The following is a 56480-nucleotide window of genomic DNA, read 5'->3' as shown; positions in this document are numbered from 1 at the left end:
TAGAAGTTCACATCAGAACAGGTTGTGACTCACGTCACGCTGATCAGCAGATCAGAGGTGCTGTAGTACTTCCTAACGGAACAGGTAAGACTGTTAAGGTTCTTGTATTTGCAAAGGGAACAAAGCTTGACGAGGCTCAGGCAGCTGGCGCAGATTACGTTGGCGGCGAGGAGCTTATTCCAAAGATTCAGAACGAAGGATGGCTTGATTTTGACGTTGTAGTTGCTACACCTGATATGATGGGTGTTGTAGGACGTCTTGGTAAGGTTCTTGGACCTAAGGGTCTCATGCCTAACCCTAAGGCTGGCACAGTTACTATGGATGTAACTAAGGCAGTTAACGATATCAAGGCTGGTAAGATCGAGTACAGACTTGATAAGGCTAACATCATCCACGTTCCTGTAGGAAAGGCATCTTTCTCAGAGGAGCAGCTTGAGCAGAACTTCAACGCTCTTATGGATGCTATCACAAAGGCTAAGCCTTCATCAGTTAAGGGTCAGTATCTCAAGAGCATCACTCTTGCAACAACAATGGGCCCTGGTGTAAAGGTTGTTTCAAACAAGTATTAATTTGCATAAATGCTTAATTAGAAGCAGGTCACTTAGTGACTTGCTTCTTTTTTGTTGCTTTGCTTCAGCTTTTTCCATGCTTTTGTGGTAAACTATAGGCTATGAGAAAAGTTGAGGGATATAATAACAAACATAATAAAAAGCTCTTTAGAGTATTTGTGCTTACGCTTGGAATAATACTGGCAGTGGGGTTGCCAGCTCTTTTTATAGTTAAGACTGTTAAGGATGGCGGCAAGGCAAGTAGTGGACTGTCTCTTGGTGGATGGGAGAGTATTCCTGAGGCTGCCATGGCTGAGAATGCAGCTATTACTGATGAGGAGTCGGCTAAGAAGGCTGCCATAATCTATGAAGGAGATGAGGATTATACTCATGTTATCGGTACTGCATCAGATGATACAGTAACTATCGGATTTGCTGGGGATATTCTTTTTGATTCTGAATATGCGGTTGGAAATGCTTTTAAGATGAATGGGTACAATGCCCAGGGTGTCATTGGAGATTCCTTGCTTGAGAAGATGCAGGCTGTGGACATTATGATGGTGAACAACGAGTTCCCATATTCCTATGGCGGTGCTCCTTTGGCAGGTAAGACATATACCTTCAGGGCAGATCCAGTGTCTGCGCAGATTCTTGGGCAGATGGGAGTAGATCTTGTGGGACTTGCTAATAACCATGCCTATGACTATGGGCAGCAAGCTCTTTTGGATACATTTTCAACCCTTAACGATCACGGGATCTCTTATGTGGGAGCGGGCTCAAACATTGACGAGGCCTCACATCCTGTGTACTATATTACAAGTAATGGCATGAAAGTGGCGATTATATGCGCTACTCAGATTGAGAGGCTTAATACTCCTGATACTAAGGGGGCTACAGAGACTAGTCCAGGCGTATTCAGGTGCCTTGATGATTCTCTTTTACTGGACAGGGTAAGAGAGGCCAGAGAGAAAAATGCTTATGTGGTGGTGTTCATTCATTGGGGAACTGAGAGCACTACAGAGATAGATTATCTTCAGGAGCAGCAGGCTCGGGAGATAGTGGATGCGGGAGCCAACATTATCATTGGAGCTCATCCACATATTCTTCAGAAGATTGATTATATTAACGGTGTTCCTGTGGTTTATAGCCTTGGAAATTACATTTTCAATTCCAAGACTCAGGATACAGGAATGGTTGTTGTTACTTTGCATACCAATGGTAGTACCAACCTTCAGTTTGTACCTGCCATTCAGAGCGGCTGCTCTGTAAACGAGGCTACGGGCTCAGAGTATTCAAGGATTCTTAATAGTATTGCAGGGATGTCATCACATATCAATATTGACGGGAATGGATATATAAGTCAGAAGTAGGAGTTTTGATATGGGGAAAAGAGCTAAAGGTAATCCCTTATGGACAAGGGATTTTACTATAATTACTGTAGGCAGTATTGTTTCAATGTTTGGAAACAGCATGACAGGCTTTGCAATGAGCCTTATGGTCCTGGATTACACAGGGTCCACCATGCTGTATGCGATATATCTTTCTATGTATACGATTCCGCAGTTACTGGCGCCAATCGTGTCTGGGGCAATTCTTGACAGATTTTCCAGGAAAAAGATGATATATTCTTTAGACTTTGCCATGGCGGGGCTATATCTTTTTGTTGCCCTGATGCTAAAGAGTGGATGGTTTAACTTCGCAGCGTTTGCGCTGTTTACATTTATTGTAGGATGCGTGAACAGCACATATATGGTGGCTTATGACAGCTTCTATCCACTGCTTATCACAGAGGGCAATTATTCTAAGGCCTATTCCATCGCCAGCGTTCTTGAGACCTTTGCAACCTTCATGGTTCCAGTTGCTACTTTCTTTTATGGTAAGATTGGAATTGCACCTCTTCTTATGATCAATGCTGTTTGCTTTTTTGCAGCAGCTGTTTTGGAAACCAGGATTGGTGCGAAGGAGGAATATATAGACAGGCAGAAAAGAGCTATTGCTGGAGAGTCTGCCAGCAAGATTTCCAGAGTTCTTATGGATATCAGGGAGGGTTTTGAGTATCTGCTTTCAGAGAGAGGTCTTTTAGCAATTGCTGTGTATTTCCTGTTTTCATCTATGGCCGGAGGGGCAGCAAGTGTAATATGTCTCCCATATTATAGGGATCATTATATCTATGGAGAATACGTATACATGGGAGTCTTTGGCATGAGCTTTGTTGGAAGGGGGGTGACAGGTCTTTTCCATTATATGTTCAAGATTCCTGAAAAGTATAAGTTCCGTATAGCGATTGCAGTGTATGTGATCATAGGACTCTTTGAGGGAATGTATCTGTTTGTACCGTTTCAGTTTGCTATGTTCCTGGCATTTATTGTTGGTGTTGGCGGCGTTACCAGCTATACTATCAGGATTTCATCAACCCAGAGCTATGTTCCCGATGAGAAGAAGGGACGATTTAATGGGGCATTTCAGGTGCTGAGTACTACCGGAACTCTTATTGCGGAGCTGGCGGCCGGAGCTATGACTGTGGCTATGAGTGGCAGAGCAGTTCTTTTCCTTTTTGAAATGCTCAGCGTTATCGCTGCTGTGGTGGTGATCGGTGGTAACAAGCGCTTTGTTGAAAAAATCTATAATAGGAATATGTAAAAACGCTTGACATTAATTTTGAGTTATGATAAATTATCTAAGGTTGTCTAGAAGATAGACAAGAAAGCCGAAGACAGTAGGTGTTCCGAAAGGGACATAATGATTATCGCCTACCGAGGAAAAGTTATATTTGAACTTTTTGCCTCTCGATGTCTTCGAGAGGTTTTTTCGGCGGTAAATTCTATAAGGAGGTAAAGAAATGGCAAAGGTTGAACTTAAAAAGCCTGTAGTTGAAGAGATTTCAGAGAGAATTAAAGACGCTCAGGCTGTCGTACTTGTAGATCACCGCGGACTTACTGTTGCACAGGATACAGAACTTCGTAAGAAGCTTCGTGCAGAGGGAGTTTCATACAAGGTTTACAAGAATACGATGATGAACTTCGCATTCCAGGGAACTGATTTTGAGCAGCTCAAGGATCTTCTTAATGGACCTAGTGCTATGGCTGTATCTGAGAGTGATCCAGCAGCTCCAGCACGTGTTCTTTATGAATTCGCTAAGACTGCTAAGGCTCTCGAGATTAAGGGTGGTGTTATAGAAGGTAAGTTCTATGATGCTCAGGCTATGACAGAGATCGCAGCTATCCCTTCAAAGGAAGTTCTTCTTTCAAAGTTGCTTGGCTCTATGCAGTCACCTATTACCAACTTCGCTCGCGTTATCAAGCAGATCGCAGAGAAGAATGGAGAAGGCGCTCCAGCAGCAGAGGAAGCACCAGCTACAGAGGAAGCTCCAGCTGAGACAGCTGAGGCACCAGCAGCAGAGTAATTGTTTACAGGCTGCATAATGGACATATAGATGTCCGGTAATCAATTAAACAAATTATAAATTATACTATATGGAGGTATATAATAATGGCAAAGTTATCTACAGCAGAAATTATCGATGCTATCAAAGAGCTTACAGTGCTCGAGTTAAATGATCTTGTAAAGGCTTGTGAGGAAGAGTTCGGCGTATCTGCAGCAGCAGGCGTTGTAGTTGCAGCAGCAGGTGCTGGCGCAGCAGCAGGCGAAGAGAAGACAGAGTTCAATGTTGAGCTTACAGAGGTTGGTCCTAACAAGGTTCCTGTAATCAAGGTTGTTCGTGAGATCACAGGTCTTGGTCTTAAGGAAGCTAAGGAACTCGTTGATGGAGCTCCTAAGATGGTTAAGGAGAACGCTTCTAAGGCAGAGGCTGATGACATTAAGGCTAAGCTTGAAGAGCAGGGCGCAAAGGTTACTCTTAAGTAATCTATTGAATTGTCATTATAAAGAGCTAGACATGATTACATGTCTGGCTCTTTTTTCTTGTCAAAAAGTGCTTGACATGACCTTCCGTTAGTTATACAATGGAAAATGCACTATTGTGGTGTGGTGGGTCTTTTTGTGCCTTTTTACAAGAGACCTGATAACACTAAAAAAATTTAGAACGGGGTGAATGTCAATGGAAAAAAACAGATTACATCCTACCGGCACTGGTAAGAACATGCGTATGAGCTTCCAGCGTCAGAAGGAAGTCCTGGAGATGCCAAACCTGATTGAAGTACAGAAGAACTCATATCAGTGGTTTCTTGACGAAGGCTTGAAAGAAGTCTTTGACGATATCTCTCCAATTGAGGATTACGGCGGAAAACTCAGTCTGGAATTTGTTGATTTCAAGCTTTGTGAAGACGAGATCGACAAGAATAAGAACACGATTGAGAAATGTAAGGAGAGAGATGCAACATTTGCTGCACCTTTAAAGGTAAAGGTTCGTCTCCACAATAAGGAGAAGGATGAAATCACAGAGCATGAAATTTTCATGGGTGATCTTCCTCTCATGACTGCAACCGGTACCTTTGTTATCAACGGAGCTGAAAGAGTTATTGTCAGCCAGTTGGTTCGTTCACCCGGTATTTATTATGATATTACATACGATAAGATCGGTAAGGAGCTTATGTCATGTACTGTTATCCCTAACAGAGGTGCATGGCTTGAGTATGAAACCGATCCTAATGACGTATTCTATGCACGTGTAGATAGAACAAGAAAGGTTCCTGTAACTGTTCTTGTTAGAGCACTTGGTATAGGTACAAACGAGGAGATTCTTGAACTCTTTGGTGATGAGCCTAAGATTCAGGGAAGTTTTTCTAAGGATTCTTCTACAGATTATCAGAGTGGTCTTCTTGAACTCTATAGAAAGATCCGTCCTGGTGAGCCACTTAGTGTTGAGAGTGCAGAAAGTCTTATCAACGCTATGTTCTTCGACCCTAGAAGATATGACCTTGCTAAGGTTGGTAGATACAAATTTAATAAGAAGTTACATTTCAAGAATCGTATTAATGGACATGTTCTTGCTGAGGATGTTGTTGATGAGACAACAGGCGAGATGATCGCATCTGCTGGTACTAAGGTAGATAGAGCTCTTGCTACTGAGATCCAGAACTGTGCTATTCCATACGTTATCCTTCAGGAAGAGGAGAGAAACGTTAAGGTTCTTTCTAATATGATGGTAGATATCACACACTTTATCGAGTGTGATCCTGAGGAGCTTGGAATCAATGAGAACGTATACTATCCAGTTCTTAAGGAAATCCTTGACGAGTACACTGCTAAGAACGATCCAGAAGGTCTTGCAGAGACTCTTAAGAAGCGTGTTCATGATCTTATTCCTAAGCACATTACTAAGGAAGATATCATTGCTTCTATTAACTATAATATTCATCTTGAGTATGGTATTGGTAACGATGATGATATCGATCACCTCGGTAACAGACGTATCCGTTGCGTAGGTGAGCTTTTACAGAACCAGTATCGTATCGGTTTATCAAGACTTGAGAGAGTTGTTCGTGAAAGAATGACAACACATGACACAGAGGAGATTGCTCCTCAGACACTTATTAACATCAAGCCAGTACAGGCTGCTGTTAAGGAGTTCTTCGGTTCATCACAGTTGTCACAGTTCATGGATCAGAATAACCCTCTTGGTGAGCTTACACATAAGAGACGTCTTTCAGCCCTTGGTCCTGGCGGTCTTTCAAGAGATAGAGCCGGATTCGAGGTTCGAGACGTTCACTATACACACTATGGTCGTATGTGTCCTATCGAGACACCTGAAGGACCTAACATCGGTCTTATTAACTCACTTGCTTCTTATGCAAGAGTTAATGATTATGGATTTGTTGAGGCTCCATACCGTAAGGTAGACATGTCAGATCCTGAGAATCCAAGGGTTACTGACGAGGTTGAGTACCTTACAGCGGATGAAGAAGATAATTACCATGTAGCTCAGGCTAACACTCCTCTTGATGAGGAAGGCCACTTCAAGAAGAACAGCGTTTCAGGTCGTTATAAGGAAGAGACTTCCGAGTATCCTAAGACAATGTTCGAGTACATGGACGTATCTCCTAGAATGGTATTCTCAGTTGCTACAGCACTTATCCCATTCCTTGAGAACGACGATGCTAACCGTGCGCTGATGGGATCAAACATGCAGCGTCAGGCGGTGCCACTTCTTACTACTGAAGCTCCTGCTGTAGGAACAGGTATGGAAAGAAAGGCTGCTGTTGACTCTGGAGTATGCGTAGTTGCTAGAAAAGCTGGTACTATCGATTTCGTAGATAGCAAGCTTATCCAGATGACATATGATGATGGTGAGAAGGAAGAGTTCCACCTCATTAAGTTCCAGAGATCTAACCAGAGTAACTGCTACAACCAGAGACCTATCGTATTTAAGGGCGATCACGTTGAGGCAGGTCAGGTTATTGCAGACGGTCCTTCAACATACCAGGGAGAACTTGGTCTTGGTAAGAACCCTCTCATCGGTTTCATGACATGGGAAGGTTACAACTACGAGGATGCTGTTCTTCTTTCAGAGAGACTTGTTCGTGATGATGTTTATACATCTGTACATATTGAGGAATACGAGGCAGAGGCTCGTGAGACCAAGCTTGGACCAGAAGAGATCACTCGTGATGTTCCTGGTGTTGGTGATGATGCACTTAAGGATCTTGACGATCGCGGAATCATCCGTATCGGTGCTGAGGTTCGTGCCGGTGATATCCTTGTAGGTAAGGTTACTCCTAAGGGAGAGACAGAGCTTACAGCTGAGGAGAGACTCCTTAGAGCAATCTTCGGTGAGAAGGCTAGAGAGGTTCGTGATACTTCTCTTAAGGTTCCTCACGGTGAGTACGGTATCGTTGTAGATGCTAAGGTATTCACAAGAGAGAACGGTGATGAGCTTTCACCTGGAGTAAACCAGGCAGTTCGTATCTATATCGCTCAGAAGAGAAAGATCTCTGTTGGTGATAAGATGGCTGGTCGTCATGGTAACAAGGGTGTCGTTTCTCGTGTACTTCCTATCGAAGATATGCCATATCTTCCAAACGGTAGACCACTTGATATCGTACTTAACCCATTGGGCGTACCTTCCCGTATGAATATCGGACAGGTCCTCGAGATTCATCTTTCACTTGCTGCGAAGGCACTTGGATTCAATATCGCAACACCTATCTTTGATGGTGCTAACGAGAAAGATATTCAGGATACCCTTGAGATGGCTAATGACTATGTCAACAGCACATGGGATGAATTTGAAAAGAAATATAAGGATCTTGTAGATCCTGAAATAATGAAGTATCTCTATGACAATAGAGATCACAGAGAGCTTTGGAAGGGTGTTCCAATCAGATCAGACGGAAAGGTTCAGCTTCGTGATGGTAGAACTGGACAGAAGTTTGATTCACCTACAACAATTGGACACATGCATTACCTTAAGCTCCACCACCTTGTTGACGATAAGATCCACGCTCGTTCAACAGGTCCTTACTCACTTGTTACACAGCAGCCTCTGGGTGGTAAAGCTCAGTTCGGTGGTCAGCGTTTCGGTGAGATGGAGGTTTGGGCTCTTGAGGCTTATGGCGCAGCTTATACACTTCAGGAAATCCTTACAGTTAAGTCTGATGACGTTGTAGGACGTGTTAAGACTTACGAAGCTATCATTAAGGGAGACAACATTCCTGAACCTGGTGTTCCAGAGTCCTTCAAGGTTCTTCTTAAGGAACTTCAGTCACTTGGACTTGATATTAAAGTTCTTCGTGAAGACAATACAGAAGTTGAAATTATGGAAAGCGTTGATTACACAGATTCTGACTATCGCTTCGAGATGGAAGGTGATACTTCAGGACGTGATTACAGTCAGGAATCATTCGGTGCTAACGGATTCTCACAGCAGCATTTCGATGACAGCGGTGAACTCGTATCTGAGGAAGAAGAAGTTTCTGATTCAGAAGATTTCGACAGTTACGATGATGCATCTGATGATGAGTAATTGATTTGAACTGTATAACTGGCTCAGGCCAGTTATACAGATACTGTAACTGATAATTGACGATTAACATAAAGAAAAGAGGTTACTAATGTCTGATTCAACTATGAATAAAGCAATAAATGAAGCTTCAAGTGGCAGATCTTTTCAGCAGCAGACTTACCAGCCAATGACATTTGATTCAATCAAGATTGGCCTTGCATCTCCAGAAAAGATTAGAAGCTGGGCTCATAGAATTGATAATGATCCACATAGTGGTGAGGTTACCAAGCCTGAGACTATCAACTACAGAACTCTTAAGCCTGAGAGAGATGGTCTTTTCTGCGAAAAGATCTTTGGACCTACTAAGGACTGGGAGTGTCACTGTGGTAAGTATAAGAAGATCAGATACAAGGGCGTTGTCTGTGACCGTTGTGGTGTAGAAATCACAAAGTCCAGCGTACGTCGTGAGAGAATGGGGTACATCGAGCTTGCAGCTCCTGTATCACACATTTGGTACTTCAAGGGAATCCCTAGCAGAATGGGACTTATCCTTGACCTTTCACCTCGTGTACTTGAGAAGGTGCTTTATTTCGCATCTTACATCGTACTTGATCCAGGTGAGACAACACTTGAGTATAAGCAGGTTCTTTCTGAGAAGGAATATCAGGATGCTAGAGAAGAGTGGGGCGGTAAGTTCCGCGCTGGTATGGGTGCTGAATCCATCAAAGAGCTTCTCCTTGATATCGACCTTGAGAAGGAATATGAAGAATTAAAGGAAGGTCTTGATACATCAAGCGGACAGAAGAGAGCAAGAATTATCAAGCGCCTTGAGGTAGTAGAAGCATTTAGAGAGTCAGGCAATGATCCATCTTGGATGATCATGGATTGCATCCCTGTAATCCCACCAGATCTTCGTCCTATGGTACAGCTTGATGGTGGACGTTTCGCTACATCAGATCTTAACGATCTTTATAGAAGAATTATCAACAGAAATAACCGACTTAAGAGACTTCTTGATCTCGGTGCTCCTGATATCATCGTTCGTAACGAGAAGAGAATGCTTCAGGAAGCTGTTGATGCACTTATAGATAACGGTAGAAGAGGAAGACCTGTTACAGGACCTGGTAACAGAGCACTTAAGTCTCTTTCAGACATGCTTAAAGGTAAGTCTGGACGTTTCCGTCAGAACCTTCTTGGTAAGCGTGTTGACTATTCAGGACGTTCCGTTATCGTAGTTGGACCAGAACTTAAGATTTATCAGTGTGGTCTTCCTAAGGAAATGGCTATCGAGCTTTTCAAGCCTTTCGTTATGAAAGAACTTGTTTCCAGAGGAATTTCACAGAATATCAAGAATGCTAAGAAGCTTGTTGAGCGTCTCGATGAGCAGGTTTGGGATGTACTTGAGGATGTAATTAAAGAGCATCCTGTAATGCTTAACCGTGCCCCCACACTTCACAGACTTGGTATTCAGGCATTTGAGCCTATTCTTGTAGAAGGTAAGGCTATTAAGCTTCACCCACTTGTATGTACACCATTCAACGCCGACTTCGATGGTGACCAGATGGCTGTACACCTTCCACTTTCTGTAGAGGCACAGGCAGAGTGTAGATTCCTTATGCTCGCTCCTAACAACATCCTTAAGCCTTCAGATGGTGGCCCTGTAAACGTTCCTACACAGGATATGGTACTTGGTATCTACTATCTTACACAGGAAAGACCAGGAGCTCTCGGAGAAGGAAAGTGCTTTAAGAGCGTAGATGAAGCAATCCTTGCTTATGAGAATGAGTACATTACTCTTCAGTCAAGAATTAAGATCAGAGTTACTCTTACAAATGCTGATGGAGAAGAGAAGTCAGGTTTTGTTGAGTCAACACTTGGTAGATTCTTATTTAACGAAATGATTCCTCAGGATCTTGGATTCGTTGATAGAAGCGATCCAGAGAATGAGTTCAAGCTTGAAGTTGACTTCATGGTTGGTAAGAAGCAGCTTAAGCAGATTGTTACAGCTATGATCAATACTCACGGAACTTTCGCAACAGCTGAGGTTCTTGATAAGATCAAGGCTACAGGTTATCACTATTCAACACGTGCAGCTATGACTGTATCAATCGCTGATATGACAGTGCCTAAGCAGAAGCAGCAGATGCTGGATGAAGCACAGGCTACTGTAGATAAGATCGCAGCTAACTATCGTCGTGGTCTTATCACTGATGAAGAGCGTTATCGTGCAGTTGTTGATACTTGGATGGAGACAGATAAAAAGCTTACTGATGAGCTTCTTGCTGGTCTTGATAAGTACAATAACATTTACATGATGGCTGACTCTGGTGCCCGTGGATCTAACCAGCAGATCAAGCAGCTGGCTGGTATGCGTGGACTTATGGCTGATACAACAGGTCGTACAATCGAACTTCCTATCAAGTCTAACTTCCGTGAAGGTCTTGATGTTCTGGAGTACTTCATGTCAGCTCATGGTGCTCGTAAGGGTCTGTCAGATACAGCTCTTCGTACAGCCGATTCCGGATACCTTACACGTCGAATGGTTGACGTATCACAGGAACTCATCATTCGTGATGTAGACTGCTGTGCAGATAAGGAAGTTATCCCAGGAATGACTGTAAAGGCATTCATGGATGGTAAGGAAACAATTGAGCCATTAAAGGATAGAATCACAGGAAGATATTCTTGCGAGACTATTAAAGATAAAGATGGAAACGTAATCGTTAAGAAGAATCACATGATTACTCCATCACGTGCAGCTAAGATTCTTTCAGTTGGCGTTAACTCAAAGGGACAGCCAGTTGAAGCAGTTAAGATTCGTACAATTCTTACTTGCCGTTCACATAACGGAATCTGTGCTAAGTGCTACGGTGCTAACATGGCAACTGGTGAGGCTGTTCAGGTAGGTGAGGCAGTTGGTATTATCGCTGCTCAGTCTATCGGTGAGCCAGGTACACAGCTTACTATGAGAACATTCCATACTGGTGGTGTTGCCGGTGGCGATATTACACAGGGTCTTCCTAGAGTAGAAGAGCTTTTCGAAGCTAGAAAACCTAAGGGACTTGCAATCATCTCTGAGCTTGATGGCCAGGTTGAAATTAGAGATACTAAGAAGAAACGTGAAGTTATTGTTACTAACGATGAGACAGGAGAGTCAAAGGCATATCTTATCCCTTACGGCTCACGTATCAAGGTAACAGACGGAACAACAATCGAAGCAGGTGATGAACTTACTGAAGGTTCTGTTAACCCACACGATCTTCTTAAGATTAAGGGAATTCGTGCTGTACAGGATTATCTCCTTAGAGAAGTACAGAGAGTTTACCGTTTACAGGGTGTTGATATCTGTGATAAGCACATCGAGGTTATCGTTCGTCAGATGCTTAAGAAAGTAAGAATCGACGAGAGCGGTGATACAGAGTTCCTTCCAGGAACACTTGTAGATGTTCTTGATTTCGAGGATAGCAACGAGGCACTTATCTCAGAGGGTAAGAAGCCAGCTGAAGGAAAGCAGGTAATCCTTGGTATTACTAAGGCAGCTCTTGCAACCAACTCATTCCTTTCAGCCGCATCATTCCAGGAGACAACTAAGGTTCTTACTGATGCAGCTATCAAAGGAAAGGTTGATCCACTTATCGGTCTTAAGGAAAACGTTATTATCGGTAAGCTGATTCCTGCTGGTACTGGTATGAAGAGATATAGAAATACAAATCTTAATACCGATGCTAACTTCAAGGATCCTGAAAAGCTTATCCTCAAGAAGAGAAAGAGAGACTTCGAGGAGCCAACATTCATCGATGATGTTGACTATGATGAAGAAGAAATCGCAATTTCAGAGGATGAAGAGTAATAAGTCTCTAAATTAACCGTGAGGACGTGTTTTATCGACTTTAGGTTATAAAAAATTTAGTTGACAACATATTTAATAGTATTTATAATTCATAATTGCGTGTATAGACAAAGGGGTGAAATTCTGCCCCTTTGTTGTATGCATAAATTTGGATAGTTGTTTTTACGCTATTCAGGCTAGGTGAGTGCGAATAAACGTGCTCAGTTTTATCAAAATAGGAGGTAAAAGGAATGCCAACATTTAACCAGTTAGTTAGAAAGGGTCGTCAGACATCTGTTAAGAAGTCTACAGCACCTGCACTTCAGAAGGGTTTCAACTCTCTTCACAAGAAGGCTACTGCTACTGCTTCTCCACAGAAACGTGGTGTCTGCACAGCTGTTAAGACAGCAACACCTAAGAAGCCTAACTCTGCTCTGAGAAAAATCGCCAGAGTACGTCTTTCTAACGGTATTGAGGTAACAAGCTACATTCCAGGAGAAGGTCACAACCTTCAGGAGCATAGCGTTGTTCTCATCCGTGGTGGAAGAGTTAAGGATTTACCTGGTACAAGATACCACATCATCAGAGGTACTCTTGATACAGCAGGTGTAGCCGACAGAAAACAGGCTCGCTCTAAGTATGGCGCTAAGAGACCAAAGGCGTCTAAGTAATTAACTTGAGAATCTAAAAGATTCTTACAACTGATCTAATTTTATAGTGTTGGTATTCTGTTCTATATAGAATTATTTATTTTCGCATTAAGCTTTGATAAATGATAACTAAGAAATAGAAAAACCGCACGAACACTAAATTAGTGAGTACCGATGATTATAGTAAGCAGTGACCTTATATATGATCATTGCAATTCTAAAGGAGGGAAGAACCGTGCCGCGTAAAGGACATATTGTAAAACGTGACGTATTAGCGGATCCTTTATACGATAACAAGGTTGTAACTAAGCTTGTAAACCAGGTAATGCTCGATGGTAAGAAGGGCGTTGCTCAGAAGATCGTATATGGTGCATTCGCACAGGTAGAAGAGAAGGCTGGAAAGCCAGCTCTTGAAGTATTTGAAGGAGCTATGAACAACATCATGCCTGCTCTTGAGGTAAAGGCAAGACGTATCGGTGGTGCTACATACCAGGTTCCTATCGAGGTTAGACCAGACAGACGTCAGGCTCTTGCACTTCGTTGGCTTGTAACTTTCTCACGTGCTAGAGGCGAGAAGACTATGGTAGATAGACTTGCTTCAGAGATTATGGATGCATACAACAATACTGGTGCAGCTGTAAAGAGAAAAGAAGACATGCACAAGATGGCAGAGGCAAACAAGGCATTCTCACACTACAGATTCTAATCTGGTGCGAGTAGACTTGGGTTTAAATTTATTTAGGAGGAAGAACCTTTGGCTGATAGACAATACCCATTGGAGAGAACCAGAAACATTGGTATCATGGCACATATTGATGCTGGTAAGACTACACTTACAGAGCGTATTCTTTACTATACCGGTGTAAACTATAAGATTGGTGAGACTTACGAAGGTACTGCTACCATGGACTGGATGGAACAGGAGCAGGAAAGAGGTATCACAATCACATCTGCAGCTACAACATGCCACTGGACACTTCAGCAGAACGGTAAGACTAAGCCAGGCGCTTTAGAGCACCGTATCAATATCATTGATACACCTGGTCACGTTGACTTCACCGTTGAGGTTGAGCGTTCACTTCGTGTACTTGATGGCGCTGTCGGCGTTTTCAGTGCTAAGGAAGGTGTTGAACCACAGTCTGAGAACGTATGGCGTCAGGCTGACGGATTTAACGTTCCACGTATGGCATTCATCAACAAGATGGATATCATTGGAGCGAACTATTTCGGAGCTGTTGAGCAGATCCGCAATAGACTTAAGAAAAATGCTATTATGATTGAAATCCCTATCGGAGCTGAGGATCAGTTCCAGGGTATTATCGATCTTTTCGAGATGCAGGCTTATATCTACAACGATGATAAGGGTGAGGATGTTACTATTGGTGAGATCCCTGCTGAGCTTAAGGATGATGCTGAGCTTTATCACTCAGAACTCGTTGAGAAGATCTGTGATCTTGATGAGGATCTTATGATGCAGTACCTTGAAGGTGAAGAGCCATCTGTTGATGCTCTTAAGGCTGCTCTTCGTAAGGCTACATGTGAGTGTAAGGCATTCCCTGTTTGCTGTGGTTCTGCCCACAGGAACAGAGGTATCCAGAAGCTTATCGATGCAGTTATCGAATTCATGCCTTCACCACTTGATATCCCTGCTTGTAAGGGAACAGATATGGACGGCAATGAGATTGAGGTTGAGTCAACAGATGATGGCCCATTCGCAGCTCTTGCATTCAAGATTGTCAGCGATCCATTCGTAGGAAAGCTTGCATTCTTCCGTGTATATCGTGGTACAGCAAATTCAGGTTCTTATGTACTTAACAGTACAAAGGACAACAAGGAACGTCTTGGACGTATCCTTCAGATGCACGCTAACAAGCGTTCAGATCTTGAAAAAGTATATTCAGGAGATATCGCAGCAGCTGTTGGTCTTAAGAACACAGTTACTGGTGATACACTCTGTGACGAGAAGAACCCAGTTATTCTCGAATCTATGGAGTTCCCTGATCCTGTTATCGAGCTTGCTATCGAGCCTAAGACTAAGGCTGGTCAGCAGAAGCTTGATGAGGCTCTTATGAAGCTTGCTGAAGAAGATCCTACATTCAGAGCTCATACAAACCCTGAGACAGGTCAGACAATCATCGCTGGTATGGGTGAGCTTCACCTTGATATCATCGTTGATAGACTTCTTAGAGAGTATAAGGTTGAGGCTAACGTAGGTGCTCCTCAGGTTGCTTATAGAGAAGCTCTTACAAAGGCTGTAGACATCGAGTCTAAGTATGCTAAGCAGTCAGGTGGACGTGGTCAGTACGGACACTGTAAGGTTCGTTTCGAGCCTATGGATGCTAACGGCGACAACCTTTACCAGTTCGATAGCGAAGTTGTTGGTGGTGCTATTCCTAAGGAATTCATCCAGCCAATCAGCGAAGGTATCGAAGAGGCTATGAAGGCTGGTACTCTTGGCGGATATCCAGTAGTTGGTGTACATGCTACAGTTTATGATGGATCTTACCACGAAGTAGACTCATCAGAAATGGCATTCCACATCGCTGGATCTATGGCATTCAAGGATGCTATGCAGAAGGGTGCTCCTGTTCTTCTTGAGCCTATCATGAAGGTTGAGGTTACTATGCCTGAAGAGTACATGGGAGATGTTATCGGTGACGTTAACTCTCGTCGTGGACAGGTTGAAGGTATGGATGATCTCGGCGGCGGAAAGATCGTTAGAGCACATGTGCCTCTTGCTGAGATGTTCGGCTATGCTACAGACCTTCGTTCTAGAACACAGGGCCGTGGTAACTACTCAATGTTCTTTGAGAAGTATGCTCCAGTTCCTAAGAATGTTCAGGAAAAAGTCCTTTCAAACAAGGGCAACTAATAAAAAAGTAAATGTAAGCAGACTAAATCAAGTTTAATGCTTGATTTAGCTGCAAACATTTAATATAATCGATATAGTCGGTTAAATTATGTATGAAAATGTTGAATAACATTTCACTTAAGGAGGATATTTAGAAATGGCAAAAGCTAAGTTTGACAGAACCAAACCACACGTTAACATTGGTACAATTGGACACGTTGACCATGGTAAGACAACTCTTACAGCTGCTATCACAGCAGTACTTGCTGATAGAGGATTCAGCCCTGCAGTAGCATTCGATCAGATCGATAAGGCTCCTGAAGAGAAGGAAAGAGGAATCACAATCAACTCTGCTCACATCGAGTACGAGACAGCAAACAGACACTATGCTCACGTTGACTGCCCAGGTCACGCTGACTACGTTAAGAACATGATCACAGGTGCAGCTCAGATGGATGGATCAATCCTCGTTGTTGCTGCTACTGATGGTGTTATGGCTCAGACTAAGGAGCACGTTCTTCTTGCTCGTCAGGTTGGTGTTCCTTACATCATCGTATTCATGAACAAGTGCGATATGGTTGACGATCCAGAGCTTCTTGACCTCGTTGAGATGGAGATCAGAGACCTTCTTACAGAGTATGAGTTCCCAGGAGATGACACACCAATTATCCGTGGTTCAGCTCTTAAGGCTCTTGAGGATCCTAAGTCTGAGTGGGGTGACAAGATCATCGAGCTCATGGACACAGTTGATTCTTACATTCCTGAACCTACTCGTGAGACAGATAAGCCTTTCCTTATGCCTGTTGAGGACGTATTCACAATCACAGGTCGTGGAACAGTTGCTACAGGTAGAGTAGAGAGAGGACACCTTGACCTCAACGACGAAATCGAAATCGTTGGTATCAAGGAAGAGACATCTAAGTCTGTTGTAACAGGTATCGAGATGTTCAGAAAGTCTATGGACTACTGTGAAGCTGGTGACAACGTTGGTCTTCTTCTTCGTGGTGTTGACCGTGAGGGTATCCAGAGAGGACAGGTTATCACAAAGCCTGGTACAGTAAACTGCCATACAAAGTTCACTGCTGAGGTTTACGTTCTTACTAAGGACGAGGGTGGCCGTCATACTCCATTCTTCACAAACTACAGACCTCAGTTCTACTTCAGAACAACTGACGTAACAGGTGTCTGCAACCTTCCAGATGGTGTTGAGATGTGCATGCCTGGTGACCACGTAACAATGTCTATCGAGCTTATTCACCCAATCGCTATGGAGCAGGGTCTTAAGTTCGCTATCCGTGAGGGTGGACGTACAGTTGGATCAGGTAAGGTTGCTACAATCGTTGAGTAATCTGCACGCTAGCTTTGAGCTAAGCGCATAAAAGCCAATAGAAACAGCCCATCGTGCTTGCACGATATGGGCTGTTTTTTATTGACTTTTTAGGCATTCAGCGAATGCCGTGACCGAGATGAAGCGTAGCGGAATCGAGGCTGCGCTTAGCAACTTATAGTGAATTTCAAAGAGCTTCAAGCCTTGTGCTTGGAGCTCTTTTTTGCTATAAACAAATATCTTAGTTTTGCCGATATACAATAAGGAAAACTGTAACTATATCACTTCGTATGACTCTATAGGGATGTAGAGTGGAGGTGGATTATGAGAATAAACAAGAACATGGAAGTTCAGAATAATAGTATCTATAATATCAAGAATTCCAATAATATCACTATTTCCCTAGCTGATCATAATTCAAACTCTATACTTGCCAACAGACAAGCCTACGCGAAAAGCCAGGCTCTTAAAGTTGTGTCTGATGCCTTCAAGGGAGAGAAGAAGCTTGATAAGCAGATGCAGTCAATTAAGGATGAAATTCATGAATTACAGGATAAGATAAATGAATTACAGGCTGATACCAGAGCAAACAATGAAGCTATTGCAAAGCTTAAAGAAGAGTATGGGGTAATCGAAGAAAACAACGATGATAGTCAAAAAGTCCTAAGTGAAGGAACTAAAGAGTCATCTGAGCAGAAGCTATCTGATGAAGAACTGGCTAGAAGATCCGAATTCATGCATAAGGCTTATTATTACTATTACACCAACGCTCAGAACGCTGAGGAGATAGAGGATGCCAAGCGCAGGCAGGAAGCAAACGTTCTTGGTTTTGCTCAGATTAAGAATGAACGTGAGAAGTCTCAGGATATGTTAAATGCCCAGGATGCTGCAGAAGAGATTATGGAGGCATCTGCCGGAGAGACGATAGCTCTTTTAACACAGGAGACCGTAGAGAAGGTAGATGAGGACCAGAAGGAACGGGAAGAGAAGGCTAAAGAGGCAGAAGAAAAGAAGAAAGAGGAAAAGAAGGACGAGGCCAAGAGGCTTGAGAAGGAAGCAATCCGGCAGGAGCTGATAGAGAGTATTAGAGAGCAGGCATCTGAGAGCCACCAGACCAGCGCAGATGTGAAAAGAGCTATAGCCAGAAGAGAGAGGGCTGATGCGGAGTCCATGGATACAGATGCAGTAAAGAAGACTATCATCTCAGACAGACCAACACTGGAGGAGACTCAGGATGCCGTGAATTTGGAGATTACCAATATACTGAACAGGCTTAGTCTTTTATCCAATGATGTCAAGGGCAGCGTGATCGATGACCAACTGTGATTATAGGATAAACAAATGCATGAACAATAATCTAGAGTAGATATATCATAAATCAGATAATCATACTGATAGCTTGAAAATAAAAGAGCTCCCAGCTACTTACATGCACCGTACACAGAAAATGCATTTGTAGCCAGGAGCTCTTTTACTATGTAAAAAGGGTTGGTGTTTATCTAAATCAGTCGAGGTCAGAAGCGATGTCGATGTTCTCGCCTGTGATGCCTACCCATGCGCCGTCTTTAGCTTCTGAAGCCTCTGCGTGAGCAAGGAGCCACTTGTTAGTTGCTGTGAGCATCTTGTCTTCCTGGTTAGCTGGTGTGAAGCTTGGCATTCCAACGTTTGTGCCCTTTGGAAGTCCAACAAGAACCTGGAATCCAGAATCCTTGTGAGCCTGACATGGAGCGTAGTGAAGAGCTGTAGCGTAAACCTCTACCATAACTCCCTTAGGAACAAGGAAAGCCTTAACTTTGCTGGAATCGATCTTGTAGTCTACGATTTCTTCTCTCTTAGCAAGAAGAAGGATGAAGTCTGTAGCGCCGAGGTTGATCTCGCTTGAACGATGGTACTCAAGGCAGTTAAGCTTAGTGTTGTGACCATTGCACCAGCCAAACTGCATTGGTGAGCCGCCAAAGAGGCTGTTTGTGATTGCTGCTGAAGCTGCAAGGTTCTGAAGAGCCTTATCCTCAGCAACGTAGTCAGTAGCCTCAGGAACTGGAGTCTTGTCTCTTAAAGCTTCCTCAATCTCCTTGATCTCTTTTTCATAACCTTCGATGATCCTGCCATAGTTGGTAAATTCTGGATCTGTGACATTATATATTTTCATACTTTTCTCCTTCCAAGCCCGTTCGGGCCATGATGTTCTACATAATAGAAAATGAGTCTACTATCCCCATTAACTCATATCTTATTCTACAAAATAGTAATAGCAAAATCTTATCACTTGATACCTAAAATAGCTCATTTTTTGCGGTTTAATTTTGCAAAAAGTATAGTATAATACCAAAAGACTAGTTTTTAAGGGAGGCTGTTATGATTTTTACAAATGAAAATGGAACACTGATAGCAAAGAGACAGGGTGAAACTCTAAGAATCGAGCCATGGGGCAAGAACGCGCTCAGAGTTCGCTCAACAATGTATCCAGCGCTTAGTGGCAATGATTGGGCACTTACTGAGGATGTTAATAAGGGAAACGCCACAGTTAACATCACATCAAGGGAGGACGGCCCTTTTGCAGAGATCACTAATGGCCGAGTTAAGGCTACTGTGAACTTTGCAGGCGTCATGTCTTTTTACAGAGATGACGAGCTGATCCTTAGAGAGTACTTCAGGAATTACGGAGGAACTGAGTCTAAGGAATCCAGATGCCTTAAGTATGTGAACAGAGATTATAGTCCAATTAGCGGCGGAGATTATGAGATTACTCTTAAATTCGAGAGTAATGATAAAGAGAAGATCTTTGGTATGGGACAGTACCAGCACCCATATACTGATCTGAAAGGATGTATCCTTGACCTTGAGCAGAGGAACTCTCAGGTTACAGTTCCTTTCCAGGTTTCAAGCCTTGGATATGGATTCTTGTGGAACAATCCTGCTGTTGGTAGAGTCAGCTTTGGTATGAACTATACTGAGTGGATCTCAAGATGCAGCAAGGAGCTTGATTACTGGATCACAGTTGCAGATACACCTAAGGAGATCGTTGAGAACTATACTGAGGTTACAGGTCGTGCGCCTGCTATGCCTGAGGAACTTATGGGTCTTTGGCAGTGCAAGCTTCGCTACAGAACTCAGGAAGAGGTTCTTAAGGTTGCAAGAGACTACAAGTCCAGAAATATTCCTATCGATTGCATGGTTATCGACTTCTTCCACTGGACATACCAGGGAGACTGGAAGTTCGATAAGACATACTGGCCAGATCCTAAGGCCATGATCGACGAGCTCCACAGCATGGGAATTAAGGTGGTTGTATCAGTATGGCCTTCAGTTGATAAGAGAAGTGAGAACTTCTATGACATGCTGGAGAGAGGCCTTCTTATCAAGACTGAGAGAGGCGGCCTTCAGACCTATGATTATCAGGGCGATTGCACAGAGATCGACGTGACCAACCCAGAGACAAGGCAGTATGTATGGGATATTTGTAAAAAGAACTATTACGACCTTGGAATTGATATGTTCTGGCTTGATAATTCAGAGCCTGATTACGTTAAGTATGATTTTGACTACTACAGATATTACCTTGGGCCAGCTCTTTCCTGCAGTAATATCTACCCACAGTTCTACAGCAGAGTCTTCTACGATAATATGAAGACAGACGACCAGCCTGTAGTTAACCTGTTAAGAAGCGCCTGGGCAGGAAGCCAGAAGTATGGCAACGTTGTGTGGTCTGGTGATGTGCCAAGTACCTTTGAGGCATTCAGGGATCAGCTGGCAGCAGGCCTTAACATGGGTCTTGCAGGTATTCCATGGTGGACCACTGATATCGGCGGCTTCATGACTGATGACGTCAACGATCCTGACTTTAGACAGCTCCTTATCAGATGGTACGAGTTTGCTGTGTTCTCACCAGTTCTTAGAATGCACGGCGATCGTGGCCCTTACGATATCCCAGCCCTTGATGACAGAGACTTTGGCGGCGGATATCTCCACACAGGCCAGGACAACGAGCTTTGGAGCTATGGCGAAGACAACTACAAGATCATGAAGGATCAGCTTGATATCAGATTTGAGCTCAAGCCTTACATCAAGTCACTTTATGAGGAAACATCCAAGAACGGTTCTCCTCTTATGCGTACTCTTTTCTACGAGTTCCCTCAGGACTCCAAGTGCTGGGAGATCTACGATGAGTACATGTTCGGAGATAAGTATCTTGTGGCACCTATTTTTGAACTCAATTGTTTTGAAAGGGAGGTTTATCTTCCAGAGGGCAAGTGGGAAGACATCAGGGATAAAAAGATCTATGAAGGTGGCCAGACAGTAACTGCCAAGGCCCCAATTGAGAGTATTCCAGTATTTAAGAAGTTAGATTAAAACGGAGGTAAGTATTTTGAAGTTAGCAGTAACACATGAAAATGGACAGGTATTCCAGCATTTTGGACATACTGAGGAGTTTAAGATTTATGAGATCGAGGATGGTAAGGTTGTATCATCAGAGATCATGAGTACAGAAGGCAGCGGTCACGAGGCTCTTGCAGGTCTTCTTGATGATAAGGGCATTTCTGTTCTTATCTGCGGAGGACTTGGCGGTGGAGCTAATGCTGCCCTTACAGAGGCTGGAATCGAAGTATTTTCAGGCGCTACAGGAAGCGCTGATGAGGCTGTAGAAGCATACCTTAAGGGTGAGCTTGAGAATTCAGGAGTTAACTGTGATCACCACGGAGAGGATCACAACTGTGGAGATCATGAAGAAGGCGGCTGCGGACATTGTGCCGATGCAGAAGCTGAGACCGATGAAGCTGAAGAAGGTTGCGGCGGCTGTGGTGGCTGCGGTGATGACGAAGAAGGTGGCTGCGGCGGTGGCTGTGGCGGCTGCGGCGGCTGTGGCGGACGTTCTCTTGAGCCAATCATGGAAGGTAAGAACGTAAGCAAGAAGTGCCGTGTACACTACAAGGGTACTCTTGATGATGGATCACAGTTTGATTCATCCTACGACAGAGGCGAGCCTCTTGAGTTTATCTGTGGCGTTGGCATGATGATCTATGGCTTTGACAAGGCTGTTGCAGATATGAACGTTGGTGAGAAACGTAGCATTCACCTTGAGCCAAACGAAGCTTATGGCGAGGCTGATCCAGAGAGAATCATCAACATCAAGATCGCTGATCTTCCTGGTTCTGAGTCAGTGTCTGTAGGTCAGAAGGTATACCTTCAGGATATGTACGGTCGTCCTATTCCAGTAAGAGTTATGGAAAAGACTGAGACAGACATTACCTTCGACGCTAACCATGAAATGGCTGGCAAAGCTCTTAACTTCGATATCGAGCTTGTTGAGATCGTAGAGGAATAATGTCTTTTTAAAAGAACTATACAACTGAATATTAATTACAAAATGCAAACCGCGACAAAAAAAGTTTATTTCACGACATATTGATAATTTATGTTCTTTTACCATGATATATTTAACATGGAAACACGGTACGAGATTTTGAGGGGGTAAAATGAAAAATCTTGCATACGATGAAAACGGATTATTGATTGTCAATGAGAGCCACTGCTGCGAACATTTTGAACCTGATAACGGGGCCCTTGTTCCAATGAGAGAATGCTGGTGTTGCAAATGGTCCAACTTCAGAAAAGCCGGTGAAACGGATAATCTTGGAGGCTACAGTATTTGCAACTACGTAGGAAACAAAAAGGAAGAAGCAGTTCTAAAATAAGGGTGGTTTTATGGCAGAGGGGAAAATCAAACTTCAAGTGCAAATGTTTGGCGGATTTGCAATATCTTTTGAAGGCAGGAACATATCGGTTGGCAAGAATAAGACAGCCAAGTATGTTCAGCTTCTTGAGATAGTTTGGTTGTGCGGCGAATACGGAATTCAGAAGGATAATCTTATAAATATCCTTTACGATAGAGAAGAGCAGTCCAACATCAGTAACAGCTTTAATAATCTTATCTATCAGATGCACAAGCAGCTTAAAAAGTCAGGACTTCCTGACTACGAATACATAGTGAACAGAGACGGTATCTTTTACACCGATGAGAACGTAGATATCGAATCAGATGCTGTATCTTTTATAAGCAATGTTGAGAAAGCAAGAGATTGCAATGATTTTGAGGAAGCAGTTACTTATTATAAGGCTGCCTTCGAGATTTATAAGTCAGAGCTTCTCCCAGAGCTTTCAACTCAGGAATGGGTTATTATTAGAAGCGTTCAGCTTCAGAAGATGTATTCAGAATGTGTAGATGCGCTGGGTAAATTCTATTATGAGAAAAAAGACTTTGCTCAGATGCATAAGGTATATAGAAAGGCAGCAGCTCTTTATCCTGATGATGAGTGGCAGATTGGCGAGATCAACGCACTTATCTGCATGGATATGTACAAGGATGCATACGCCAAGTACGATGAGACCTTAAGGTACTACACAGATGAGCTTGGAGTAACACCAAGTCCTGAGCTTCTTGAATGTTATGACAAGATGAGCAGACAGGTTTCAGATACACCAGGTAAGATCCTTCAAATCAGAGATGACATCATTGAAAGAAGGGGAGCAATCGAGAAGGAATTGGGAAGAGCTTATGACTGCTCATATCCAAGCTTTATCGATGCTTATCATATTCTTAGCAGGAATATGGAGAGAACAGGCCAGTCTGTTTATATGATGCTACTTACTCTCGTGGATTATGAGGGAAAAAGAATAGCTAATCCTGTTAAGCTCGAGAATAAGAGCAGATTTCTTCAGGAAGCTATTTCCAATACATTGAGACAGGGAGATACCTATTGTAAGTATTCTTCATCTCAGTATTTATTACTTCTTGTGGGAACAAGTAAGGAAAGCTGTAAAGTAGTTTACAGAAGAGTTCTGAATAAGCTCAAATTCCTGGCTGGTCCAAGAACAGAACTCGAATATAGTGTGGTTTCACTCGCGGACTTACCAGAAAGGTTAGCCGAGGCGAAATAGAATAAGGGGTTGGTTTTATATTATGAGGGGTTTCGGGTAGTAACGATTGTTACTACCCGAAATTGTTTTGTGAATTATTCAATTGTATCTGCATCTTCGCCGGCATCAATCTTTTCTCGGATTTGCTGCATTCGAAGATCTAACTGATTGATCAGGTCTGCGCTGAACTTAAGATCGTCAGAGATCACATCCTGATTTTCAATGTTCTTTTTATATTTCATCTTGTGCTCAAGACTTGCCCAGAAATCCATGGCGATGGTTCTGAACTGAACCTCTACCTTCATATATTCTTTTTCCTGAGTAAGGAAAATTGGAACCTGAATGATCAAGTGAAGGCTTCTATATCCACTCTTCTTGGGCTCTTTAATATAATCCTTCTTCTGAAGAACTGTAATATCGTCCTGGTTGGCCAGACAATCGGCCAGCATATAAATATCATCCACAAAAGAACATACAACTCGAATTCCAGCGATGTCGGAAATGTGGTCATTGATGTTCTCAATAGTAAAGTCAACGTTCTTATCCTTCAGCTTATTGTAGATGCTGACAGGAGTCTTGATTCTCATCTTGATTGATTCAAAAGGATTACGGTTGTTTCGAAGGGACAGTTCTTTATTTAATACATCAAGCTTGGTTCTTACCTCAGACAAAGCACAATCATACTTCATCATAAGGATCCTGAACTCTTTGGCCTTGTCCATCAGCTTTAATACGTTTTCTACTTCGCCTGCTGTGGTGTCAAAAACATTTTCTTCCACATCTTCTATTAAATCGGAAAAATCCATATCTGAATAATCTACCTTATTTGATGCCATAGATCTTTCTCCCTTTCTTCTAGTCTCATAGTTAGTATATCAGCATGTCTTAAAGGTTATGTGAACTAAATATTAAGATTCTAAGAAAAAAGATGGGTTAAATAGCAACCCATCTTCCGCTTGCTCCACATGGAAGCACAAGATCATTTGATTTAACGGGTAATCCGATTTCCTCTGCCTCAATTCGGCCCTTGTGGATAGGATCCAGAACCGTATGAAGCATATAAGACAATACAGCGGGCTGTAAACCGGTTGTATAGGAGTTGATCAGGAAGAACAGTGGATTATCTGAAAGAAGCTGAGATGTAAGCTGTATAAATGGGAATACAGAGTCTTCAATCTTCCATATCTCGCCCTTAGGACCTCTTCCATATGAAGGAGGATCCATGATGATGGCATCGTATTTGTGTCCACGTCTGATTTCTCTTTCTACGAATTTGACGCAGTCATCAACCAGATATCTGATAGGTGCATCAGCAAGTCCGGAGGAAGCCGCATTCTCTTTTGCCCAGGTAACCATACCCTTGGAGGCATCAACGTGTGCTACACTGGCACCGGCCTTAGCGGCTGAAACTGTTGCTCCGCCTGTGTATGCAAACAGGTTAAGAACGCTTATTGGACGGTTTGCATCCTTAATTAATTTAGAGAACCAGTCCCAGTTAGTTGCCTGTTCAGGAAAAAGACCTGTATGCTTAAAGCTAAAGGGCTTGAGGTTGAAGGTAAGATCCTTGTAATTTATGGACCATTCCTCTGGGAGGTTCTTGAACTCCCACTCACCGCCGCCTTTATTGCTTCTATGATAATGGCCGTTGAACTTCTTCCAGCCATAGTGCTTCTTATCTGTGTTCCAAATAACCTGAGGGTCTGGACGAACGAGAAGATAATCTCCCCAGCGCTCAAGCTTCTCTCCGCTGGAAGTATCAATTACTTCGTAGTCTTTCCATCCATCTGCAATCCACATAAATGTATTCCTTCCTATAATAAAGAGTTAATAATTGTTTATATTCATATAATAGATATTTGAATTCTGATGTGATAGTATCAGTGGGTCTGCTATTAAATCACCATTTCTATTATAAAAGATATAGTGAATTATAGCCAAGGAGATATTCTACTACTAAATACGTTTTTTAGTCATGTCAAAAGACAAATAGATTAAAATAGATCAAGAAAAACAGTCGTAAAAGGTGCATTTTAGGAAAAAAGTGATTAATTTTCAAAAAGAGCTTGCATAACAAATAAAAATGCTTTATACTAACAAACGCTGTGACATGATAGCTATGAAGCGTGAGGTTGCTGCTTTATCCAGTTAAGCAGGTTTTCCGTGGAGCGAATGTCTAGAGGCCTTTAAGGCCGACTAAACTGACGACAAGTCACTGTACAGTAAATTGAAGTCTGCCGACTAACCCAAGGCAGAAACGACGTGTAGGATATCCATGGGCTTTACTTTGAGTTGAAGTTCAGGACACACACGGGAGAGTGTACAGTCACCGCTTGTCGTACTTATTCATAAAAGTGCGAAAAGGAGGCGACTTTTTTTATGGCAAATCAGGTAATGAGAATTACACTTAAAGCTTATGATCATCAGCTTGTTGATGCATCAGCTAAGAAGATTATCGAGACAGTCAAGAAGAACGGTTCTCAGGTAAGTGGACCAGTACCTCTTCCTACTAAAAAGGAAGTTGTTACAATTCTTAGAGCGGTTCACAAGTATAAGGATTCTAGAGAGCAGTTCGAGCAGAGAACACACAAGAGACTTATCGATATCATCACACCTACATCAAAGACAGTTGAGGCTCTTCAGAGACTCGAGATGCCAGCAGGTGTAAATATCAATATCAAGATGAAATAATTCATCATGATAATAAAGTAACATAGTTTAAGACCTCTACTAGTATGATGCGAGACGCATGATGCCGTGATAACTGGAGAATTGTCTAAACGTTGCAGACAATTGAAGCGACATTGCGAATGAAGTAAGCATCCGCTGTAGACGTAATAAGGAGGTAAAATCATGAAGAAGGCTATTTTAGCTACTAAGGTCGGAATGACCCAGATCTTCAAGGAAGATGGATCACTGGTTCCTGTAACTGTTCTTCAGGCAGGACCATGCGTAGTAACACAGATTAAGACAGTTGAGAATGATGGTTACAGCGCTGTTCAGGTTGGATTTGTTGACAAGAAGGAAAAGACTGTTAACAAGGACAAGAGCGGAAGCAAGACAATCTATCACCGTCATGGAGCTACAAAGGCTGAGCAGGGACATTTCAAGAAGGCTGGAGTTTCTTGCAAGAGATATGTAAGAGAGTTCAAGTTCGAGAATGCTGCTGAGTATGCACTTGGTGCAGAGATTAAGGCTGATATCTTCGCAGAAGGCGATAAGATTGATGCAACAGCTGTTTCTAAGGGAAAAGGATTCCAGGGTGCTATTAAGAAGAATGGTCAGCACAGAGGACCTATGGCACACGGTTCTAAGTTCCACCGTCATCAGGGTTCTAATGGTTCAAGTTCAGATCCTAGCCGCGTATTCAAGGGTAAGGGAATGCCTGGTCACATGGGTAGTGTAAAGGTAACAGTTCAGAATCTTGAGGTTGTTAGAGTAGATGCTGACAAGAATCTTATTCTTGTTAAGGGCGCTATTCCAGGACCTAAGAAGGGACTTGTTGCAATCAAGGAAACCGTTAAGGTTATCGGCTAATAGAACGCGAAAGGAGGACCATACAGATGGCTAATGTATCTGTTTACAATATGGAAGGCAAAGAAGTTGGCAAGATCGATTTAAACGATGCTATCTTCGGAGTTGAAGTAAATGAACATCTCGTACACATGGCTGTTCTTCAGCAGCTCGCTGATAAGCGCCAGGGTACACAGAAAGCAAAGACACGCTCTGAAGTTTCAGGAGGCGGAAGAAAGCCTTGGAGACAGAAGGGAACTGGTCACGCAAGACAGGGTTCTATCAGAGCTCCTCAGTGGAAGGGTGGCGGAGTTGTATTCGCTCCAGTTCCAAGAGATTACTCTTTCAAGATGAATAAGAAGGAGAAGAGAGCTGCTCTTAAGTCTGCTCTTACAGACAAGGTTCAGAATGACAACCTTATCGTTGTTGATGAGCTTAAGTTCGACGAGATCAAGACTAAGAAGTTTGCTGAGGTTATGAACAACCTTAAGGCAACACGTAAGGCTCTTGTAGTACTTGCTGATAATGATAAGAACGTAGTTCTTTCTGCAAGAAACCTTGCTGAGGCAAATACAACACTTACAAATACACTTAATGTATATGATATCGTAAACGCAAGAACACTCGTCCTTACAAAGGATGCAGTAGCAAAGATTGAGGAGGTGTATTGCTAATGGCAGCATTACAGTATTATGACGTAATCCTTAAGCCAGTTCTTACAGAGAAGAGCATGGCTGGCATGAGCGAGAAGAAGTACACTTTCCTTGTTAATCCTGAAGCTAATAAGACACAGATCAAGGAAGCTGTAGAGAAGATGTTTGACGGAGCAAAGGTTGCTAAGGTAAACACAATCAATGCTAACGGCAAGATGAAGAGACGTGGCATGACAATCGGCTTCACAGCTAAGACTAAGAAGGCAATTGTTCAGCTTACTGAAGATAGCAAGGATATCGAGATCTTCCAGGGACTCTAATTTATAACTAATAACTATACGTACGAATCCAATTCGAGTCCGGGATTCAAATGAGTAATCATTAGTTACGTGATAAACAAAAAGGAGAATAATCATGGGAATTAAGAAATACGGCCCATATACCCCATCCAGAAGAAACATGACTGGATCTGATTTCTCAGAGATTACAAAGTCAACTCCAGAGAAGTCACTCGTTGTTTCAAAGAACAGCAAGGCTGGTCGTAACAACCAGGGTAAGATCACTGTTAGACATCGTGGATGCGGCGGCAGAGTTAAGTACAGAATCATTGATTTCAAGAGAAATAAAGATGATATGGCAGCAAAGGTTCTTGGTATCGAGTACGATCCAAACAGATCTGCTAACATCGCTCTTATTCAGTACGAGGATGGCACAAAGGCTTACATCCTTGCACCTAACGGATTAACAGATGGTATGACAGTTATGAACGGAGCTAACGCAGAAGTTCGTGTAGGTAACTGCCTTCCACTTTCTGAGATTCCTGTCGGTGAAAATGTACACAACATTGAGCTTTATCCTGGAAAGGGCGGACAGATGGTTCGTTCAGCAGGAAATGCTGCACAGCTCATGGCTAAAGAAGGTAAGTACGCAACACTTCGTCTTCCTTCAGGCGAAATGAGAATGGTTCCAATCGAGTGCAGAGCTACAATCGGTGTTGTAGGTAATGGTGATCACAACCTTATCAACTATGGTAAAGCCGGAAGAATTCGTCACATGGGTATCCGCCCAACAGTTCGTGGTTCTGTTATGAACCCTAACGACCATCCACACGGTGGTGGTGAAGGTAGAGCTCCTATCGGACGTTCTGGTCCTAGCACACCTTGGGGTAAGCCAGCTCTTGGTTATAAGACACGTAAGGCTAAGAAGGCTTCAAACAAGCTCATCGTAAGAAGAAGAAACGGTAAAGCCATCAAATAAGGAGGAATAAAATGTCTAGATCACTTAAAAAGGGACCTTTTGCAGACGCAAGCCTGCTTAAGAAGATAGATGCTATGAACGCAGAGGGCCAGAAGCAGATTATTAAGACATGGTCACGTCGTTCTACAATTTTCCCGTCTTTTGTTGGACACACAATTGCTGTTCATGACGGAAGAAAGCATATTCCTGTATATGTTACTGAAGATATGGTTGGACACAAGCTTGGTGAGTTTGTTCCTACAAGAACATTCAGAGGACATGCTGGAAATTCTCCCGCAGAGAGAAAGAGCAGCGTAAACTAATTATTTGTTCGATGAAAGGAGGAAGATTCCATGGAAATGGAGATCAAGCATAGATCAAAAATCAAGAGAGATAGAAATCGCGAGAATAAAGAAACAAGACCTTTTGCTAAGTTATCTTACGCAAGAATACCAGTTCAGAAGGCTTGCTTTGTTATGGATGCTATCAGAGGAAAGGATGTTGAGACTGCACTTGCAATCCTTGCATACAATCCTAGATATGCTTCAAGCGTAATCTACAAGCTTCTTAACAGCGCTGTAGCTAACGCAGAGAACAACAAGGGTATGAACAGAGCAAATCTCTATATTGCTGAGTGTACAGCTTCTAACGGCCCTATCATGAAGAGAATTCAGCCTAGAGCACAGGGTAGAGCTTACAGAATCAATAAGAGAATGAGCCATCTTACTGTTATTTTGGATGAGAGATAATTGAAAGGAGAACCTAGAAATGGGACAGAAAGTTAATCCTCATGGCCTCAGAGTTGGTGTTATCGCTGACTGGGACTCAAAGTGGTATGCTGAGTCAGGCGATTTCGCTAATAATCTGGTAGAAGATTACAATATCAGAAAATTTCTGAAGAAGAAGTTATACGCAGCTGGTGTTTCTAAGATCGAGATCGAAAGAGCATCAGACAGAGTTAAGGTTATCGTTTATACAGCTAAGCCTGGTGTAGTAATTGGTAAGGGCGGCGCTGAGATCGAGGTAACTAAGAAGGAGCTTTCAAAGCTCACAGACAAGAAAGTTCTTGTTGACATCAAAGAGATCAAGAAGCCTGATAAGGATGCACAGCTTGTTGCAGAGAACATTGCTCAGCAGCTTGAGAACCGTGTATCATTCAGAAGAGCTATGAAGTCATGCATGAGCAGAACAATGAAGACAGATGCACTTGGTATCAAGGCATGCTGCTCTGGCCGTCTCGGCGGTGCTGATATCGCTCGTTCAGAGTTCTACAGTGAGGGTACTATTCCTCTTCAGACACTTAGAGCAGATATCGACTATGGTTTTGCTGAAGCAGATACAACCTACGGTAAGGTTGGTGTAAAGGTATGGATCTACAAGGGTGAAGTACTTCCAACTAAAGCAGGTGAGAGTTCAGATAAGGAAGGGAGCGATAAATAATGTTAATGCCAAAGAGAGTTAAGCACCGCAAGCAGTTCCGCGGTTCAATGGCTCATAAAATTACTCGTGGTACTACAATCACTTACGGTGAGTTCGGTATTGTTGCGCTTGAGCCTTGCTGGATTAATTCAAACCAGATTGAGGCAGCCCGTGTAGCTATGACACGTTTCATCAAGCGTGGTGGTCAGGTTTGGATCAAGATCTTCCCTGACAAGCCTATCACTTTAAAGCCTCTTGGAACTCGTATGGGATCCGGTAAGGGCGCAGTTGATAGATGGGTAGCTGTTGTTAAGCCTGGTCGCGTAATGTTCGAAATCGGTGGAGTTGCCGAGGCCGATGCAAGAGAAGCTCTTCGTCTTGCGACACACAAGCTTCCTTGCAAGTGCAAGATCGTTTCAAAGGCTGATTTGGAAGGCGGTGTATCTAAATGAAAACTAATAAGTATGTAGAGGAGCTACTGGCTAAGTCTGCTGAGGAGCTTCAGGTTGAGCTTGTTTCAGCTAAGAAGGAACTCTTCAACTTAAAGTTCCAGAACGCTACAAACCAGTTGGATAATACAGCAAGAATTAAAGAAGTTAGAAGAAATATTGCAAGAATCCAGACTGTAATCACACAGAACGCTAAGGCAGCTAACTAAGCTTGCCAGCTTATTCTAAAAGGAGAGATTGATCGTGGAAAGAAATTTAAGAAAAACGCGTGTTGGAAAAGTAACAAGCGATAAGATGGACAAGACCATCACAGTTTCCATTGAAGACCATGTTAAGCACCCACTTTACAAGAAGATCGTAAAGAGAACATATAAGCTTAAGGCTCATGATGAGAACAATGAGTGCCGTATTGGTGACACAGTTAAGGTCATGGAGACAAAGCCAATCTCTAAAGATAAGAGATGGAGACTTGTATCCATTATTGAACGTGCAAAGTAATACAAAAAAAGGAGAAATATCATGATTCAGCAGGAAAGTAGACTTAAGGTCGCTGATAACACAGGTGCTAAAGAGCTTCTTACAATCCGTGTTATGGGCGGATCTACAAGAAGATATGCGAGAATCGGCGACACAATAGTTGCTTCTGTTAAAGAAGCAACACCCGGTGGAGTTGTAAAGAAGGGTGATGTTGTAAAGGCTGTTGTCGTTCGTACTGTAAAAGAGACACGTCGTAAAGACGGTTCCTACATCAGATTTGATGAGAACGCTGCTGTTGTTATCAATGAAGATGGAACGCCTAAGGGAACACGTATTTTTGGACCAGTAGCTAGAGAGCTTCGTGAGAAGAAATTCATGAAGATCCTTTCTCTTGCTCCTGAGGTATTATAAGGAGGCGCCCAGATGGCAACAAGTAAGATTAAGAAAGGCGATATGGTTCGCGTTATCGCTGGAAATGAAAAGGACAGAGAGGGCAAGGTTCTTTCTGTTGATACAAAGAATGGAAAAGTTGTTATTGAAGGTGTGAAGATGGTAACAAAGCACGAGAAGCCTTCAGCAAAGAATCCTAATGGCGGAAGAGTTAAGACTGAGGCCGCTATTGACATCTCAAACGTTGTGTATCTTCATAACGGACAGCCTACTAAGATCGGCTTCAAAGTTGAGAAGGATGATAATGGTAAGGTTGTAAAGAAGAACCGCATCGCTAAAAAGACTGGCGAGGTTATCGACTAATTTAAGGAAGGAGGTATATAACGTTGAGTAGATATAAGGATTTATATAAGAACGAGATCGTTGATGCAATGACAAAGAAGTTCGGTTACAAGAACGTAATGGAAGTTCCAAAGCTCGACAAGATCGTAATCAACATGGCAGTAGGAGAGGCTAAGGAGAATGCTAAGCTTCTTGAGAACGCTGCAAATGATATGGCTATCATTTCTGGCCAGAAGCCTGTTTATACAAAGGCTAAGAAGTCTATCGCTAACTTCAAATTGAGAGAGGGTATGCCTATCGGATGTAAGGTAACACTTCGTGGCGACAAGATGTACGATTTCCTTGATCGTCTCGTAAACCTTGCACTTCCTCGTGTACGTGACTTCAGAGGAATCAACCCTAACTCATTCGACGGAAGAGGTAACTATGCACTTGGTATCAAGGAGCAGCTTATCTTCCCAGAAATCGAGTACGATAAGATCGACAAGACAAGAGGTATGGATATCATTTTCACAACAACAGCTAAGACAGACGAGGAAGCTCGTGAGCTTCTTACACTGTTCAATATGCCTTTTGCAAAGTAATAATAGGAGGGAAAAGAACACATGGCTAAATTATCCATGAAGTTGAAACAGCAGATGAAACCAAAGTTCTCTACACGTGCTTATAACCGTTGTAAGATCTGCGGTCGTCCTCATGCTTATCTTAGAAAGTACGGAATCTGCAGAATTTGCTTCCGTGAGCTTGCATATAAGGGCGAGATTCCAGGTGTACGTAAGGCATCTTGGTAAACAGCGAGAACCTAGTGAGGTTTTTTCGAACTTGGTTCGAGCGTTGTTCTGTCGAAGGCGAAGCCTGAGAGCAGAACTTCCTTGTGACCTGGGATGGAGGTCACATAATACAAAAGAAACTTTTATTCTTCGTATATTTCAAGAATGAGTAACACAAAAGCGCGCATTGCGGCTTCGTGTCTCTGCTCAATTCGGGGAGTAGTAAGGCGAAGCAAAAATAATTAAGGAGGCAATTTTAAAATGGCAATGAACGATCCTATTGCAGATATGCTTACAAGAATTCGTAACGCAAACACTGCAAAGCATGACACTGTTGATGTTCCTTCTTCAAAGATGAAGCTTGCAATTGCAAACATTCTTCTTGATGAGGGCTATATTAAGAAGTTAGATGTTGTTGAAGATGGTGCTTTCAAGAATCTTCACATCACACTTAAGTATGGTGCTGACAGAAACGACAAGGTTATCACAGGTCTTAAGAGAATCTCAAAACCTGGTCTTCGTGTATACGCAGGCAAGGATGAGCTTCCTAGAGTATTAGGCGGACTTGGTATTGCAATTATTTCAACAAACCAGGGCGTTGTAACTGATAAAAAGGCAAGAGAGCTCCAGGTTGGTGGCGAAGTTCTTGCATTCATTTGGTAAATTGGAGGTACGGGCATGTCACGAATTGGAAAAATGCCAATCGCAGTTCCTGCTGGAGTTACAGTAGAAGTTGCAGAAAATAATAAGGTGACTGTTAAGGGACCTAAGGGAACCCTTACAAGAGTTTTCCCAGCTGAGATTTCTTTCTCACAGGAAGACGGTCAGATCGAAGTTAAGAGACCTGACGATCAGAAGAAGAACAAGGCTTTACACGGCCTTTCAAGATCACTTCTTAATAACATGGTTGTTGGTGTAACAGACGGTTATGAGAAGAAGCTTGAGGTAAACGGTGTAGGTTATAGAGCTGCTAAAAACGGCAAGACACTCTCTCTGACACTTGGTTATTCTCATCCAGTTGAGCTCGTTGATCCTGAGGGAATCGAGACAGTTGTTGATGGACAGACAATCATTGTTAAGGGAATTGACAAAGAGGCAGTTGGACAGCACGCAGCTATCATCAGAGAAAAGAGAGCTCCAGAGCCATATAAGGGCAAGGGCATCAAGTACGCTGATGAGGTTATCAAGCGTAAAGTTGGTAAGACTGGTAAGAAATAATTAAGAAGGAGAGTGCAAAATGGTTAGTAAGGAATCAAGACAAAAAGTACGTGTTAAGAAGCACATGAAGATTCGTAATCGTTTCAGCGGTACAGCTGAAAGACCACGTCTCGCAGTATTTAGAAGTAATAACCACGTTTACGCACAGGTTATTGATGATGTTGCCGGCAAGACACTTGTATCTGCTTCAACTCTTGAAAAAGATATCAAGGCTGAGCTTAAGAATACAGACGACATCGAGGCAGCAACAAAGATTGGTGAAGTTGTAGCTAAGAGAGCTCTTGAAAAGGGCATCAAGGAAGTTGTATTCGACAGAGGCGGTTATATCTATCACGGTAAGGTTCAGGCACTTGCCGATGCTGCCAGAGAAGCTGGTCTAGAATTCTAAGAAGGGAGAACACACAAAATGAAGCGTAATATCGTAGATGCAAGTCAGCTTGAATTGACAGATAAAGTTGTAACCATCAAGCGTGTTACAAAGGTTGTTAAGGGTGGACGTAACATGAAGTTCACAGCACTCGTAGTAGTTGGTGATAACAACGGACACGTTGGTGTTGGTCTGGGTAAGTCTACAGAAATCCCAGATGCTATCCGTAAGGGTAAGGAAGATGCTACTAAGAACCTTATTACTGTTCCTCTTGACGAGAACAACAGTATTACACACGATTTCGTAGGTAAGTTCGGCTCAGCTGAAGTTTTACTTAAGAGATCTCCAGAAGGTACTGGTATCATCGCTGGTGGTCCAGCTCGTTCCGTATGTGAGCTTGCAGGAATCAGAAATATCAGAACAAAGTCACTTGGTTCAAACAACAAGCAGAACGTTGTTTATGCAACAATCAATGGCCTTGCTCAGTTAAAGACACCTGAAGAAGTTGCAGCAAAGCGCGGTAAGTCTGTAGCAGAAGTAACCGCTTAATAGGAGGAAAAATCAATGGCAAGCGAGAAGAAACTTAAGATCACATTGGTTAAGTCCACAATTGGAGCTGTACCTAAGCAGGTAGCAACAGTAAAATCAATGGGATTTAAAAAGCTTAACAGTTCTGTTGAACTTCCAGATAACTCAGCAACAAGAGGACAGATTCAGCAGATCAGACACCTTGTAAAGGTAGAAGAGATCTAATCTCAAAAAAGATAACAAAAAATTGTATCCGGGGCTGCACTAAATGTACGCGAGTGGTGTATAATAGAGTAATGTGTTACACAAGACTTTATTCTATACTGCGTAAAGCGGCATAAGCTCCGGCATTATTAAGGAGGAATATCATGGAATTATCAAACTTAAGACCTGCTGAAGGTTCTAGACAGAGCGATAATTTTAGAAGAGGCCGTGGTCATGGTTCAGGAAACGGCAAGACTGCAGGTAAGGGTCACAAGGGTCAGAAGGCTCGTTCAGGAGCTCCAAGACCAGGTTTCGAAGGTGGCCAGATGCCTCTTTTCAGAAGACTTCCTAAGAGAGGCTTCAAGAACATCAACCACAAGAATATCGTAGGTATCAACCTTGGTGTTCTTGAGCAGTTCGATAACGGTGCAGTTGTTGATATCCAGGCCCTCAAGGATAACGGAATCATCAAGAAAGAGCTTGACGGAGTAAAGATTCTTGGAAACGGAGAATTTACTAAGAAGCTTACGGTTAAGGCAAATGCGTTCAGCGCATCAGCAAAAGAAAAAATCGAGGCACTTGGTGGAACAGCAGAGGTGATCTAATGTTAAAGTCCCTAATGAATGCATTAAAAGTCAAGGATCTCAGAAACAAGATTTTATTTACCATCGCAATGCTTGGTGTAATCAGACTTGGTTCATCTATTCCAGTACCTGGTATGAACACAAGCTTGTTCACAGAATGGTATCGTAATCTTACAAATTCTGACACCTTTGGCTTCATGGATCGATTTACTGGTGGATCATTTGAGAACATGTCTATACTTGCTCTTAATATTACACCGTACATCACTTCATCCATCATCATCCAGCTTTTGACAATTGCTATTCCTAAGTTTGAGGAGTGGCAGAAGGACGGAGAGGATGGAAGAAAGAAGCTTACAGCACTTACAAGATATGTAACTGTTGGTTTAGCTCTTATCGAATCCATTGCGATGGCAGTCGGATTCTACAAGAACAGTGGCTTCCTTACACACAAGTCAATTTTCCTTGTAGTTCAGATTGTTGCAGCGCTCACAGCTGGTAGTGCATTCCTGATGTGGATTGGCGAAAGAATCACAGATAATGGGGTTGGAAACGGTATTTCAATTGTCTTGACTATAAACATTCTTTCTAGAATGCCTTCAGACATAAGTGACCTTTTCGATCAGTTTGTGAAGGGTAAGTCTATAGCAGGGGGAGTTGTATCAGCAGTATTTATTTTAGCTGTAATTATTGCAATGGTTGTATTAGTTGTACTTCTTAACGGAGCAGAGAGAAGAATCCCTGTTCAGTATGCTAAGAAGATACAGGGTAGGAAGACTTATGGTGGTAACCACTCAGAGATTCCTCTCAAGGTTAATACAGCAGGCGTTATGCCAATCATTTTTGCTATGTCTTTATTCCAGTTCCCAATCATTATTAGCTCACTCACAGGAGTTGCTAATAAGGGTGGAGTTTGGAGTGAATTCCTGGCATACCTGAATCAGGGTAACTGGTTCAATCCTAATCATTGGAACTACTCCATTGGTTTGGTAGTATACATTTTATTACTGATCTTCTTTGCGTATTTCTATACGTCAATTACCTTCAATCCAACAGAGATTGCAGAGAATATGAAGAAGCAGGGCGGATTTATTCCTGGTATCAGACCTGGAAGACCAACTAGTGATTATCTTACAAACATTTTGAATTACATCATTTTCATTGGTGCATGCGGACTTATTATTGTTGGTGTGCTTCCAATCTTCTTCAATGGTATGTTTGGAGCTAACGTTTCATTCGGTGGCACCAGCCTTATCATCGTAGTAAGTGTAATTCTTGAGACAATCAAGCAGGTTGAATCACAGATGCTTGTACGTAATTACAAAGGTTTCTTGGAAGATTAAGATAAAATTAAAGAGGTCCCAGAGCTTGCAAATGTAGGCTCTGAGCCTCTTATTCTAATTTAAGACATATCATGCTATTATTAGTGTTGAATATATAAAGTTATAATTTTCAGTTTTACAAAATAAATGGGGAAGGCAGAATTAAGGTATGAAAATTATTATGTTGGGTGCACCTGGTGCAGGTAAAGGAACTCAGGCTCAGATGATAGCTGAGAAGTATAATATCCCTCATATTTCAACAGGTGATATTTTTAGAGCAAACATCAAGAATGGAACAGAGCTTGGTAAGAAAGCTAAAGAGTTTATGGACAAAGGTCAGCTGGTTCCAGATGAGCTTACAGTAGAGCTCCTTCTTGATAGAGTAGCTAAGGATGATTGTGCTAATGGATACGTTCTTGATGGATTCCCACGTACAATCCCTCAGGCTAATGTTCTTGACAGCGAGCTTACTAAGCTTGGCGACAAGGTTGACTTTGCAGTTAACGTAGATGTTCCAGATGAGAACATTGTTCGCAGAATGTCAGGAAGACGCGCTTGCCTTAAGTGCGGCGCAACTTATCACATCGAGCATATTCCACCTAAGACAGAGGGCGTATGCGACAAGTGCGGAAGCGAGCTTGTTCAGAGAGATGATGATAAGCCAGAGACTGTTCAGAACAGACTTTCAGTTTATCACGAGCAGACTCAGCCACTTATCGAGTACTACGATAAGAAGAATATATTAAAAACTGTAGACGGTACAAAGGACATGCAGGAAGTATTTAGCGATATCGTTAACATACTGAATGCATAAGACCTGGTGTTGATAAATGAATGTAACTATCAAAACAGATGAAGAACTTGATCTTATGCGACAGTCGGGACATCTTTTAGCTAAGGTCCATGAAGAATTGCAGAAGGCGGTTAAACCCGGTATCTCAACCCTTGAACTGGACAAGATTGGCGAAGAGGCGATTCTTGCTCTTGGCGGAATACCTAACTGTAAGAATTATGAAGGATTCCCAGCCTCTGTGTGCATATCTGTGAACGATGAAGTAGTTCATGGTATTCCAAGTGCCGATAGAATCCTGCAGGAAGGTGACATAGTTACCTTTGATACAGGACTCATATATAAAGGTTTTCATTCAGATGCAGCCAGAACCTGGGGAGTTGGTAAGATCTCTGACGAAGCTCAGAAGCTTATCGATGTTACCAAGCAAAGCTTTTTTGAAGGAATCAAGATGGCTAAGGCAGGCAACAGACTCCACCAGATATCCAGAGCTATAGATAATTACGTAACACCTTATGGTTACGGAATTGTCAGAGAGCTTACTGGACATGGTATTGGAAAGAGCCTTCACGAGGATCCGATAGTTCCAAATTACAAGAAGTTTTTTGGAGGTATCAAGCTTAAGAAGGGAATGACAATATGTGTTGAACCCATGATCACCATGGGACAGCGATATGTTGGCTGGCTTGATGATGAATGGACAGTGGTAACTGTAGATGGTTCGCTTGCTGCCCATTATGAAAATACAATTGCCATTACTGATGGCGAACCAGAGATATTAACGTTGGTTTAACTAATTAGCTAAGGAGGAATAAGATGTCAAAGGCTGATGTTATTGAAATTGAAGGAAAGGTTATTGAGAAACTTCCAAATACAATGTTCCAGGTAGAGCTTGAGAACGGACACGTTGTTCTTGCTCATATCAGTGGTAAGCTTCGTCAGAACTTCATTAGAATCTTACCTGGTGACAAGGTTACACTTGAGCTTTCACCATATGACCTTACAAAGGGAAGAATCATCTGGAGAGATAAGTAATTAACAGAACATTAAAGGGCAGAGAGTTAAACTCTTTGCCCTTTTATCTTTTGCCTACAAATGCAGCAAGTATAATAATTCCCGGTTTATATTCATCCAACGGATATTCTATCAATCTCTTTTAACTCTTCTAAAGTGAAGGCGGTGTTCTCAATGGCCTTGATGTTATCCAGAATCTGAGAAGCCTTTGATGCTCCAACAAGAACAGATGTAACATAGCCATCCTTAAGAATCCAGGCAAGAGCCATTTCTGCGAGAGTCTGACCGCGCTTCTTGGCAATCTCGTTTAGAGCTTTGATTCTATCAAGCTTATCACTTGTAAGTCTGTCCTCTTTCAGGAAACGACCGTCGGTGCGGATTCGGCTGTCCTCAGGAATTCCATTTAAGTATCTTTCGGATAATAAGCCCTGTTCCAGAGGTGAGAAGCAGATAATTCCCTTATTTAGCTCTTTTGCCTTCTCCTTAAGACCGTTCTTCTCAATGGTACGATCAAAGATGTTGTAACGATTCTGGTTGATGATAAATGGAACATGGAGCTCATCAAGAATAGCAGTGGCCTTCTCAAGAGTAGCGCCATCGTAATTGGAAAGACCAGCGTAAAGAGCTTTGCCGCTTCGAACAATCTGAGCAAGAGCTTCCATGGTCTCTTCCAGCGGAGTTTCAGGATCCATCCTGTGATGGTAAAAGATATCCACATACTCAAGTCCAAGGCGTTTTAGAGACTGATCAAGACTTGCGATAAGATACTTTCTGCTTCCCCAGTTACCGTAAGGGCCAGGCCACATATCATAACCTGCTTTAGTTGAGATGATAAGCTCATCTCTGTAATCCCCAAGGTCTGAACTTAAGATCTTTCCAAAGTTGGTCTCTGCGCTACCTGGTGCAGGACCGTAGTTGTTGGCAAGATCGAAATGAGTGATACCGTTATCAAAGGCAGTGAAGATCAGGTCCTTCATATTGTCTTCTGAAGCATTGTCACCAAAATTGTGCCAAAGACCAAAGGATACAGCAGGAAGAAGGAGACCGCTCTTTCCACATCTGTTATATTTCATGGTTTCATATCTAGTAGATGATGGTGTGTACATAATACCTCCTAAAATGCAAAATTTACCCTAATATAGAGCTTAATCCATTAGAAAAACACAAGTCAATATATATAAAAAAACATGGTCAAAAATAGTAGAAATTTTGGGTTTATTTGTGTGAAACTTATGTTATACTATCCAAGGAAAAAATATTGTTCATATTCTTGTTGGAGGGAAAAATGGGAGAGAAAAAGCAGGCTATTTATGATGCTTCCACACTAGGGAAGCCCAAGATGCTGATTTTAGGTCTTCAGCACATGTTCGCTATGTTCGGAGCGACAATCTTAGTTCCAATTCTTGTTAGTAAAAACTTTAATGGACAAGGCATTTCAGTCCAGGTAACTCTTTTCTTCGCCGGCATCGGCACTCTTTTATTTCATTTGATTTCCAAAGGTAAAGTTCCAGCGTTTTTAGGTTCATCATTCGCATTTTTAGGTGGTTTTGCTACTGTTGCAGGTCTTAGTGCAGGTAAGTACGCCAACATGGACTATGGTGAGAAGTTCCAGTACGCATGCGGTGGTATCGTTGTTGCTGGTCTCATGTACCTGATCCTTGCAGTATTCATCAAACTTGTGGGAGTTAAAAGAGTTATGCGCTTCCTTCCACCAGTAGTTACAGGACCTATCATCATGTGTATCGGTCTTTCACTGGCACCAAGTGCTATTGATAACATCAAGGTTAATGTTCCTCTTGCACTTATAGCTCTTTTAGTTGTAGTTGTTGCCAATATCTGGGGTAAAGGCATGATCAAGATCATTCCTATCCTTCTTGGTGTTGTTATTTCCTACATCGTTGCACTTGGAATGCAGTTTGCAGGAATGACTAATGCAGATGGATCAGCAATCATCGACTTCGCACCTATTGCTGCAGCAAGCTGGGTTGGAGTACCTAAGTTTGTCTTCGCTAAATTCGATATCACAGCAATCCTTGTAATGGCACCTATCGCCCTTGCAACAATGATGGAGCATGTTGGTGATATTTCAGCTATCTCAGCTACTACACAGAACAATTTCATCGAAGATCCAGGTCTTCACAGAACACTCTTTGGTGATGGTCTTGCAACAGCAGTAGCCGGAATGTTCGGCGGCCCTGCAAACACAACATACGGCGAGAATACAGGCGTTCTTGAGCTTTCTAAGGTTTATGATCCAAAGGTTGTAAGAATCGCAGCAGTTTACGCCATCGTTATCAGCTTTGTTCCTAAGCTCACAGACATCATCGGAACAATGCCAACAGCTATCATCGGCGGAATCAGCTTCATCCTTTATGGTATGATCTCTGCAATCGGTGTTAGAAACGTAGTTGAGAACAAGGTAGACTTCACAAAGTCAAGAAACCTCATCATCGCTGCTATGATTCTTGTTTCAGGACTTGGTATTCCTGATGGAATCTCAATCACAATCGGTTCAACAGTTATTCACCTTACATCTCTTGCAATCGCAGCTATTATCGGTATCTTACTTAATGCGATACTTCCAGGTAATGACTATGACTTCGGTGTTAACCATAAGGGCGACATCAACCGTGGTGTAAGCTTTAACAACATCGAAGAGGAGTGATATAGCTCTTTTTACAGACAGATACAGCCTTGGCAGTGCATAGCTGCCAGGGCTTTTCTATTTGTTAAAAGAGCTATTTCCTTATTGCTTTTCTTGACCAAATTTCACCAAACAAAAATATATGAAAAAACATAAATTATTTCAAAAAATGGCTTGATTATTGATTTTCATTGTGTTATGATATCAAATGGTCTTTTTAGAAGAGGGGATATTATGCCCTTCTTTAGGCATTATTCTGTTTACCATGCAGGAAAGGAGAAACAATGAAAGTTAGGTCTTCTGTTAAGCCTATGTGCGAAAAGTGCAAGGTTATCAAGAGAAAGGGCGTTATCAGAGTAATCTGTGACAATCCTAAGCACAAACAGAGACAGGGATAATTCGAGCCGTTTTCGGATTACTTTTTGATACCAATGTGTATTGGAAAGATCGGATTATACTTTGTCCGATTGGGTCGCAACAATGAATTTGACCCCAATCAAACAAGTAACAGCTTTGGCAACATTAAGCCGGAGCAAGAGGAGTAAAGCTTCTCAGTAATTATTATCATTATTTGTAAATGGAGGAATTAAAATGGCTCGTATTGCAGGTGTAGATTTACCTAGAGATAAGCGAGTAGAGATCGGTTTGACATATATCTACGGTATCGGTAGAACAAGCTCAAACAAGATTCTTGAAGCAGCAAAAGTAAATCCGGACACACGTGTTCGTGATCTTACAGACGAAGAAGTAAAGAGAATTGCCGAGATCATCGGTAACGACTACGATGTAGAGGGTGACCTTAGAAGAGAAGTTGCTATGAACATCAAGAGACTCACTGAGATCGGATGTTTCAGAGGCGTTCGTCACAGAAGAGGACTTCCTTGCCGTGGTCAGAGAACTAAAACAAATGCAAGAACAAGAAAAGGACCAAAGAGAACAATCGCTAATAAGAAGAAATAATTCTTTCCAAAGGCTATTGGACCATTTGAACTTGTGCATGGCAGGTTCGAAAGTAACATTATAACAAGTATTTATAGGAAGAAAGTAGGTTAGTTTAAAATGGCAAATCAGAAATCAGCTGCAGCAAAGAAGTCTGCTGCAAAGAAGCGTGTCAAGAAAAACGTTGAACACGGACAGGCACATATCCAGTCATCTTTCAATAACACAATCGTTACATTGACAGATGCTGCAGGTAATGCTCTTAGCTGGGCAAGTGCTGGCGGTCTTGGATTTAAAGGTTCAAGGAAATCTACTCCTTATGCTGCACAGGTAGCTGCAGAGACAGCAACAAAGGCTGCTTTAGTACACGGCCTTAAGACTGTTGATGTATTCGTTAAGGGACCAGGATCAGGAAGAGAAGCTGCAATCAGAGCTCTTGCTGCAAGCGGTCTTACAGTTACATCTATCACAGACGTAACACCTGTACCACATAACGGATGCCGCCCACCTAAGCGTCGTAGAGTTTAATCGTTAGTCGCGGAGTTAACCGCACTATCGTATTATTCTATCAATGTAGTTACATGTGCATATATATGTATATTTAAGACTCGTTGGACGAAGGTGCAAATGCCAGTAATCTGGCAACATTGTAAACAACATCAGAATAATGGATAGTTGTTCTGAGAAAAAGAAAGGAGCCAAAAATGGCAGTAAACAGAGTTCCCGTATTAAAGAGATGCAGATCACTTGATTTGGATCCAACATTCCTTGGATATGACAAGAAGTCCAAGAGAACATCAGCTAGAGCTGGTAAGAAAATGAGTGAGTATGGACTTCAGCTCCGCGAGAAGCAGAAGGCTAAGTTCATCTATGGCGTTCTTGAGAAGCCTTTCAGAAATTACTATGAGCGCGCAGATAGAATGAAGGGTATGACTGGTGCAAACCTTATGACTATCCTTGAGTCAAGACTTGACAACGTAGTATTCAGAATGGGTCTTGCTAGAACAAGAAGAGAAGCTAGACAGGTTGTTCTTCACAAGTTCATCACAGTTAACGGTAAGGCAATCAACATTCCTTCATACCTTGTAAAGGCTGGCGACGTAATCGAAGTTAAAGAGGCAGCTAAGAACATTCAGAGATTTAAGGACATTACAGAAATCACAGCAGGCAGACTTGTTCCTGAGTGGATTGATGTTAACAAGGACAATCTCCAGGGTACAATCAAGGAGCTTCCTTCAAGAGAAGCAATCGACGTACCTGTTGACGAAATGCTTATCGTCGAGTTGTATTCTAAGTAATAAAATAATGATGTGGATTACGAGGTTGTTTTGGCCCCGTAATTCATATATCATTGAAGTATAACTTGTTAACAAACCACATAAGGAGGGTATATCAGTGTTTGATTTTGAAAGACCAAATATTGAAGTTGCTGAAATCTCAGATGATAAAAAGTATGGTAAATTCGTAGTAGAGCCTCTCGAGAGAGGTTACGGTATTACACTGGGCAATTCCCTTCGTAGGATTATGCTCTCATCATTACCTGGAGCAGCAGTAAGCCAGGTTAAGATCGAAGGCGTACTGCATGAGTTCAGTTCTATTCCTGGAGTTAAGGAAGACGTAACTGAGATCATCATGAATATCAAGAATCTTTCAATTAAGAATTCTTCTGATACTAACGAGCCAAAGACAGCTTACATTGAGTACAGCGGCGAAGGCGTTGTTAGAGCATCTGATATTCAGGTTGACCAGGACATTGAGATCATGAATCCTGATCAGGTTATCGCTACACTTTCCGGAAAGGATGCTAAGCTTTACATGGAGCTTACTATCACTAAGGGAAGAGGTTACGTAAGCTCTGATAAGAATAAGACAGGCGATCTTCCAATCGGAGTAATCGCTATCGATTCTATCTACACTCCTGTAGAGAGAGTTAACGTAACTGTTGAGAATACTCGTGTAGGTCAGGTAACAGATTTTGATAAGCTTACACTTGATGTTCACACAGATGGCACACTTGCTCCAGACGAGGCTGTAAGCCTTGCTGCTAAGGTGCTTAGTGAGCATTTAAGCCTATTCATTGATCTTTCTGAAAATGCTAAGACTGCAGAAGTTATGGTAGAGAAGGAAGATGATGAGAAGGGCAAAGTTCTCGAGATGTCAATTGATGAGCTTGAGCTTTCAGTTCGTTCATTCAACTGCCTTAAGAGAGCTGGTATCAACACAGTTGAGGAGCTTGCTAACAAGACCTCAGATGATATGATGAAGGTTCGTAACCTTGGACGTAAGTCCCTTGAAGAAGTACTTGCTAAGCTCGATGAGCTTGGACTTTCACTTCGTCAGGATAGCGAGCAGTAATCATTGTTGATACAAGGATTTACGATATGATTTCCGCAGAAGATAAATCCAAAGTGTGCTGAAGCGGATTCTCATGGTAACTAAGATATTGTTTTAAACAACATCATGAAAATAAGTCCAAAGGGCATTTCGTGATGCACCACAGCAGGAGGAATCCTGCAGATGAGAAAGGAAATTTAATTATGGCAATGTACAGAAAGCTTGGAAAAGCTACAAAACCTAGAAGAGCACTTCTTCGTAACCAGGTAACAGCACTTCTTTACAATGGTAAGATCATTACTACAGAGGCTAGAGCTAAGGAAGTTAAGAAGATCGTAGAGCCTATGATCACACTTGCTGCTAAGGAAAAGGATAACTTCGAGACAATTACTGTTGATGCTAAGGTTCCTGAGAAGGACAAGGATGGCAAGAGAGTAAAGGAAGTTGTAGACGGTAAGAAGGTTACTAAGTATACAACTGTTAAGAAGGAAATCAAGAAGGATCTTCCTTCAAGAATGCATGCAAGAAGACAGCTTCTTAGAACTCTTTACCCTGTAACAGAGGTTCCAACAGAGAAGGCTGGAAGAAAGAGAAATACTAAGGAAGTTGATCTTGTAGCTAAGTTATTCGATGAGTACGGACCAAAGTACGCAGATCGTAAGGGTGGTTACACTCGTATGATCAAGATCGGCCAGCGTAAGGGCGATGCAGCTATGATGGTTGTACTTGAGCTTGTTTAATAGCTAAATTTAAAGGATACGGCAAATGCCGTATCCTTTTTTATTTCTTCTCGAAGTGCTGATAATCTTTACAACTATTCCAGTTACCGCCCCATTTAAAGCCGTGAGCAATGAATAACTTATACGCCAGATCATTTTCATCAATCTTATAAGGGAACTCAGCATTTCTGTCTGCATAGCCCTCGCTACCTTCAGGAGAAATGTTGACAGAACCGTCCTTTCCATAGGTTACATAAGGGTTATAGAAAGGATTAAGATCAATTGCAAGGCCATAAGCGTGATTGGAAAGCCTTGTTGTTCCATCCACCTCTCTATAGTTAAAACAGGAAGTGTTGTTGGCCAGCATAGAAGCGTGATCATCGCCACCAAACTCGTCAATCAGCTTAATACCCTGTATCTGATAACCGTTTTGATACAGCTCATAAAATATCTCTAAGACATCCTGCGCAATCGACTTGTTGCAGATCATCTCGCCAGTCTGGGTTTCTCCATTAAAGTCCACATAAAGCATCACGCAATATCTGAGATCATCTAACGAGACGTTGTCATTTTCTTTATAGGAAACGCCCATAATCTTCTCTTTGACAAAATCCGGAATGGGCTCGTAGTAAAATCCATCCATATATGTGATCCTGCTTTCTAAAGCGTTGTCTACGGGATTTGTAGATGTATTAGAAGAACTACTATCTGCAGATGAATCAGCAGAACTGGTATCTGCACCATTTGAAGCACCATCATTACCATCTGAACTGCTACTAGCGGAAATATCTGTACCAGAGCTTGCTAAGCTTCCGTAATCTGAAGAACCAAGAACCGAGCTTTCCGAACCACTTCCTGACGCCGCCGCGCTATCTCCCAGTGCGGAGGGATTTCTTTTAGCATAATCTTCAAGAGTCTCGCCCCGGGCCACGTACCTGGCGGCCACTGCAAATACCACAATTACCCCTAGTAAAAGAGCTATATCTTTTAACAACTTCTTGTTCATACCGTATCTCACCTCACCAATATTGATTCTATCATATTTGCCCTGATACATGCCATTGCAAAAGTGCTAAAATACTGAGCCAAAAAGCTAGTGGCCGGCGGCTTAGAACCTTGTAATTAAGTGGTAACTCATGTAAAATAAGGGGTTGAAGCAGAAGGAAAAAGAGACAAATATATGATTCGTACAGAAAACCTTGTTTTTGAATATATAAGGCGCGATGAGGAAGGCAACGTGGAAGGCATCACAAGGGCCATCGATGAGGTGGATCTTGATGTTAAGCCTGGCCAGTTCATTGCGATCCTTGGACATAATGGCTCCGGTAAATCTACCCTAGCCAAGCATTTTAATGCCCTTTTATACCCAACTGAGGGCGAAGTGTATGTAGACGGCATGAACACTGAGGATGATGACCATCTTTGGGATATAAGGCAGGAGGCTGGAATGATCTTCCAGAACCCTGACAACCAGATCATAGGCCAGGTCGTTGAAGAGGACGTGGGATTTGGCCCAGAGAATATGGGGGTTCCTACAGAAGAAATCTGGGAAAGAGTAGAGGAGAGCCTTAAGGCCGTTAACATGCTGTCATTTAGGAAATCTTCTCCTAATCACCTCTCAGGAGGTCAGAAGCAGAGAGTGTCCATCGCAGGCGTCATCGCCATGCATCCTAAATGCATCATCATGGACGAACCCACAGCCATGCTGGATCCTAACGGACGAAAGGACGTCATAAGAGCTGCCAGAGCCCTTAATTCTGTGGAAGGCATCACGGTCATCCTTATTACCCATTACATGGAAGAGGTTATCTACGCTGATAAGGTCTTTGTTATGGACAAGGGTCACATCGAGATGCAGGGTACACCCCGTGAGATCTTTGCACAGGTGGATAGGTTAAAAGAGCTAAAACTTGGAGTTCCACAGGTCACACTCCTTGCCCATGAGCTTAAAAAGAGTGGTCTCGACCTTCCAGAGGTAGTTCTTTCAAGAGAAGAGCTGGTTCAGGAGCTTATCAGGTTAAGAGATAGAAACGGAAAGTAAGTATCGAATACAACGAATTTGTGAGGAAATAACATGTCTATAGCATTGAGTCATGTTAATTACATATATGATGAAGACACTGCAATGGCGCACCCTGCCTTGATTGACGTGTCACTGGAGATTCCAAATGGCCAGTTTGTAGGACTGATTGGTCACACTGGATCTGGCAAGTCTACCCTTATCCAGCATTTCAACGGCCTTGTTAAGCCAACAAGCGGATACGTACTCTTTGATGGCGAGGACATCAACGGAGAGGGCTATGATAAAAAGAAATTACGCGCTAAGGTAGGTCTGGTTTTCCAGTACCCTGAGCATCAGCTCTTTGAGACGGATTGCTTTAAGGACGTGTGCTTTGGCCCTAAGAATCTTGGACTTCCGGAAAAAGAGGTGGAGCTAAGAGCCTACGAAGCCCTTAAAATGGTGGGATTTGACGATGAGTACTTTTATCAGTCTCCATTTGATCTGTCCGGAGGACAAAAGAGAAGAGTCGCTATTGCCGGAGTTTTGGCCATGAAACCAGAAGTGCTTATCCTGGATGAGCCCACTGCGGGCCTTGATCCTAAGGGAAGAGAGGACATCCTTAACCTGGTGGCAAGACTCCACGAAGAAATGGGCATAACCATCATACTTGTAAGCCACAGCATGGACGATGTGGCTGATTATGTACAGAGAATAATAGTTATGAATAAGGGCAGAGTCGCCTATGACGACGAGCCCAGAAACGTATTTAGATATTACAAGGAACTTGAGGAAATCGGCCTTGCTGCGCCTCAGGTGACCTATGTTATGAAAGAACTGGCCGCAGCTGGCTTTGATGTGGATTCAGAAGCTACAACCCTAGAAGAAGCCAAGAATGAGATATTGAAGGTCTTTAAGAAATGCTAAGAGATATAACTATTGGACAATATTATAGGACAGAATCAGTGATTCACAGGCTGGACCCAAGAGTTAAGCTTGTGTCTACTTTCATGTTCATCATATCTCTTTTTGTGGCGGATAACGTTTTTGGGTATGCGTTGGCAGCTCTTTTTCTTGGAATGGCCATTAAGCTGTCCAATGTGCCCCTTAAATTCATTTTAAGAGGTATGAAGGCAATTTTCTTTTTGCTCTTTATTACGGTGGTATTTAACCTGTTTTTGACACCAGGTAACGAGCTTGTTAAGGTGGGATTCATCAAGATAACTGACGAAGGCATTAGAATCACAGTTAAGATGGTGTTCAGACTTATTTTCCTGATCATTGGATCTTCACTGATGACACTTACAACAACGCCTAACCAGCTTACTGACGGACTTGAAAGCGTTCTCGGACCTCTTAAAGTATTAAGAGTCCCAGTTCACGAGATAGCAATGATGATGTCCATCGCCCTTAGATTCATTCCAATACTCATGGAGGAGACGGATAAGATAATGAAGGCCCAGATGGCAAGGGACGCCGACTTTGAAAGTGGCAACCTGATACAAAGAGCTAAGAACCTGGTACCACTTCTTGTGCCACTGTTTATTTCAGCTTTTAGAAGAGCTAATGATCTGGCAATGGCCATGGAATCAAGATGCTACAGAGGTGGCGATGGCAGAACCAAGATGAAGCCTTTGATCTACAAGAAGAGAGATGGAATTGCCTATCTGATTCTTGTACTCTATCTGGTGGCCATGGTGGTGCTGACGATTTTATTCTGATTTATCAAGCGTTTGAGCTGTTTGTATGCCATTATGCTGGGATAATTCAACCATTTGACGGTTATATATTGTTTATGGAGTAGTAATTGATGAAAGAAACACGCAGGATAATGCTGGTCGTATCCTATGACGGAACTGCATATAACGGATGGGCACTTCAAAAGAGCACCCCTAACACCATAGAAGCTATGCTTAACAGGGCAATTCATGGTCTTACAGGTGAGGAAGTCCAGGTGATTGGCGCCAGCAGAACAGATACCGGAGTTCACGCCTACGGAAATGTAGCGGTTTTTGATACTCAGTCATCGATTCCCGGAGATAAGTTCTCCTTTGCCCTTAACAGGATTCTTCCACAGGATATATGTATCAAAGAGTCCATGGAAGTAGATAGTTCTTTTCACCCAAGACATTGTGATACGGAAAAGACCTATGAATATCGCGTCCTGAATACCCAGATGCCAGATCCTACAAAGCGTTTCTATACCTATCACTTTGGAATGCCTTTAGATGAGAATAAGATGCAGGAGGCAGCTCGCTATCTTGTAGGAGAACACGACTTTACCAGCTTTTGCAATGTGGAATCCCAGGCATTGTCTCATGTCAGGACGATTAAGGACATAGAAGTCACAAGACATGGGGATCTGGTGATTATCAGAGTTACAGGCAATGGCTTTTTGTACAATATGGTGAGGATCATCGCTGGAACCCTTGTTCAGATTGGAAGAGGAAAGGGCGAGCCTTCCGACGTAAAAGAAATGCTGGAAAAGTGCGACAGATGTGCCGCCGGACCAACAGCTCCGCCTCAGGGACTTTTCCTTATAAAGTATGAATTTCTTGATGGAATTCCAGTAATTAATTAACTGTGAAAAAACACCAAAATATATTGACAAAAACTGTGAGATAGACATATAATATTTTACTGTGTGACAAAAGTCATTTTAATGACTTATTACCGTTGTCACATGATCTAGAAAATGTCATATTGATGTCCCGGTAAGCTTCAATATGTACATCATATATATCAGCTGGAATCAGGTGAAGGGTTCCTGCTAAGTAACAAATTAAGTAATCGTTTTAATGATTATGGAGGAAACATAATGAAAACATTTATGCCTAGTGCAACTACAGTAGAGAAGAAGTGGTATGTAGTTGATGCTACAGATATGACACTTGGTCGTCTTGCTTCAAATGTTGCAAACGTACTTAGAGGAAAGAACAAGCCAATTTACACACCAAACATTGATACAGGAGATTATGTAATCGTTATCAATGCTGAGAAGATTAAGGTTTCTGGTAAGAAGCTTGATCAGAAGATGTATTGGCACCACACAGATTACGTTGGACATCACAAGGAGTTCTCACTTCGTCAGATGCTCAATGATAAGCCTGAGAGAGTAATCGAGCATGCTGTAAAGGGAATGCTTCCAAAGGGATCTCTTGGTAGAGAGATGTACACAAAACTTCATGTATACGCAGGAGCTGAGCATCCACATGCAGCTCAGAAGCCTGAAGTGTTAACATTCTAATTAGGATAGATGAAGGAGAATAATAAAATGGCAAAGTCAGCTAATTACTACGGAACAGGTAGAAGAAAGAAGTCAATCGCTAGAGTTTACCTCGTATCCGGAAATGGAAATATTACAATCAACAAGAGATCTATCGATGAGTATTTCGGACTTGAGACACTCAAGGTTATCGTTAGACAGCCACTCGTTGCTACAGAGACAGCAGATAAGTTCGACGTAGTAGTAACAGTAAGAGGCGGCGGCACAACAGGTCAGGCTGGTGCTATCAGACACGGTATTTCAAGAGCTCTTCTTCAGGCTGATTCAGATGAATACAGACCTACACTTAAGAAGGCTGGATACCTTACAAGAGACCCTCGTATGAAGGAAAGAAAGAAGTACGGCTTAAAGAAAGCTCGTCGTGCTCCACAGTTCTCAAAGAGATAATCTTTCGAGATTCAAAAAGAATTTACAAACCTCAGAAACTCAGTGTTTCTGGGGTTTTTCTTTTATCTATAATTGTATTCAGTTGTGGTGAAACGCAGAAAATTTTGTACCGTAAACAGCGAGTAAACAGCAGGTAGACAGCAAAATTCTCAAGCCTTAGATTTTGTTAATTGCTTCTACCAGAGACTGGATATCAAGGTGTGTGTACACTTTCTCTGTCAGAGACATTGCTCCGGAGTGTCCTACGATTTTCTTTATCATTGTAGGATCCACATGAGCTTCCGCCAGCATTGATATGCAGGTGTGCCTAGTATCATGAGGATTGTGCTCCATACCAAGGTTTTCTATTAGTGGTGTCCAGTAGCTGTCTTTATAGTTCCTGTAGGTGAATTTTTTGTTGTCATCTGTGTGAAGAAGGTATTCACAGTCAGAGGATTCATACCAGGCTTTGTAGAATGGTAGAACCTTATCTGCTATAGGAACCTTTCTGATACCATTTTCAGTCTTGCTTAGTATCACATCGAAATACTGTTCTTCAAGATGAACATTTTTCTTTTCCAAATCCAGTAGTTCAGATATTCTACAGCCGTTGTAAATCAGCATAAGTACTGTCTGGTAGAACGGATCATCCTTGAGTTCCCATAGCCTGTCAATCTCAGCTTTTGAAAAGATATCTCTTTCAACCTTATTTGGATTTTTGTCCTTATACTTGAGGATATCTACAAATTCGGAATAGTCCTTGTTACAGATATCGTTCTTAAGGGCGTAATCGTAAAGCTGATTGAAAAGGACTTTGATCTTACGAAGTGTAGGATAATTTTTTCCGCAGGTATCAATGACATTCTGAAGCTCTGCCAGCCTTATATCTCTAAAAGTTTTATTGTAAAGGGTGCCACATACGTTATATGAGGCTGTATACCCATGCACGTTGGATTTTGAGATGGTAGGATACTTTGCTTCAGACCAGGCATTATATACGTCTGTGAATGTCATTTTGGCTGCTTTTGTATCAAATGGATTCTGATGATAATCTGATAGCATTTGCAAGCCTTCCTGCTTGGTTTCAGCATATCCTATGACATTGTACGTCTGCTTTTTGGTACCTTTTTCCGGATCAATGGTCCATCCGGTGGTTACTCTTACCATATAGGGCTTTCTGCGTTTCCCGGACATTTTCATAACACTTCCATATCCGTTTGGTAATTTCAAATAATATCGACCTCCTTTGATGCTCAGGTAATTTATGAAAAAGGGGATAGTCCCTTAATCACCTTTCTTATCGGGCAATGCAACATTTGCGTAGTATGCTAGTTCTGTTTCAAACCAGTGATTAAATCTATCTTCATTTGATAGGCCTTGTTCAAGGCTTTCTCGTTCATCTGCGTATCTTTCCAGAAAAAGGCAGAGATCTGCGTTGTTTTCTGCTATTTCATCGTTTCCCATGAATTTAAGGCTACAGCTCCACTCTTCAGTTTTGGGCGGGCGATTTACGTCTATATTGAAGTGAAGACCTGCTTTTTTATTTAATTCGTTTAGAACATAGAGGACATCTGAGAGAGTATCTAAAGTGATGTTCTTCTTCTGATATCCAATAAGTTCTGCCGGGGAGATATTAAGAATATTTGCAATCTCATTCAGTATACCTATTGAAGGTTCTATTTCACCGCTTTCATATTTCTGTACGGTACGCATAGTTTTGCCTAGCCTGTTAGCCAACTCAGTCTGACTGAGGTGCTGAGCTTTTCGGGCCTGCTTAATTCTATTTCCAATATCAGATCCATTGTTCATTGTACTGACCTCCTTGTGTGAATTGTAACATGTAGCAATACGAATTGCAAGAACGTAATACGAATTTAAAATACATATTTTGTGTTGACAAATGAACTACTAAGACGTATTATCAAAATACGAACTGATAATTCGTACTTTAAAAGGGAGGAGGTGAAAAGTATGGAAGACAAAAAGTTATATGTAGAACTACCAAGATTTACCGGTAGAAATGTTCCTATAGCCGAGGTCGCTGAGGCAATGCACAAAGATGCGCAGTTTGTAAGAATTGGAATCCAACAGGGAATATTCAAATTTGGATATGCCATGAAGAAAGAGAATTCCAGTGAATACAACTACTATTGTCCAGATAGAAAGGTGTGGGAAGAGATTGGATACTTTAGTCCAGAAGCAGTCTAAAAAGAAAAAACTCTCTTGCTGGTAACAAGAGAGTAAATGAAAAGCCGGAGCTTTTGTGAATTCGATTAAATAAAGTATAGCAAGGGTTCCGGCCAAGTTCAACAAAAAAGTAAGATTGGAGGAATCTAAATGGAAACAAGCAAACCAGAATTAAAGCTTATCCAGATGTCAGATGTAGAAGCTGAAGAAGTTTCCTGGCTATGGTATCCGTTTATACCATATGGAAAGCTTACCATCATTCAGGGAGATCCCGGGGATGGAAAAACAACTTTTGTACTAAATGCAGCAGCGAAGTTATCAAAAGGAATTTCGTTAGATACAGGTCTGCAGAGTGAGGAACCAATAAACATCATATATCAGACAGCAGAAGACGGACTGGCTGATACGGTAAAGCCAAGACTTGAAGGTGCCGGGGCTGACTGCTCCAAAATCCATGTGATAGATGAGAGTGATAAATCGCTATCAATGGTAGATGAGAGAGTTGAACAGGCAATCATAAGGACTGGAGCAAAACTTTTGATTATGGATCCACTACAGGCATATCTCGGAGGCGGAATGGATATGAATAGAGCTAACGAAGCAAGAGATATGACTAAGAAGCTGGGAGCTCTGGCGGAGAAGTATAAATGTGCAATCATCCTAATCGGACACATGAACAAAGCTTCCGGAAACAAGGCAGCTTATCGAGGGATGGGATCAATTGACTTCTACGCAGTAGCAAGAAGTGTCCTGCTGGTAGGAAGGATAGAAGGAGAACCGGAACTAAGGGCAATAGTCCAAATAAAGAACAACTTAGCAGCATTTGGACATTCAAAGGCTTTCAGATTATCAGAAAAGGGATTCGAGTGGATTGGAGATTATGAAATAACCGCAGACGAAGTTCTCGGAGGAATTGCACCGAAAGCGAATAAGCAGGAAAAGGCGATAGCTCTTCTGCGAGAATTGGCTGAAGACCATAATATGATCCCAAGTAACGAGGCAGTAGAACTGGCTAAAGAAGAGGATATATCAAAAAGAACTCTGGAGATAGCCAAAAATGAACTTGGGATAAAAGCCAGGAGAATCAACAATACCTGGTACTGGATATTGAAAGAGAACGAATGATAATCAAGACCGCAACAATGTAAGGTATCTGAAGTTACACTCTTAAGATTGCAAGGTTGTAAAAAGATAAAGACACTGCATTGTTGCGGACTAGAAGAAAGGGACGAATGAAAAACGTACAGATATCACAAGAATTATTTATAAGGCTGGTACGATTACTGGTCTTTGAGTTTGACGAAGATACTAATCTGATCAAAAAAGAACTTGAAGACAAGATGGAAAAACTAGTGAGGCATGAAATCTATTCAAAGTTCAAGACAGCACCCACAGAAGAGGAGAGGGAAAAAGCTCGTCAGGACTACCTCGATATGGTGGGAATGCACAGGGATTTTAGATGGTGATTTCCCTTGATGGTTTGAACGGGAGCGTGACACGCTCCGGTAATAATCAGCCAAGGAATGAATGGTTTGGCAGGCGAGCGGAGCGAGCTTCCCCATAACGTGTCGTTATGGGTAACCCCCTATGGATAATGACATTACACATCATTATCCGGGGGCTCTCCGAGGGGCCTGCCGGCGGCAAAAAAATATTACGAAAGGAGTTTGTTTATGATAACAGTGACATTTCACATTTCATGTAAGAAGCATTCGCTCACTAAAACGCGAGATGTGGTTTCGGTGAGCAAACACAATCTTCGATTATTTCAAAGCGAAGAGTATAACGAAGAAATGATCGAAGTGGAAGTCGGGAGTGAAGTAAATGTTCTCGATGATGTAAAAGAGATTTATGAAAGGGAATTCTCTGAGGTACTTGCGGAATACAACAAAGGTAAAAGAAGTGACAGACAGATTCCTGACTATCTGGAGTATGTATCCGAAAGTAAAAAGAGTGATGTGGCTACGGAGGTAATTCTCCAAGTAGGGGATAAGGAATTCTGGGCAGATAAGACGAGAGAGCAGTGGAATGCAATGAAGCCACTCTTGAGAGATCAGCTTGAATATGTAAAAGAGATAGTTCCGGAATTCAAAATCGCATCGGCGGTAACACACTTGGATGAGGATTCACCTCATATGCACGTAGTAGGAGTTCCGGTAGCAACAGGATACAAACGAGGACTAAGCAAACAGGTGGCAAAAACAAAAGTGTTTGATCAGGAGAGACTAGAAAAAATACAAGATCTAATACACGATTTTGTAGAGCATCAGATGATAGACCACCCGGAGATCTTTGGAGATGAAACCTTAAAGCCAAAGGAAAAAGGAAGGAATAGCGACTTCTCAAAAGAATTCTACTTAAGGCTAAAGCAGCAAGAATATGAAAAGCTGGAAGATAAGTGCCAGGAGAAGGAGACACAGATTGAAGCTCTGGACGGAACGGCTAAAGAAATGAAGGAGGACATTGAAAGCACAGTTAACCAATATGTGGACTCAGTGGTAAATACAGAAATGAAAAAGGAATTCATGAGATACGCAACACTCGAAAATCCTAAGACCACACTGGGAAAACTAGTCTCGAAAGCCTTCAGAACATTCAAGGAATGGTGGGATAAGACCAAGAAGCCTGAGGTAGCTGAAAAGGCTAGAACAAGCATCCTGGAACAGCTTAGAAAAGCTAAGGTTAAAGCTGATCAGCACAATGAACAGCAAGT

General features: G+C 42.2%; 65 protein-coding genes and 1 other annotated feature (2 of these 66 running past the window's edge). Of the genes, 58 read left to right on the top strand and 7 right to left on the bottom strand.

Going from position 1 to position 56480, the window contains the following annotated elements:
• The 12 genes from rplA to T541_RS0109670 form a co-directional block, all read left to right on the top strand.
• On the top strand, positions 1-569 hold the 3' portion of the coding sequence (rplA, locus tag T541_RS0109725) for a 50S ribosomal protein L1 (RefSeq protein ID WP_026652551.1). It extends 121 nt beyond the left edge of the window; only the last 569 of its 690 coding nucleotides appear in the window; its start codon lies beyond the left edge, outside the window; its stop codon occupies positions 567-569.
• A gap of 101 nt (positions 570-670) precedes the next feature.
• Complete coding sequence (locus tag T541_RS19315; protein ID WP_051538182.1) at positions 671-1918, top strand: CapA family protein; 1248 nt, start codon at positions 671-673, stop codon at positions 1916-1918.
• A gap of 10 nt (positions 1919-1928) precedes the next feature.
• Positions 1929-3188 (top strand): MFS transporter, encoded by a 1260-nt coding sequence (locus tag T541_RS0109715; RefSeq protein ID WP_026652550.1) that lies wholly within the window; start codon positions 1929-1931, stop codon positions 3186-3188.
• 49 nt (positions 3189-3237) lie between these two features.
• Positions 3238-3367: a sequence feature (ribosomal protein L10 leader region), on the top strand.
• Positions 3368-3387: 20 nt separating this feature from the next.
• The gene (gene rplJ / locus T541_RS0109710; protein WP_026652549.1) at positions 3388-3951 is read left to right on the top strand and encodes a 50S ribosomal protein L10; all 564 of its coding nucleotides are present in this window, start codon (positions 3388-3390) and stop codon (positions 3949-3951) included.
• Between the two features lie 86 nt (positions 3952-4037).
• A complete protein-coding gene (gene rplL, locus T541_RS0109705) occupies positions 4038-4412 on the top strand; it encodes a 50S ribosomal protein L7/L12 (protein ID WP_026652548.1) in 375 nt (124 codons plus the stop codon).
• Between the two features lie 193 nt (positions 4413-4605).
• Positions 4606-8469: a DNA-directed RNA polymerase subunit beta gene (locus T541_RS0109700; protein ID WP_026652546.1), complete on the top strand. Its 3864-nt coding sequence runs from the start codon at positions 4606-4608 to the stop codon at positions 8467-8469.
• Positions 8470-8557: 88 nt separating this feature from the next.
• On the top strand, positions 8558-12298 hold the full coding sequence (gene rpoC / locus T541_RS0109695; RefSeq protein WP_155839493.1) for a DNA-directed RNA polymerase subunit beta': 3741 nt from the start codon (positions 8558-8560) through the stop codon (positions 12296-12298).
• 230 nt (positions 12299-12528) lie between these two features.
• Positions 12529-12948: a 30S ribosomal protein S12 gene (gene rpsL, locus T541_RS0109690; protein ID WP_013281753.1), complete on the top strand. Its 420-nt coding sequence runs from the start codon at positions 12529-12531 to the stop codon at positions 12946-12948.
• A gap of 214 nt (positions 12949-13162) precedes the next feature.
• The gene (gene rpsG, locus T541_RS0109685) at positions 13163-13633 is read left to right on the top strand and encodes a 30S ribosomal protein S7 (RefSeq protein ID WP_034466664.1); all 471 of its coding nucleotides are present in this window, start codon (positions 13163-13165) and stop codon (positions 13631-13633) included.
• A 48-nt stretch (positions 13634-13681) separates the two neighbouring features.
• Positions 13682-15799 (top strand): elongation factor G, encoded by a 2118-nt coding sequence (gene fusA, locus T541_RS0109680; RefSeq protein ID WP_026652543.1) that lies wholly within the window; start codon positions 13682-13684, stop codon positions 15797-15799.
• 136 nt (positions 15800-15935) lie between these two features.
• A complete protein-coding gene (tuf, locus tag T541_RS0109675; protein ID WP_026652542.1) occupies positions 15936-17126 on the top strand; it encodes an elongation factor Tu in 1191 nt (396 codons plus the stop codon).
• A gap of 303 nt (positions 17127-17429) precedes the next feature.
• Positions 17430-18431 (top strand): hypothetical protein, encoded by a 1002-nt coding sequence (locus tag T541_RS0109670; RefSeq protein ID WP_026652541.1) that lies wholly within the window; start codon positions 17430-17432, stop codon positions 18429-18431.
• Positions 18432-18609: 178 nt separating this feature from the next.
• Here the strand turns inward: T541_RS0109670 and T541_RS0109665 are convergent, their stop codons facing one another.
• Positions 18610-19254 carry a DUF4867 family protein gene (locus T541_RS0109665; RefSeq protein ID WP_026652540.1) on the bottom strand — a complete coding sequence of 215 codons (645 nt, stop codon included), beginning with the start codon at positions 19252-19254 and terminating at the stop codon, positions 18610-18612.
• A 206-nt stretch (positions 19255-19460) separates the two neighbouring features.
• Here T541_RS0109665 and T541_RS0109660 point away from each other — a divergent pair, with 206 nt between their 5' ends.
• The 4 genes from T541_RS0109660 to T541_RS0109645 all read left to right on the top strand — a co-directional run bounded on the left by T541_RS0109660 (position 19461) and on the right by T541_RS0109645 (position 24041).
• Positions 19461-21455: a TIM-barrel domain-containing protein gene (locus T541_RS0109660; protein WP_026652539.1), complete on the top strand. Its 1995-nt coding sequence runs from the start codon at positions 19461-19463 to the stop codon at positions 21453-21455.
• A gap of 16 nt (positions 21456-21471) precedes the next feature.
• Positions 21472-22428, top strand: coding sequence for a NifB/NifX family molybdenum-iron cluster-binding protein (locus T541_RS0109655; RefSeq protein ID WP_026652538.1), 957 nt, complete (start codon positions 21472-21474; stop codon positions 22426-22428).
• Between the two features lie 151 nt (positions 22429-22579).
• Entirely contained in the window at positions 22580-22798 is a 219-nt protein-coding gene (locus T541_RS0109650) for a hypothetical protein (RefSeq protein ID WP_026652536.1), read from the top strand.
• Positions 22799-22808: 10 nt separating this feature from the next.
• Positions 22809-24041, top strand: coding sequence for a bacterial transcriptional activator domain-containing protein (locus tag T541_RS0109645; RefSeq protein WP_026652535.1), 1233 nt, complete (start codon positions 22809-22811; stop codon positions 24039-24041).
• A 74-nt stretch (positions 24042-24115) separates the two neighbouring features.
• Here T541_RS0109645 and T541_RS0109640 read toward each other — a convergent pair whose 3' ends face one another.
• Together T541_RS0109640 and T541_RS0109635 are read right to left on the bottom strand one after the other, a co-directional pair.
• Complete coding sequence (locus T541_RS0109640; RefSeq protein WP_242840770.1) at positions 24116-24856, bottom strand: GTP pyrophosphokinase; 741 nt, start codon at positions 24854-24856, stop codon at positions 24116-24118.
• Between the two features lie 97 nt (positions 24857-24953).
• Positions 24954-25817: a class I SAM-dependent methyltransferase gene (locus T541_RS0109635; protein WP_026652533.1), complete on the bottom strand. Its 864-nt coding sequence runs from the start codon at positions 25815-25817 to the stop codon at positions 24954-24956.
• Positions 25818-26396: 579 nt separating this feature from the next.
• Here T541_RS0109635 and rpsJ point away from each other — a divergent pair.
• From rpsJ to infA, 25 genes are all read left to right on the top strand, one after another.
• The gene (gene rpsJ, locus T541_RS0109630; protein ID WP_013279995.1) at positions 26397-26708 is read left to right on the top strand and encodes a 30S ribosomal protein S10; all 312 of its coding nucleotides are present in this window, start codon (positions 26397-26399) and stop codon (positions 26706-26708) included.
• 162 nt (positions 26709-26870) lie between these two features.
• Positions 26871-27554 (top strand): 50S ribosomal protein L3, encoded by a 684-nt coding sequence (gene rplC, locus T541_RS0109625; RefSeq protein WP_026652532.1) that lies wholly within the window; start codon positions 26871-26873, stop codon positions 27552-27554.
• Between the two features lie 26 nt (positions 27555-27580).
• Positions 27581-28204: a 50S ribosomal protein L4 gene (gene rplD, locus T541_RS0109620; protein ID WP_026652531.1), complete on the top strand. Its 624-nt coding sequence runs from the start codon at positions 27581-27583 to the stop codon at positions 28202-28204.
• Complete coding sequence (rplW, locus tag T541_RS0109615; RefSeq protein ID WP_026652530.1) at positions 28204-28503, top strand: 50S ribosomal protein L23; 300 nt, start codon at positions 28204-28206, stop codon at positions 28501-28503. Before rplD ends, rplW begins: the two co-directional genes overlap by 1 nt.
• Positions 28504-28597: 94 nt before the next feature.
• Positions 28598-29440: a 50S ribosomal protein L2 gene (rplB, locus tag T541_RS0109610; RefSeq protein ID WP_026652529.1), complete on the top strand. Its 843-nt coding sequence runs from the start codon at positions 28598-28600 to the stop codon at positions 29438-29440.
• Between the two features lie 11 nt (positions 29441-29451).
• Positions 29452-29742: a 30S ribosomal protein S19 gene (gene rpsS, locus T541_RS0109605; protein ID WP_026652528.1), complete on the top strand. Its 291-nt coding sequence runs from the start codon at positions 29452-29454 to the stop codon at positions 29740-29742.
• 30 nt (positions 29743-29772) lie between these two features.
• Entirely contained in the window at positions 29773-30168 is a 396-nt protein-coding gene (gene rplV / locus T541_RS0109600; RefSeq protein WP_420314804.1) for a 50S ribosomal protein L22, read from the top strand.
• 19 nt (positions 30169-30187) lie between these two features.
• A complete protein-coding gene (gene rpsC / locus T541_RS0109595) occupies positions 30188-30859 on the top strand; it encodes a 30S ribosomal protein S3 (RefSeq protein ID WP_022772933.1) in 672 nt (223 codons plus the stop codon).
• Complete coding sequence (gene rplP / locus T541_RS0109590; RefSeq protein WP_026652525.1) at positions 30859-31290, top strand: 50S ribosomal protein L16; 432 nt, start codon at positions 30859-30861, stop codon at positions 31288-31290. The genes rpsC and rplP overlap by 1 nt, the downstream gene beginning before the upstream one ends.
• Positions 31287-31496 carry a 50S ribosomal protein L29 gene (gene rpmC / locus T541_RS0109585; protein WP_026652524.1) on the top strand — a complete coding sequence of 70 codons (210 nt, stop codon included), beginning with the start codon at positions 31287-31289 and terminating at the stop codon, positions 31494-31496. Before rplP ends, rpmC begins: the two co-directional genes overlap by 4 nt.
• A gap of 34 nt (positions 31497-31530) precedes the next feature.
• Positions 31531-31785, top strand: a complete 255-nt coding sequence (gene rpsQ, locus T541_RS0109580; RefSeq protein ID WP_013280005.1) for a 30S ribosomal protein S17 — start codon at positions 31531-31533, stop codon at positions 31783-31785.
• A 21-nt stretch (positions 31786-31806) separates the two neighbouring features.
• Positions 31807-32175: a 50S ribosomal protein L14 gene (rplN, locus tag T541_RS0109575; protein WP_013280006.1), complete on the top strand. Its 369-nt coding sequence runs from the start codon at positions 31807-31809 to the stop codon at positions 32173-32175.
• A gap of 12 nt (positions 32176-32187) precedes the next feature.
• Complete coding sequence (gene rplX / locus T541_RS0109570) at positions 32188-32517, top strand: 50S ribosomal protein L24 (protein ID WP_026652523.1); 330 nt, start codon at positions 32188-32190, stop codon at positions 32515-32517.
• A 23-nt stretch (positions 32518-32540) separates the two neighbouring features.
• Positions 32541-33080, top strand: coding sequence for a 50S ribosomal protein L5 (gene rplE, locus T541_RS0109565; RefSeq protein ID WP_022772938.1), 540 nt, complete (start codon positions 32541-32543; stop codon positions 33078-33080).
• Positions 33081-33101: 21 nt separating this feature from the next.
• Positions 33102-33287: a type Z 30S ribosomal protein S14 gene (locus tag T541_RS0109560; RefSeq protein WP_022764364.1), complete on the top strand. Its 186-nt coding sequence runs from the start codon at positions 33102-33104 to the stop codon at positions 33285-33287.
• Positions 33288-33527: 240 nt separating this feature from the next.
• Positions 33528-33929 carry a 30S ribosomal protein S8 gene (rpsH, locus tag T541_RS0109555; RefSeq protein ID WP_026490024.1) on the top strand — a complete coding sequence of 134 codons (402 nt, stop codon included), beginning with the start codon at positions 33528-33530 and terminating at the stop codon, positions 33927-33929.
• Positions 33930-33944: 15 nt separating this feature from the next.
• Entirely contained in the window at positions 33945-34484 is a 540-nt protein-coding gene (rplF, locus tag T541_RS0109550; protein ID WP_026652522.1) for a 50S ribosomal protein L6, read from the top strand.
• Positions 34485-34503: 19 nt separating this feature from the next.
• The gene (gene rplR, locus T541_RS0109545; RefSeq protein ID WP_026652521.1) at positions 34504-34872 is read left to right on the top strand and encodes a 50S ribosomal protein L18; all 369 of its coding nucleotides are present in this window, start codon (positions 34504-34506) and stop codon (positions 34870-34872) included.
• 18 nt (positions 34873-34890) lie between these two features.
• Positions 34891-35400: a 30S ribosomal protein S5 gene (gene rpsE / locus T541_RS0109540; RefSeq protein ID WP_026652520.1), complete on the top strand. Its 510-nt coding sequence runs from the start codon at positions 34891-34893 to the stop codon at positions 35398-35400.
• A 15-nt stretch (positions 35401-35415) separates the two neighbouring features.
• A complete protein-coding gene (gene rpmD / locus T541_RS0109535) occupies positions 35416-35604 on the top strand; it encodes a 50S ribosomal protein L30 (protein WP_022764368.1) in 189 nt (62 codons plus the stop codon).
• A 143-nt stretch (positions 35605-35747) separates the two neighbouring features.
• Complete coding sequence (gene rplO, locus T541_RS0109530) at positions 35748-36188, top strand: 50S ribosomal protein L15 (protein WP_026652519.1); 441 nt, start codon at positions 35748-35750, stop codon at positions 36186-36188.
• On the top strand, positions 36188-37510 hold the full coding sequence (secY, locus tag T541_RS0109525; protein ID WP_026652518.1) for a preprotein translocase subunit SecY: 1323 nt from the start codon (positions 36188-36190) through the stop codon (positions 37508-37510). Before rplO ends, secY begins: the two co-directional genes overlap by 1 nt.
• 148 nt (positions 37511-37658) lie before the next feature.
• Positions 37659-38303, top strand: a complete 645-nt coding sequence (locus T541_RS0109520; protein WP_026652517.1) for an adenylate kinase — start codon at positions 37659-37661, stop codon at positions 38301-38303.
• A 16-nt stretch (positions 38304-38319) separates the two neighbouring features.
• Positions 38320-39072, top strand: a complete 753-nt coding sequence (gene map / locus T541_RS0109515; RefSeq protein WP_026652515.1) for a type I methionyl aminopeptidase — start codon at positions 38320-38322, stop codon at positions 39070-39072.
• A gap of 23 nt (positions 39073-39095) precedes the next feature.
• On the top strand, positions 39096-39314 hold the full coding sequence (gene infA, locus T541_RS0109510; protein WP_013280019.1) for a translation initiation factor IF-1: 219 nt from the start codon (positions 39096-39098) through the stop codon (positions 39312-39314).
• 92 nt (positions 39315-39406) lie between these two features.
• Here infA and T541_RS0109505 read toward each other — a convergent pair whose 3' ends face one another.
• Positions 39407-40399, bottom strand: coding sequence for an aldo/keto reductase (locus T541_RS0109505; RefSeq protein WP_026652514.1), 993 nt, complete (start codon positions 40397-40399; stop codon positions 39407-39409).
• Positions 40400-40578: 179 nt separating this feature from the next.
• Between T541_RS0109505 and T541_RS0109500 the strand changes: the two genes are divergently transcribed.
• The 7 genes from T541_RS0109500 to T541_RS0109470 all read left to right on the top strand — a co-directional run bounded on the left by T541_RS0109500 (position 40579) and on the right by T541_RS0109470 (position 45950).
• Positions 40579-41958 carry a uracil-xanthine permease family protein gene (locus tag T541_RS0109500; RefSeq protein ID WP_026652513.1) on the top strand — a complete coding sequence of 460 codons (1380 nt, stop codon included), beginning with the start codon at positions 40579-40581 and terminating at the stop codon, positions 41956-41958.
• Between the two features lie 263 nt (positions 41959-42221).
• Positions 42222-42335 carry a 50S ribosomal protein L36 gene (rpmJ, locus tag T541_RS0109495; RefSeq protein ID WP_013280022.1) on the top strand — a complete coding sequence of 38 codons (114 nt, stop codon included), beginning with the start codon at positions 42222-42224 and terminating at the stop codon, positions 42333-42335.
• A 193-nt stretch (positions 42336-42528) separates the two neighbouring features.
• Positions 42529-42897, top strand: coding sequence for a 30S ribosomal protein S13 (gene rpsM, locus T541_RS0109490; protein WP_026652512.1), 369 nt, complete (start codon positions 42529-42531; stop codon positions 42895-42897).
• A 99-nt stretch (positions 42898-42996) separates the two neighbouring features.
• Positions 42997-43404, top strand: a complete 408-nt coding sequence (gene rpsK / locus T541_RS0109485) for a 30S ribosomal protein S11 (protein ID WP_026652511.1) — start codon at positions 42997-42999, stop codon at positions 43402-43404.
• A gap of 176 nt (positions 43405-43580) precedes the next feature.
• A complete protein-coding gene (gene rpsD, locus T541_RS0109480) occupies positions 43581-44174 on the top strand; it encodes a 30S ribosomal protein S4 (protein ID WP_026652510.1) in 594 nt (197 codons plus the stop codon).
• A gap of 97 nt (positions 44175-44271) precedes the next feature.
• Positions 44272-45231 (top strand): DNA-directed RNA polymerase subunit alpha, encoded by a 960-nt coding sequence (locus T541_RS0109475; RefSeq protein ID WP_026652509.1) that lies wholly within the window; start codon positions 44272-44274, stop codon positions 45229-45231.
• 182 nt (positions 45232-45413) lie between these two features.
• A complete protein-coding gene (locus T541_RS0109470; protein ID WP_026652508.1) occupies positions 45414-45950 on the top strand; it encodes a bL17 family ribosomal protein in 537 nt (178 codons plus the stop codon).
• A 40-nt stretch (positions 45951-45990) separates the two neighbouring features.
• Here T541_RS0109470 and T541_RS0109465 read toward each other — a convergent pair whose 3' ends face one another.
• Positions 45991-46935, bottom strand: coding sequence for a M15 family metallopeptidase (locus T541_RS0109465; RefSeq protein ID WP_026652507.1), 945 nt, complete (start codon positions 46933-46935; stop codon positions 45991-45993).
• 174 nt (positions 46936-47109) lie between these two features.
• Here T541_RS0109465 and T541_RS0109460 point away from each other — a divergent pair, with 174 nt between their 5' ends.
• The 6 genes from T541_RS0109460 (at position 47110) to rpsI (ending at position 51601) form a co-directional block, all read left to right on the top strand.
• Positions 47110-47970, top strand: a complete 861-nt coding sequence (locus tag T541_RS0109460) for an energy-coupling factor transporter ATPase (RefSeq protein ID WP_026652504.1) — start codon at positions 47110-47112, stop codon at positions 47968-47970.
• Positions 47971-48003: 33 nt separating this feature from the next.
• Complete coding sequence (locus tag T541_RS0109455; protein WP_026652503.1) at positions 48004-48855, top strand: energy-coupling factor transporter ATPase; 852 nt, start codon at positions 48004-48006, stop codon at positions 48853-48855.
• A complete protein-coding gene (locus T541_RS0109450; protein ID WP_026652502.1) occupies positions 48849-49649 on the top strand; it encodes an energy-coupling factor transporter transmembrane component T family protein in 801 nt (266 codons plus the stop codon). Before T541_RS0109455 ends, T541_RS0109450 begins: the two co-directional genes overlap by 7 nt.
• An 89-nt stretch (positions 49650-49738) precedes the next feature.
• A complete protein-coding gene (gene truA, locus T541_RS0109445; protein ID WP_026652500.1) occupies positions 49739-50509 on the top strand; it encodes a tRNA pseudouridine(38-40) synthase TruA in 771 nt (256 codons plus the stop codon).
• Between the two features lie 237 nt (positions 50510-50746).
• Positions 50747-51175: a 50S ribosomal protein L13 gene (gene rplM / locus T541_RS0109440; protein WP_026652499.1), complete on the top strand. Its 429-nt coding sequence runs from the start codon at positions 50747-50749 to the stop codon at positions 51173-51175.
• A 27-nt stretch (positions 51176-51202) separates the two neighbouring features.
• On the top strand, positions 51203-51601 hold the full coding sequence (gene rpsI, locus T541_RS0109435; protein ID WP_026652498.1) for a 30S ribosomal protein S9: 399 nt from the start codon (positions 51203-51205) through the stop codon (positions 51599-51601).
• Between the two features lie 156 nt (positions 51602-51757).
• Here the strand turns inward: rpsI and T541_RS0109430 are convergent, their stop codons facing one another.
• Both T541_RS0109430 and T541_RS19310 read right to left on the bottom strand, forming a co-directional pair.
• Positions 51758-52810, bottom strand: a complete 1053-nt coding sequence (locus T541_RS0109430; RefSeq protein WP_024865247.1) for a tyrosine-type recombinase/integrase — start codon at positions 52808-52810, stop codon at positions 51758-51760.
• A 54-nt stretch (positions 52811-52864) separates the two neighbouring features.
• Positions 52865-53389, bottom strand: coding sequence for a helix-turn-helix domain-containing protein (locus tag T541_RS19310; RefSeq protein ID WP_051226447.1), 525 nt, complete (start codon positions 53387-53389; stop codon positions 52865-52867).
• A gap of 162 nt (positions 53390-53551) precedes the next feature.
• Between T541_RS19310 and T541_RS0109420 the strand changes: the two genes are divergently transcribed.
• From T541_RS0109420 to T541_RS0109405, 4 genes are all read left to right on the top strand, one after another.
• The gene (locus tag T541_RS0109420) at positions 53552-53788 is read left to right on the top strand and encodes a hypothetical protein (RefSeq protein WP_026506810.1); all 237 of its coding nucleotides are present in this window, start codon (positions 53552-53554) and stop codon (positions 53786-53788) included.
• 129 nt (positions 53789-53917) lie between these two features.
• Entirely contained in the window at positions 53918-54892 is a 975-nt protein-coding gene (locus tag T541_RS0109415) for an AAA family ATPase (RefSeq protein WP_026506811.1), read from the top strand.
• A 107-nt stretch (positions 54893-54999) separates the two neighbouring features.
• A complete protein-coding gene (locus T541_RS0109410) occupies positions 55000-55233 on the top strand; it encodes a hypothetical protein (RefSeq protein ID WP_026506812.1) in 234 nt (77 codons plus the stop codon).
• Between the two features lie 207 nt (positions 55234-55440).
• Positions 55441-56480: the 5' portion of a plasmid recombination protein gene (locus tag T541_RS0109405; protein ID WP_026652497.1), read on the top strand. Its footprint extends 40 nt past the window's final position; only the first 1040 of its 1080 coding nucleotides appear in the window; it begins with the start codon at positions 55441-55443; its stop codon lies beyond the right edge, outside the window.

The organism is Butyrivibrio proteoclasticus P6B7 (assembly GCF_000622085.1).
Classification (GTDB): Bacteria; Bacillota; Clostridia; order Lachnospirales; family Lachnospiraceae; genus Butyrivibrio; species Butyrivibrio proteoclasticus_A.
The sequence above is the reverse complement of the archived record's forward strand: the minus strand, read 5'-3'. Positions and strand labels throughout refer to the sequence as shown.

What these genes read in the sequence shown, in the direction of transcription:
- T541_RS0109505 (WP_026652514.1), bottom strand. Translation starts at nt 40,399, where the DNA reads ATGTACACACCATCATCTACTAGATATGAAACCATGAAATATAACAGA.
- T541_RS0109665 (WP_026652540.1), bottom strand. Translation starts at nt 19,254, where the DNA reads ATGAAAATATATAATGTCACAGATCCAGAATTTACCAACTATGGCAGG.
- rplR (WP_026652521.1), top strand. Translation starts at nt 34,504, where the DNA reads ATGGTTAGTAAGGAATCAAGACAAAAAGTACGTGTTAAGAAGCACATG.
- rplD (WP_026652531.1), top strand. Translation starts at nt 27,581, where the DNA reads ATGGCTAATGTATCTGTTTACAATATGGAAGGCAAAGAAGTTGGCAAG.
- T541_RS0109520 (WP_026652517.1), top strand. Translation starts at nt 37,659, where the DNA reads ATGAAAATTATTATGTTGGGTGCACCTGGTGCAGGTAAAGGAACTCAG.
- map (WP_026652515.1), top strand. Translation starts at nt 38,320, where the DNA reads ATGAATGTAACTATCAAAACAGATGAAGAACTTGATCTTATGCGACAG.
- rpsH (WP_026490024.1), top strand. Translation starts at nt 33,528, where the DNA reads ATGGCAATGAACGATCCTATTGCAGATATGCTTACAAGAATTCGTAAC.
- rpsS (WP_026652528.1), top strand. Translation starts at nt 29,452, where the DNA reads ATGTCTAGATCACTTAAAAAGGGACCTTTTGCAGACGCAAGCCTGCTT.
- T541_RS0109715 (WP_026652550.1), top strand. Translation starts at nt 1,929, where the DNA reads ATGGGGAAAAGAGCTAAAGGTAATCCCTTATGGACAAGGGATTTTACT.
- T541_RS0109700 (WP_026652546.1), top strand. Translation starts at nt 4,606, where the DNA reads ATGGAAAAAAACAGATTACATCCTACCGGCACTGGTAAGAACATGCGT.
- rpmJ (WP_013280022.1), top strand. Translation starts at nt 42,222, where the DNA reads ATGAAAGTTAGGTCTTCTGTTAAGCCTATGTGCGAAAAGTGCAAGGTT.
- rpoC (WP_155839493.1), top strand. Translation starts at nt 8,558, where the DNA reads ATGTCTGATTCAACTATGAATAAAGCAATAAATGAAGCTTCAAGTGGC.
- rplF (WP_026652522.1), top strand. Translation starts at nt 33,945, where the DNA reads ATGTCACGAATTGGAAAAATGCCAATCGCAGTTCCTGCTGGAGTTACA.
- rpsL (WP_013281753.1), top strand. Translation starts at nt 12,529, where the DNA reads ATGCCAACATTTAACCAGTTAGTTAGAAAGGGTCGTCAGACATCTGTT.
- rpmD (WP_022764368.1), top strand. Translation starts at nt 35,416, where the DNA reads ATGGCAAGCGAGAAGAAACTTAAGATCACATTGGTTAAGTCCACAATT.
- rplV (WP_420314804.1), top strand. Translation starts at nt 29,773, where the DNA reads ATGGAAATGGAGATCAAGCATAGATCAAAAATCAAGAGAGATAGAAAT.
- T541_RS0109500 (WP_026652513.1), top strand. Translation starts at nt 40,579, where the DNA reads ATGGGAGAGAAAAAGCAGGCTATTTATGATGCTTCCACACTAGGGAAG.
- T541_RS0109650 (WP_026652536.1), top strand. Translation starts at nt 22,580, where the DNA reads ATGAAAAATCTTGCATACGATGAAAACGGATTATTGATTGTCAATGAG.
- rplN (WP_013280006.1), top strand. Translation starts at nt 31,807, where the DNA reads ATGATTCAGCAGGAAAGTAGACTTAAGGTCGCTGATAACACAGGTGCT.
- rplB (WP_026652529.1), top strand. Translation starts at nt 28,598, where the DNA reads ATGGGAATTAAGAAATACGGCCCATATACCCCATCCAGAAGAAACATG.
- T541_RS0109460 (WP_026652504.1), top strand. Translation starts at nt 47,110, where the DNA reads ATGATTCGTACAGAAAACCTTGTTTTTGAATATATAAGGCGCGATGAG.
- T541_RS0109640 (WP_242840770.1), bottom strand. Translation starts at nt 24,856, where the DNA reads ATGGCATCAAATAAGGTAGATTATTCAGATATGGATTTTTCCGATTTA.
- T541_RS0109470 (WP_026652508.1), top strand. Translation starts at nt 45,414, where the DNA reads ATGGCAATGTACAGAAAGCTTGGAAAAGCTACAAAACCTAGAAGAGCA.
- rplM (WP_026652499.1), top strand. Translation starts at nt 50,747, where the DNA reads ATGAAAACATTTATGCCTAGTGCAACTACAGTAGAGAAGAAGTGGTAT.
- T541_RS0109635 (WP_026652533.1), bottom strand. Translation starts at nt 25,817, where the DNA reads ATGTGGATTGCAGATGGATGGAAAGACTACGAAGTAATTGATACTTCC.
- T541_RS0109415 (WP_026506811.1), top strand. Translation starts at nt 53,918, where the DNA reads ATGGAAACAAGCAAACCAGAATTAAAGCTTATCCAGATGTCAGATGTA.
- rpsI (WP_026652498.1), top strand. Translation starts at nt 51,203, where the DNA reads ATGGCAAAGTCAGCTAATTACTACGGAACAGGTAGAAGAAAGAAGTCA.
- rpmC (WP_026652524.1), top strand. Translation starts at nt 31,287, where the DNA reads ATGAAAACTAATAAGTATGTAGAGGAGCTACTGGCTAAGTCTGCTGAG.
- T541_RS0109670 (WP_026652541.1), top strand. Translation starts at nt 17,430, where the DNA reads ATGAGAATAAACAAGAACATGGAAGTTCAGAATAATAGTATCTATAAT.
- rpsC (WP_022772933.1), top strand. Translation starts at nt 30,188, where the DNA reads ATGGGACAGAAAGTTAATCCTCATGGCCTCAGAGTTGGTGTTATCGCT.
- rplO (WP_026652519.1), top strand. Translation starts at nt 35,748, where the DNA reads ATGGAATTATCAAACTTAAGACCTGCTGAAGGTTCTAGACAGAGCGAT.
- rplC (WP_026652532.1), top strand. Translation starts at nt 26,871, where the DNA reads ATGAAGAAGGCTATTTTAGCTACTAAGGTCGGAATGACCCAGATCTTC.
- rplP (WP_026652525.1), top strand. Translation starts at nt 30,859, where the DNA reads ATGTTAATGCCAAAGAGAGTTAAGCACCGCAAGCAGTTCCGCGGTTCA.
- T541_RS0109560 (WP_022764364.1), top strand. Translation starts at nt 33,102, where the DNA reads ATGGCTAAATTATCCATGAAGTTGAAACAGCAGATGAAACCAAAGTTC.
- rpsD (WP_026652510.1), top strand. Translation starts at nt 43,581, where the DNA reads ATGGCAGTAAACAGAGTTCCCGTATTAAAGAGATGCAGATCACTTGAT.
- T541_RS0109410 (WP_026506812.1), top strand. Translation starts at nt 55,000, where the DNA reads ATGAAAAACGTACAGATATCACAAGAATTATTTATAAGGCTGGTACGA.
- truA (WP_026652500.1), top strand. Translation starts at nt 49,739, where the DNA reads ATGAAAGAAACACGCAGGATAATGCTGGTCGTATCCTATGACGGAACT.
- rplL (WP_026652548.1), top strand. Translation starts at nt 4,038, where the DNA reads ATGGCAAAGTTATCTACAGCAGAAATTATCGATGCTATCAAAGAGCTT.
- T541_RS0109420 (WP_026506810.1), top strand. Translation starts at nt 53,552, where the DNA reads ATGGAAGACAAAAAGTTATATGTAGAACTACCAAGATTTACCGGTAGA.
- T541_RS0109455 (WP_026652503.1), top strand. Translation starts at nt 48,004, where the DNA reads ATGTCTATAGCATTGAGTCATGTTAATTACATATATGATGAAGACACT.
- rpsM (WP_026652512.1), top strand. Translation starts at nt 42,529, where the DNA reads ATGGCTCGTATTGCAGGTGTAGATTTACCTAGAGATAAGCGAGTAGAG.
- T541_RS19315 (WP_051538182.1), top strand. Translation starts at nt 671, where the DNA reads ATGAGAAAAGTTGAGGGATATAATAACAAACATAATAAAAAGCTCTTT.
- T541_RS0109660 (WP_026652539.1), top strand. Translation starts at nt 19,461, where the DNA reads ATGATTTTTACAAATGAAAATGGAACACTGATAGCAAAGAGACAGGGT.
- T541_RS0109450 (WP_026652502.1), top strand. Translation starts at nt 48,849, where the DNA reads ATGCTAAGAGATATAACTATTGGACAATATTATAGGACAGAATCAGTG.
- rplX (WP_026652523.1), top strand. Translation starts at nt 32,188, where the DNA reads ATGGCAACAAGTAAGATTAAGAAAGGCGATATGGTTCGCGTTATCGCT.
- infA (WP_013280019.1), top strand. Translation starts at nt 39,096, where the DNA reads ATGTCAAAGGCTGATGTTATTGAAATTGAAGGAAAGGTTATTGAGAAA.
- rpsE (WP_026652520.1), top strand. Translation starts at nt 34,891, where the DNA reads ATGAAGCGTAATATCGTAGATGCAAGTCAGCTTGAATTGACAGATAAA.
- T541_RS0109645 (WP_026652535.1), top strand. Translation starts at nt 22,809, where the DNA reads ATGGCAGAGGGGAAAATCAAACTTCAAGTGCAAATGTTTGGCGGATTT.
- rpsK (WP_026652511.1), top strand. Translation starts at nt 42,997, where the DNA reads ATGGCAAATCAGAAATCAGCTGCAGCAAAGAAGTCTGCTGCAAAGAAG.
- rplJ (WP_026652549.1), top strand. Translation starts at nt 3,388, where the DNA reads ATGGCAAAGGTTGAACTTAAAAAGCCTGTAGTTGAAGAGATTTCAGAG.
- T541_RS19310 (WP_051226447.1), bottom strand. Translation starts at nt 53,389, where the DNA reads ATGAACAATGGATCTGATATTGGAAATAGAATTAAGCAGGCCCGAAAA.
- tuf (WP_026652542.1), top strand. Translation starts at nt 15,936, where the DNA reads ATGGCAAAAGCTAAGTTTGACAGAACCAAACCACACGTTAACATTGGT.
- rplW (WP_026652530.1), top strand. Translation starts at nt 28,204, where the DNA reads ATGGCAGCATTACAGTATTATGACGTAATCCTTAAGCCAGTTCTTACA.
- rpsJ (WP_013279995.1), top strand. Translation starts at nt 26,397, where the DNA reads ATGGCAAATCAGGTAATGAGAATTACACTTAAAGCTTATGATCATCAG.
- secY (WP_026652518.1), top strand. Translation starts at nt 36,188, where the DNA reads ATGTTAAAGTCCCTAATGAATGCATTAAAAGTCAAGGATCTCAGAAAC.
- T541_RS0109465 (WP_026652507.1), bottom strand. Translation starts at nt 46,935, where the DNA reads ATGAACAAGAAGTTGTTAAAAGATATAGCTCTTTTACTAGGGGTAATT.